Annotated in this window: 54 protein-coding genes and 1 other RNA gene (2 of these 55 running past the window's edge); 29 read left to right on the top strand and 26 right to left on the bottom strand. The window is 59.2% G+C overall.

The genetic code is table 11. From position 1 onward, the window contains the following. The 4 genes from B9Z33_RS08130 to trxA form a co-directional block, all read right to left on the bottom strand. Positions 1–366, bottom strand: partial view of a hypothetical protein gene (locus tag B9Z33_RS08130; protein ID WP_199220313.1) — the 5' end (the start) only. Its footprint begins 1,368 nt before the window's first position; the window shows 366 of its 1,734 coding nt (coding positions 1–366); its start codon is at positions 364–366; its stop codon lies off the left edge, out of view. A gap of 120 nt (positions 367–486) precedes the next feature. Beyond that, on the bottom strand, positions 487–747 hold the full coding sequence (locus tag B9Z33_RS08135; protein ID WP_108286519.1) for a type B 50S ribosomal protein L31: 261 nt from the start codon (positions 745–747) through the stop codon (positions 487–489). 85 nt (positions 748–832) lie between these two features. Beyond that, the gene (gene rho / locus B9Z33_RS08140) at positions 833–2,095 is read right to left on the bottom strand and encodes a transcription termination factor Rho (protein WP_100117604.1); all 1,263 of its coding nucleotides are present in this window, start codon (positions 2,093–2,095) and stop codon (positions 833–835) included. A gap of 243 nt (positions 2,096–2,338) precedes the next feature. Next, complete coding sequence (gene trxA / locus B9Z33_RS08145; RefSeq protein WP_019429342.1) at positions 2,339–2,671, bottom strand: thioredoxin TrxA; 333 nt, start codon at positions 2,669–2,671, stop codon at positions 2,339–2,341. Positions 2,672–2,775: 104 nt separating this feature from the next. Here trxA and B9Z33_RS08150 point away from each other — a divergent pair, with 104 nt between their 5' ends. Together B9Z33_RS08150 and B9Z33_RS08155 are read left to right on the top strand one after the other, a co-directional pair. Continuing rightward, positions 2,776–4,092, top strand: a complete 1,317-nt coding sequence (locus B9Z33_RS08150) for a TIGR03862 family flavoprotein (protein WP_108286520.1) — start codon at positions 2,776–2,778, stop codon at positions 4,090–4,092. Positions 4,093–4,175: 83 nt separating this feature from the next. Next, entirely contained in the window at positions 4,176–4,469 is a 294-nt protein-coding gene (locus B9Z33_RS08155) for a hypothetical protein (protein WP_108287057.1), read from the top strand. A gap of 311 nt (positions 4,470–4,780) precedes the next feature. On the opposite strand, the gene ffs is transcribed toward B9Z33_RS08155, so the two are convergent. Further along, an RNA gene (ffs, locus tag B9Z33_RS08160) (signal recognition particle sRNA small type) lies at positions 4,781–4,877 on the bottom strand. 152 nt (positions 4,878–5,029) lie between these two features. Here ffs and dnaX point away from each other — a divergent pair. From dnaX to B9Z33_RS08180, 4 genes are all read left to right on the top strand, one after another. After that, complete coding sequence (dnaX, locus tag B9Z33_RS08165; protein WP_108286521.1) at positions 5,030–7,012, top strand: DNA polymerase III subunit gamma/tau; 1,983 nt, start codon at positions 5,030–5,032, stop codon at positions 7,010–7,012. A gap of 39 nt (positions 7,013–7,051) precedes the next feature. Further along, positions 7,052–7,378 (top strand): YbaB/EbfC family nucleoid-associated protein, encoded by a 327-nt coding sequence (locus B9Z33_RS08170; protein WP_108286522.1) that lies wholly within the window; start codon positions 7,052–7,054, stop codon positions 7,376–7,378. A gap of 18 nt (positions 7,379–7,396) precedes the next feature. Then, positions 7,397–7,987, top strand: coding sequence for a recombination mediator RecR (gene recR, locus B9Z33_RS08175; protein ID WP_108286523.1), 591 nt, complete (start codon positions 7,397–7,399; stop codon positions 7,985–7,987). 163 nt (positions 7,988–8,150) lie between these two features. Beyond that, positions 8,151–9,191, top strand: a complete 1,041-nt coding sequence (locus tag B9Z33_RS08180) for an ABC transporter substrate-binding protein (RefSeq protein ID WP_233252771.1) — start codon at positions 8,151–8,153, stop codon at positions 9,189–9,191. Between the two features lie 25 nt (positions 9,192–9,216). Here the strand turns inward: B9Z33_RS08180 and B9Z33_RS08185 are convergent, their stop codons facing one another. Together B9Z33_RS08185 and gloB are read right to left on the bottom strand one after the other, a co-directional pair. Further along, positions 9,217–10,701, bottom strand: a complete 1,485-nt coding sequence (locus tag B9Z33_RS08185) for a transglycosylase SLT domain-containing protein (protein WP_108286525.1) — start codon at positions 10,699–10,701, stop codon at positions 9,217–9,219. 86 nt (positions 10,702–10,787) lie between these two features. Then, positions 10,788–11,558 carry a hydroxyacylglutathione hydrolase gene (gloB, locus tag B9Z33_RS08190; protein WP_108286526.1) on the bottom strand — a complete coding sequence of 257 codons (771 nt, stop codon included), beginning with the start codon at positions 11,556–11,558 and terminating at the stop codon, positions 10,788–10,790. Between gloB and B9Z33_RS08195 the strand changes: the two genes are divergently transcribed. The 4 genes from B9Z33_RS08195 (at position 11,557) to B9Z33_RS08210 (ending at position 17,378) form a co-directional block, all read left to right on the top strand. Then, on the top strand, positions 11,557–12,387 hold the full coding sequence (locus B9Z33_RS08195; protein ID WP_108286527.1) for a class I SAM-dependent methyltransferase: 831 nt from the start codon (positions 11,557–11,559) through the stop codon (positions 12,385–12,387). The genes gloB and B9Z33_RS08195 overlap by 2 nt on opposite strands. Then, positions 12,374–12,820 carry a ribonuclease HI gene (rnhA, locus tag B9Z33_RS08200; RefSeq protein WP_108286528.1) on the top strand — a complete coding sequence of 149 codons (447 nt, stop codon included), beginning with the start codon at positions 12,374–12,376 and terminating at the stop codon, positions 12,818–12,820. Before B9Z33_RS08195 ends, rnhA begins: the two co-directional genes overlap by 14 nt. Positions 12,821–12,973: 153 nt before the next feature. Next, positions 12,974–14,299, top strand: a complete 1,326-nt coding sequence (locus B9Z33_RS08205; RefSeq protein ID WP_108286529.1) for an efflux RND transporter periplasmic adaptor subunit — start codon at positions 12,974–12,976, stop codon at positions 14,297–14,299. Further along, positions 14,286–17,378, top strand: a complete 3,093-nt coding sequence (locus tag B9Z33_RS08210; protein ID WP_108286530.1) for an efflux RND transporter permease subunit — start codon at positions 14,286–14,288, stop codon at positions 17,376–17,378. Before B9Z33_RS08205 ends, B9Z33_RS08210 begins: the two co-directional genes overlap by 14 nt. Positions 17,379–17,544: 166 nt before the next feature. Here B9Z33_RS08210 and glp read toward each other — a convergent pair whose 3' ends face one another. From glp to B9Z33_RS08230, 4 genes are all read right to left on the bottom strand, one after another. After that, positions 17,545–18,834, bottom strand: a complete 1,290-nt coding sequence (gene glp / locus B9Z33_RS08215) for a gephyrin-like molybdotransferase Glp (RefSeq protein WP_108286531.1) — start codon at positions 18,832–18,834, stop codon at positions 17,545–17,547. A 46-nt stretch (positions 18,835–18,880) separates the two neighbouring features. Next, positions 18,881–19,504 (bottom strand): molybdenum cofactor guanylyltransferase MobA, encoded by a 624-nt coding sequence (gene mobA, locus B9Z33_RS08220; protein WP_108286532.1) that lies wholly within the window; start codon positions 19,502–19,504, stop codon positions 18,881–18,883. 5 nt (positions 19,505–19,509) lie between these two features. Further along, positions 19,510–20,652, bottom strand: a complete 1,143-nt coding sequence (gene moaA, locus B9Z33_RS08225; RefSeq protein ID WP_108286533.1) for a GTP 3',8-cyclase MoaA — start codon at positions 20,650–20,652, stop codon at positions 19,510–19,512. An 87-nt stretch (positions 20,653–20,739) separates the two neighbouring features. Then, complete coding sequence (locus B9Z33_RS08230) at positions 20,740–22,173, bottom strand: aldehyde dehydrogenase family protein (RefSeq protein WP_108287058.1); 1,434 nt, start codon at positions 22,171–22,173, stop codon at positions 20,740–20,742. 152 nt (positions 22,174–22,325) lie between these two features. On the opposite strand from B9Z33_RS08230, the gene ppa reads away from it, so the two are divergent. Beyond that, a complete protein-coding gene (gene ppa, locus B9Z33_RS08235) occupies positions 22,326–22,856 on the top strand; it encodes an inorganic diphosphatase (RefSeq protein ID WP_108286534.1) in 531 nt (176 codons plus the stop codon). Between the two features lie 81 nt (positions 22,857–22,937). On the opposite strand, the gene B9Z33_RS08240 is transcribed toward ppa, so the two are convergent. Next, positions 22,938–24,125 carry a GNAT family N-acetyltransferase gene (locus B9Z33_RS08240; RefSeq protein ID WP_108286535.1) on the bottom strand — a complete coding sequence of 396 codons (1,188 nt, stop codon included), beginning with the start codon at positions 24,123–24,125 and terminating at the stop codon, positions 22,938–22,940. Positions 24,126–24,129: 4 nt separating this feature from the next. Between B9Z33_RS08240 and B9Z33_RS08245 the strand changes: the two genes are divergently transcribed. Together B9Z33_RS08245 and B9Z33_RS08250 are read left to right on the top strand one after the other, a co-directional pair. Then, positions 24,130–25,803, top strand: coding sequence for an NAD+ synthase (locus tag B9Z33_RS08245; RefSeq protein WP_108286536.1), 1,674 nt, complete (start codon positions 24,130–24,132; stop codon positions 25,801–25,803). Positions 25,804–25,838: 35 nt separating this feature from the next. Then, positions 25,839–26,177: a P-II family nitrogen regulator gene (locus B9Z33_RS08250; RefSeq protein ID WP_108286537.1), complete on the top strand. Its 339-nt coding sequence runs from the start codon at positions 25,839–25,841 to the stop codon at positions 26,175–26,177. 87 nt (positions 26,178–26,264) lie between these two features. Here B9Z33_RS08250 and B9Z33_RS08255 read toward each other — a convergent pair whose 3' ends face one another. The 6 genes from B9Z33_RS08255 to B9Z33_RS08280 are packed head-to-tail and all read right to left on the bottom strand — an operon-like array spanning position 26,265 to position 29,550. After that, entirely contained in the window at positions 26,265–26,864 is a 600-nt protein-coding gene (locus B9Z33_RS08255; protein ID WP_108286538.1) for a TIGR00730 family Rossman fold protein, read from the bottom strand. Positions 26,865–26,875: 11 nt separating this feature from the next. Next, positions 26,876–27,280: a diacylglycerol kinase gene (locus tag B9Z33_RS08260; protein ID WP_108286539.1), complete on the bottom strand. Its 405-nt coding sequence runs from the start codon at positions 27,278–27,280 to the stop codon at positions 26,876–26,878. Positions 27,281–27,301: 21 nt separating this feature from the next. Next, positions 27,302–27,838 carry an RDD family protein gene (locus B9Z33_RS08265; protein WP_255418207.1) on the bottom strand — a complete coding sequence of 179 codons (537 nt, stop codon included), beginning with the start codon at positions 27,836–27,838 and terminating at the stop codon, positions 27,302–27,304. Further along, positions 27,835–28,539 carry a DUF3106 domain-containing protein gene (locus B9Z33_RS08270; protein ID WP_158270194.1) on the bottom strand — a complete coding sequence of 235 codons (705 nt, stop codon included), beginning with the start codon at positions 28,537–28,539 and terminating at the stop codon, positions 27,835–27,837. The genes B9Z33_RS08265 and B9Z33_RS08270 overlap by 4 nt, the downstream gene beginning before the upstream one ends. Position 28,540: 1 nt before the next feature. After that, positions 28,541–28,987, bottom strand: coding sequence for a DUF3619 family protein (locus B9Z33_RS08275; RefSeq protein ID WP_108286542.1), 447 nt, complete (start codon positions 28,985–28,987; stop codon positions 28,541–28,543). Continuing rightward, on the bottom strand, positions 28,984–29,550 hold the full coding sequence (locus B9Z33_RS08280) for an RNA polymerase sigma factor (RefSeq protein ID WP_108286543.1): 567 nt from the start codon (positions 29,548–29,550) through the stop codon (positions 28,984–28,986). Before B9Z33_RS08280 ends, B9Z33_RS08275 begins: the two co-directional genes overlap by 4 nt. A 315-nt stretch (positions 29,551–29,865) precedes the next feature. Between B9Z33_RS08280 and B9Z33_RS08285 the strand changes: the two genes are divergently transcribed. The 6 genes from B9Z33_RS08285 to B9Z33_RS08310 all read left to right on the top strand — a co-directional run bounded on the left by B9Z33_RS08285 (position 29,866) and on the right by B9Z33_RS08310 (position 37,056). Next, positions 29,866–31,629, top strand: a complete 1,764-nt coding sequence (locus B9Z33_RS08285) for an acetolactate synthase 3 catalytic subunit (RefSeq protein WP_108286544.1) — start codon at positions 29,866–29,868, stop codon at positions 31,627–31,629. Positions 31,630–31,631: 2 nt separating this feature from the next. Beyond that, positions 31,632–32,123 carry an acetolactate synthase small subunit gene (gene ilvN, locus B9Z33_RS08290; RefSeq protein ID WP_089953931.1) on the top strand — a complete coding sequence of 164 codons (492 nt, stop codon included), beginning with the start codon at positions 31,632–31,634 and terminating at the stop codon, positions 32,121–32,123. Between the two features lie 39 nt (positions 32,124–32,162). Then, on the top strand, positions 32,163–33,179 hold the full coding sequence (gene ilvC / locus B9Z33_RS08295; protein ID WP_108286545.1) for a ketol-acid reductoisomerase: 1,017 nt from the start codon (positions 32,163–32,165) through the stop codon (positions 33,177–33,179). A gap of 120 nt (positions 33,180–33,299) precedes the next feature. Further along, the gene (gene pssA, locus B9Z33_RS08300) at positions 33,300–34,115 is read left to right on the top strand and encodes a CDP-diacylglycerol--serine O-phosphatidyltransferase (protein ID WP_108286546.1); all 816 of its coding nucleotides are present in this window, start codon (positions 33,300–33,302) and stop codon (positions 34,113–34,115) included. Positions 34,116–34,312: 197 nt separating this feature from the next. Further along, on the top strand, positions 34,313–35,851 hold the full coding sequence (locus B9Z33_RS08305) for a 2-isopropylmalate synthase (RefSeq protein WP_108286547.1): 1,539 nt from the start codon (positions 34,313–34,315) through the stop codon (positions 35,849–35,851). A 125-nt stretch (positions 35,852–35,976) separates the two neighbouring features. Further along, positions 35,977–37,056 carry a serine hydrolase gene (locus B9Z33_RS08310; RefSeq protein ID WP_369916656.1) on the top strand — a complete coding sequence of 360 codons (1,080 nt, stop codon included), beginning with the start codon at positions 35,977–35,979 and terminating at the stop codon, positions 37,054–37,056. A 60-nt stretch (positions 37,057–37,116) separates the two neighbouring features. Here B9Z33_RS08310 and B9Z33_RS08315 read toward each other — a convergent pair whose 3' ends face one another. From B9Z33_RS08315 to aat, 3 genes are read right to left on the bottom strand one after another with little or no spacing between them, the layout of a single operon-like run. Next, positions 37,117–37,896, bottom strand: coding sequence for an IclR family transcriptional regulator (locus B9Z33_RS08315; RefSeq protein ID WP_108286548.1), 780 nt, complete (start codon positions 37,894–37,896; stop codon positions 37,117–37,119). A gap of 51 nt (positions 37,897–37,947) precedes the next feature. Then, the gene (locus tag B9Z33_RS08320; protein ID WP_108286549.1) at positions 37,948–38,685 is read right to left on the bottom strand and encodes an arginyltransferase; all 738 of its coding nucleotides are present in this window, start codon (positions 38,683–38,685) and stop codon (positions 37,948–37,950) included. Beyond that, entirely contained in the window at positions 38,682–39,449 is a 768-nt protein-coding gene (gene aat / locus B9Z33_RS08325) for a leucyl/phenylalanyl-tRNA--protein transferase (RefSeq protein WP_108286550.1), read from the bottom strand. The genes B9Z33_RS08320 and aat overlap by 4 nt, the downstream gene beginning before the upstream one ends. Positions 39,450–39,583: 134 nt before the next feature. On the opposite strand from aat, the gene pgeF reads away from it, so the two are divergent. The 4 genes from pgeF to phbB all read left to right on the top strand — a co-directional run bounded on the left by pgeF (position 39,584) and on the right by phbB (position 44,467). Continuing rightward, positions 39,584–40,372, top strand: coding sequence for a peptidoglycan editing factor PgeF (pgeF, locus tag B9Z33_RS08330; protein WP_108286551.1), 789 nt, complete (start codon positions 39,584–39,586; stop codon positions 40,370–40,372). A 308-nt stretch (positions 40,373–40,680) separates the two neighbouring features. Then, positions 40,681–42,399 (top strand): alpha/beta hydrolase, encoded by a 1,719-nt coding sequence (locus tag B9Z33_RS08340; RefSeq protein WP_108286553.1) that lies wholly within the window; start codon positions 40,681–40,683, stop codon positions 42,397–42,399. A gap of 29 nt (positions 42,400–42,428) precedes the next feature. Further along, the gene (locus B9Z33_RS08345) at positions 42,429–43,610 is read left to right on the top strand and encodes an acetyl-CoA C-acetyltransferase (RefSeq protein WP_108286554.1); all 1,182 of its coding nucleotides are present in this window, start codon (positions 42,429–42,431) and stop codon (positions 43,608–43,610) included. Positions 43,611–43,729: 119 nt separating this feature from the next. Further along, positions 43,730–44,467 (top strand): acetoacetyl-CoA reductase, encoded by a 738-nt coding sequence (gene phbB / locus B9Z33_RS08350; protein ID WP_108286555.1) that lies wholly within the window; start codon positions 43,730–43,732, stop codon positions 44,465–44,467. Between the two features lie 96 nt (positions 44,468–44,563). Here phbB and B9Z33_RS08355 read toward each other — a convergent pair whose 3' ends face one another. Both B9Z33_RS08355 and B9Z33_RS08360 read right to left on the bottom strand, forming a co-directional pair. Continuing rightward, a complete protein-coding gene (locus tag B9Z33_RS08355) occupies positions 44,564–45,484 on the bottom strand; it encodes an SPFH domain-containing protein (protein WP_108286556.1) in 921 nt (306 codons plus the stop codon). 28 nt (positions 45,485–45,512) lie between these two features. Next, positions 45,513–45,926: an NfeD family protein gene (locus tag B9Z33_RS08360; RefSeq protein WP_108286557.1), complete on the bottom strand. Its 414-nt coding sequence runs from the start codon at positions 45,924–45,926 to the stop codon at positions 45,513–45,515. A 97-nt stretch (positions 45,927–46,023) separates the two neighbouring features. Here B9Z33_RS08360 and dusA point away from each other — a divergent pair, with 97 nt between their 5' ends. Continuing rightward, complete coding sequence (dusA, locus tag B9Z33_RS08365; protein ID WP_108286558.1) at positions 46,024–47,025, top strand: tRNA dihydrouridine(20/20a) synthase DusA; 1,002 nt, start codon at positions 46,024–46,026, stop codon at positions 47,023–47,025. A gap of 36 nt (positions 47,026–47,061) precedes the next feature. On the opposite strand, the gene B9Z33_RS08370 is transcribed toward dusA, so the two are convergent. Together B9Z33_RS08370 and B9Z33_RS08375 are read right to left on the bottom strand one after the other, a co-directional pair. Continuing rightward, positions 47,062–47,550 carry a hypothetical protein gene (locus B9Z33_RS08370; RefSeq protein WP_108286559.1) on the bottom strand — a complete coding sequence of 163 codons (489 nt, stop codon included), beginning with the start codon at positions 47,548–47,550 and terminating at the stop codon, positions 47,062–47,064. 10 nt (positions 47,551–47,560) lie between these two features. After that, positions 47,561–48,358 (bottom strand): SDR family oxidoreductase, encoded by a 798-nt coding sequence (locus B9Z33_RS08375; protein ID WP_233252772.1) that lies wholly within the window; start codon positions 48,356–48,358, stop codon positions 47,561–47,563. Between the two features lie 143 nt (positions 48,359–48,501). Between B9Z33_RS08375 and B9Z33_RS08380 the strand changes: the two genes are divergently transcribed. Beyond that, a complete protein-coding gene (locus tag B9Z33_RS08380) occupies positions 48,502–48,963 on the top strand; it encodes a MerR family transcriptional regulator (protein WP_108286560.1) in 462 nt (153 codons plus the stop codon). Between the two features lie 22 nt (positions 48,964–48,985). Here B9Z33_RS08380 and B9Z33_RS08385 read toward each other — a convergent pair whose 3' ends face one another. Continuing rightward, positions 48,986–49,621, bottom strand: a complete 636-nt coding sequence (locus B9Z33_RS08385; RefSeq protein WP_108286561.1) for a GntR family transcriptional regulator — start codon at positions 49,619–49,621, stop codon at positions 48,986–48,988. A gap of 127 nt (positions 49,622–49,748) precedes the next feature. Here B9Z33_RS08385 and scpA point away from each other — a divergent pair, with 127 nt between their 5' ends. The 4 genes in view from scpA to B9Z33_RS08405 are tightly spaced (at most 27 nt apart) and all read left to right on the top strand, a layout consistent with a single transcriptional unit that may run on beyond the window. Next, positions 49,749–51,926: a methylmalonyl-CoA mutase gene (scpA, locus tag B9Z33_RS08390; protein ID WP_108286562.1), complete on the top strand. Its 2,178-nt coding sequence runs from the start codon at positions 49,749–49,751 to the stop codon at positions 51,924–51,926. Continuing rightward, complete coding sequence (gene meaB / locus B9Z33_RS08395; RefSeq protein WP_108286563.1) at positions 51,923–52,954, top strand: methylmalonyl Co-A mutase-associated GTPase MeaB; 1,032 nt, start codon at positions 51,923–51,925, stop codon at positions 52,952–52,954. The genes scpA and meaB overlap by 4 nt, the downstream gene beginning before the upstream one ends. A gap of 27 nt (positions 52,955–52,981) precedes the next feature. Further along, positions 52,982–54,514, top strand: a complete 1,533-nt coding sequence (locus tag B9Z33_RS08400) for an acyl-CoA carboxylase subunit beta (RefSeq protein ID WP_108286564.1) — start codon at positions 52,982–52,984, stop codon at positions 54,512–54,514. 20 nt (positions 54,515–54,534) lie between these two features. Next, on the top strand, positions 54,535–55,794 hold the 5' portion of the coding sequence (locus tag B9Z33_RS08405; RefSeq protein ID WP_108286565.1) for an acetyl/propionyl/methylcrotonyl-CoA carboxylase subunit alpha. 789 nt of this gene lie beyond the right edge of the window; the window shows 1,260 of its 2,049 coding nt (coding positions 1–1,260); its start codon is at positions 54,535–54,537; the stop codon falls past the right edge of the window.

Consider the following 55,794-nt stretch of genomic DNA (forward strand, 5'->3'; position numbering starts at 1 on the left):
ATAGACCGCGTACCAGGTCGCCGCCAGCGTGGTCATCAGCATGGCGATGAAAGGCAAACGGGCAAACGTGTCTTCGAAGCCAGAGGGGGCCAGTCGAATGAAAGCGGCACCCAACCAATAAGGCAGCAAGGCCAGGTTGCTGTCTGGGCTGCCTAGCAGCGTGGGCTTGAGCCAGCTGACGGCCTCACCCATGCCCGGTTTGGCCAGCTGCAACATGTAGCCGAAGGCTTCAATGTCTTGCGCTTTCCAAAGGGTTCGGCCCCAAAAACCGGGCAACACATAGGCAGCGCACAACAAAAGCAGTGCCAGACGAGGAAGTCTGCGCACGGCACTTTGTGCAACGATGGCGGGGGTAGGGTGGTTCACAGGTTCAGAAGATATCAGTTCCGGGGCGCCAGGGCGCAGGCGTTTGCAGCGGAGGCCGCTCCATGCAAAAAGGGCAGGCCGGTTGCCCGGGCTGCCCTTTTGGGGGACACCAAAAATGGATTATTTGGTGACAGTGGTCTTGCCGAAACGGTTGCGGAATTTCTCCACGCGGCCGCCCATGTTGTCGACCGACTTTTGTGTGCCGGTGTAGAAGGGGTGCGACTCGCTGGTCGTGTCCAGCTTGTACAGAGGCAACTCGCGACCATCTTCCATGGTGATCATTTCTTTGGTGTTAGCGCATGAGCGGGTCACGAACTTGAAACCATTGGACATGTCTTGGAAGCAAATTTCACGGTAGTTGGGGTGAATGCCGTCTTTCATGGGGAAATCCTTTTATTTTCGCTACGGTAGCCACACTTCAGCCTATCTGAGTGCACTTTCCGCAAAACCTGTCGATTATAGGGCATCAGCCGCCGCGTCGCATCATGTCGAAGAACTCGGAGTTGTTCTTGGTGGCTTTCATGCTCTTCAAGACCATCTCCATGGCTTCGATTTCGTCCATGTTGTACATGAATTGACGCAGGATGCGGGTTTTTTGCAGCACTTCGGGCTGAAGCAGCAACTCTTCGCGGCGTGTGCCGCTGCGGTTGAGGTTGATGGCCGGGAACACGCGCTTTTCGTACAAGCGGCGCTCCAGGTGAATTTCGCAGTTGCCGGTGCCCTTGAATTCTTCAAAGATCACTTCGTCCATGCGGCTGCCGGTGTCGACCAGGGCTGTGGCGATGATGGTCAAGCTGCCGCCTTCTTCCACATTGCGGGCCGCACCAAAGAAGCGCTTGGGGCGCTGCAGAGCATTGGCATCCACACCGCCTGACAACACTTTGCCCGACGAAGGCACCACGTTGTTGTAGGCGCGGGCCAGTCGGGTGATCGAGTCCAGCAAAATCACCACGTCTTTTTTCAACTCGACCAGGCGCTTGGCGCGCTCGATCACCATCTCGGCCACGTGCACGTGACGCGAAGCGGGTTCGTCAAAAGTGGACGAGATCACTTCGCCGCGCACGCTGCGCTGCATTTCGGTCACTTCTTCCGGGCGCTCGTCGACCAGCAGCACCATCAGGTGCACATCGGGGTAGTTGGCGGTGATGGCGTGCGCGATCTGCTGCATCATCACGGTCTTGCCCGACTTGGGCTGCGCCACGATCAGGGCGCGCTGGCCACGACCGAGCGGGGCAATGATGTCGATCACACGGGCGGTGATGTTTTCCTCGCCCTTGATGTCACGCTCCAGACGCATCTGCTCTTTGGGGAACAGCGGCGTCAAGTTCTCGAACATGACCTTGTGTTTGTTGTTTTCGGGCAGGTCGTCGTTGACCTTGTCGAGTTTGGTCAGTGCAAAGTAGCGCTCGCCGTCTTTGGGGATGCGCACTTCGCCTTCGATCATGTCGCCGGTGTGCAGGTTGAAGCGGCGCACCTGGCTGGGGCTGATGTAGATGTCGTCGGTGCTGGCCGTGTAGCTGGAATCTGGGCTGCGCAAAAAGCCGAAGCCGTCGGGCAGGATTTCCAACACACCGTCGGCAAAGACCTGTTCGCCCGCTTTGGCGCGCTTTTTGATGATGGCAAACATCAGCTCCTGTTTGCGCATGCGGCCTGTGTTCTCGATTTCGAGCGCATCGGCTTGCTTCAGGAGTTCGGACACATGAAGTGCCTTGAGTTCATTCAAATGCATGGATTTGGCCTGTGGCGAATCGGTCCGTCGGGGACCGTTTTCAGATAAGCGGGTGGAAATGTTCAGAACCGGTTGCCGCCCGGGGTTGGGGGCTGGTGCTTCCGGCAGTCAAGGCGCTGGTCCCTGTTCGGGCTGCCTTGCGGAAATTATGACAGGTTTTGAAATGGGCCAGAAAACAAAAAACCGGGTCATCGCTGCCCGGTTCTGGTGGAGTGGCCTGAGCAGCTCAGGCCAAAGCCGACATCAAGCCAATTGCTGGTCGATGAAAGCCGTCAGTTGTGACTTGCTCATGGCGCCCACTTTGGTCGCAGCCAGTTGTCCATCCTTGAAGATCATCAGGGTAGGGATGCCACGGATGCCGAACTTGGCGGGGATGTCGCGGTTGTCGTCCACGTTCATTTTGGTGATCTGCAACTTGCCTTCGTAAGTGCCAGCCACTTCATCCAGGATGGGCGCAATCATTTTGCAAGGACCGCACCATTCGGCCCAGAAGTCGACCACCACCGGTTGGCTCGACTGGAGCACGTCGGCTTCGAAGGTGGCGTCGGTAATGTGTTTGATCAGATCGCTGGCCATGGCCTTTTCCTTGTGAACATTGAAGATGCAGCTAAAGTTGCGACTATTTTGACAGAATCCCACCGCTCTCGCCTGTCGCGTCTGCGCTGCCGCACTATAAATTCATGACTTTCACCGCACCAACTTCAGTTCTTTCCGATTCTTCTGGCCTCGATGTCGAGGTGGCCATTGTGGGTGGCGGACCCGCTGGGCTGATGGCTGCAGAGGTGCTGTCGCAGGCGGGTGTTGCCGTTCATCTGTTCGATGCCATGCCTTCTGTGGGGCGTAAATTTTTGTTGGCAGGCAAGGGTGGCTTGAATCTCACACATGCCGAGGCACCCGATGTGTTCCGGTCTCGTTATGGCGAACGGCAAACCCAAGTGGCTCAATGGCTTGATCAGATGGATGCTCAAACCGTTCGAGATTGGGCTAAGGGTTTGGGAGTTGATACTTTCGTCGGCACATCGGGGCGCGTTTTCCCCCAAGAAATGAAAGCAGCCCCCTTGCTCAGGGCCTGGCTGCACCGTTTGCGGCACCCCGCCTCCGGCGTGCCGGTGCAGTTTCACATGCGTCACCGCTGGCAAGGCTGGGCAGGGGAGCATCTGGTTTTTCATCGCAGTGGTCAAGATGCAGCGGTCCGCGTTCGTGCGCGGTTCACCTTGTTGGCTTTGGGCGGGGCCAGTTGGCCCCGTCTGGGTTCTGATGGTGCATGGGCCTCTTTGTTGGCCGATCAGGGGGTGAGCATTGCGCCGCTCAAACCTGCCAATTGCGGATTCGACGTTTTGGGGCGAGAGGGGCAAGGGTGGACCGAGCACTTTCGCAGCCGTTATGCGGGGCATCCGCTCAAATCGGTTGCGCTGAAGCTCGGTGCCGTTGCCGGCGTCCAAGCGGAGTCCGCTGGCGAAGCGCGGTTTGACCGCAAAGGCGAGTTTGTCATCACCGATACGGGAGTGGAAGGCAGCCTGATTTATGCCGCGTCGGCCTGGTTGCGAGATGATTTGGCCCACGGGTCGGCCTGTTTGACGCTGGATTTGTTGCCTGACAAATCAATTGAACAGGTGCGCTCAGAAGTGCGTTGGCCACGCGGCAGTCGGAGTTTGTCCAGCCATTTGAAAAGCCGTTTGGGTGTGGATGGCGTCAAGATGGGGCTTCTGCACGAACTTTGCTCGCCCGAAACCCTGGCCAATCCAGACGCCTTGGCGGCCAGTTTGAAGCACTTGTCTGTGCCGCTCAAAAGCCCCAGACCCGTGGACGAGGCGATCAGCACGGCTGGTGGCGTCGCTTTGGAGGGTTTAAGCCCTGATTTGATGCTGACCAAGCGCCCCGGCGTCTATTGTGCGGGTGAGATGCTGGACTGGGAGGCCCCGACGGGCGGGTATCTGTTGACCGCTTGTTTGGCCAGTGGCTGGCGTGCTGGCCAAGGTATTTTGACAAATTTGTAACATTTTTATACAAATGGTGTATTCCTATGGGCCCTGTGCTGCGTTGTTGTCATGTGAATAACTTCATCCATAACGAGGTCGACATGACTCCAGAAGCTTCCCAGGAATACCAGCGCGCCGTTGAAGAGGCGGCCAACGCCTTCATGAAAGTGATGGCTTTGCGTGGTTTCAACGTGCGTGACTACCCGCAAAATTTTGTGGCCCAGATGACCGCTCAAACACGGCTGGCCTTCGAGACCAATCGTGCTGGGGCGCACAAAAACGCCGATGCGCTGGTGTCTGAGTTGCTGCGTGCAGCGCCAACGGCACCTCAGTTGGTGAGCTCCACCAAAGTCAAACCTTTGCCTTTCCCTTCGCTGCGCCGTCGCATGGCCTGAGGGGCGCAGGGCGGGTAAGCCAGTCTTGCCACGGTCTGGATGGCCTTCATTCAGACCGTGTGTTTGCTAATGAATCAATTAGTAAGCCGTTCAGATGCTTGAATGGGCAAAATAAACATTGATCCAGTGCCTACTCATGGGGCCGATGCCGTGATCCCATGACGTTCCGGACCTGCGGTCTGAATCAGGGCAGATCCACTTTCAATACGATGGGACTGTGCAGGCGGGGTGCTTGGGTTACCCAAGCGATCGCCTGAGTTGGCGATATTTCATGACTGCGTGGGTTGTCAGTCATTGAAACAGATGAATAAGTTGACGAGCCTTGACCCCGGCACTGACTCCACAGTTAGGGCTGCTTGGTTCCCCACCTGACCCGGTTGGCCGCTTCACCATGCGGGAAGGCCCGTCAAGGTGAATTGTAGGCGAGCTTGATGGCGCTTTTCGGCCATGCGCTGTTTTTTCCTGTTTCTTCCAAGGTCAAGCAGCGAGTTGGATTGATTCGATGCGACTGGCCCAAACAAGCCGCAAACAGTGCTCTTCAGCCCGATAGAATCAGGCCCATGTCTTACCTTGTCCTCGCGCGCAAATACCGCCCCCGCAATTTCACCGAGATGGTGGGGCAGGAGCACGTGGTTCAGGCCCTGACCAATGCCCTGGTGCAGCAGCGACTGCACCATGCTTATTTGTTCACGGGCACCCGGGGGGTGGGCAAAACCACCGTTTCCAGGATTTTGGCCAAGTCGCTCAATTGCCAGGGCGCTGACGGGCAAGGCGGCATCACCGCCGAACCGTGCGGCGTTTGCCAGGCTTGCCGCGACATCGATGCCGGTCGCTTTGTGGACTACACCGAGTTGGACGCCGCATCGAACCGGGGCGTGGACGAGGTGCAAAGTCTGCTGGAGCAGGCGGTTTACAAACCGGTGCAGGGGCGCTTCAAGGTCTTCATGATCGACGAGGTGCACATGCTGACCAACACCGCGTTCAACGCGATGTTGAAGACCCTGGAAGAACCCCCTGAGTATTTGAAGTTCGTGCTGGCCACGACCGACCCGCAAAAAGTGCCCGTCACGGTGCTCTCGCGTTGCCTGCAGTTCAACCTGCGGCCCATGGCCCCCGAGACGGTGTTTGAACACCTGACCCAGGTGCTGGCCGCCGAGCAGCTGAGTGCCGAACCCTTGGCCTTGCGTTTGCTGGCCCGCGCTGCACGCGGCTCGATGCGCGATGCCCTGAGCTTGACCGACCAGGCGATTGCCTTTGGCAATGGCTTGGTGCAAGAGGCCGGTGTGCGTCAGATGCTGGGCAGTGTGGACCGCAGCCATGTGCTGCACATGATCCGAGCTTTGACCGAGGGCGACGGTGCCGCCGTGGTGAACCAAGTCAACGCCCTGCGTCTGCAAGGCGTGTCGGCCGCGGCCACCTTGGAAGACATGGCGATGCTGCTGCAGCGCATGGCCGTGATGCAGATGGTGCCCAGCATGGCCCAAGACGGCGAAGACCCGGACACCCAAGGCCTGGCCGCGCTGGCCCAGGCCATGCCTGCCGAAGAAACCCAGTTGCTTTACAGCTTGTGCCTGCATGGGCGCACTGAGTTGGGTCTGGCCCCGGATGAATACGCGGCCCTGACCATGGTGTTGCTGCGCCTGCTGGCCTTCAAGCCTCAAGCGGGGTTGGCTGAAAAAAAAAGCCCGCGAATCAGCCCTGAGCCACTGACTCAAGCCGCTGGCCTCACGGTTGCAGCCGACACCCAAGCGCCGCCTGCTGCAGCGACGCCACCTGCAGACCCGCTGCCTCAACGCCATCCCGCACCCGCGCAGCCTGCTGCAGCCACCGTGGCCCCCCCTGAGGCGCCAAAGCCAATGGTTGCTGTGCCTGTTCGCGAATCAGCGCCTGCTGTTCCTGCTGCACCTGCTGCTGCACCTGCTGCAGCCGTGCAGGTACCCATGCCGTCTGAGCCGCCGCCTTGGGAGGATTGGCCCGATACGACCGACTATGCCGATCAAGAACAGCAAGCTTTGGTGACATTGGCCCCGGCATCTCAAACACTGCCCCCAGAATCGCAGACACCCGCACTGCGCTCTTTGCCCGTGCGCGAGGCTTCCGAGCCATCAGCGCGGGTCGATGTGCTGAAGCCACCGAGCAGCACACCTTTGCAAACAACGCCCGAAGGCGATGTCTGGCTGGAGGTGGTGCAAGGCTTGATGGCGCAAGAGGCGATCACCGCCTTGGTGCGAGAGTTGGCTTTGCAGTCCCAATTGGTGGCCCGCGATGGCGAGCAATGGCAATTGCGCGTGGAGCGGGAAACCCTCAACCACCCCGCCAGCCGTGAGCGTCTGCAAGCCGCCTTGTTGGCCGCGGGCCAGGGTGCCGTGAAATTGCAAATCGAGATTGGATCGGTCAACGACAGCCCCGCCAAGCGTCTGGCTGTCCTGGCTGCCGCCAAAATGGAGGCCGCGCAGGACTTGATTCAAAACGACCCGCTGGTGCGGGCCATGGTGCGCGACTTTGGCGCCAGAATCGTGCCCGGCAGCATCCAGCTCATTTGATTTTTAGCTTCTATTTCATCCCCATTCAAAGGAACCCCCATGTTCAACAAAGGACAACTCGCTGGCTTGATGAAACAAGCCCAGGCCATGCAGGACAACCTCAAAAAAGCCCAGGACGAACTGGCTTTTGTCGAGGTCGAAGGCCAATCCGGCTCCGGCATGGTCAAGGTGTTGATGACCTGCAAGCACAGCGTGCGACGCGTCACCATCGACCCCAGCTTGCTGGTGGCCGATGACAAAGACATGCTCGAAGATCTGGTGGCCGCGGCATTCAACGATGCGGTCCGCCAAGCCGAAGAAGTTTCGCAACAAAAAATGGGCAAACTGACCGCCGGTCTGCCGCCTGGCATGAAGTTGCCTTTCTGATCGACTGACCTATTCCCCATGGCCGACACACACGCACTCGCCGCTTTGGTTCAGGCTCTCAAGGGCTTGCCAGGGGTGGGCATCAAGTCGGCCCAACGCATGGCGTTTCAGTTGCTGCAAAACGACCGAGCCACGGCCCGGCAGCTGGCAGCAGCTTTGCAAAATGCGGTGGAACATATTCAGCATTGCGAGTGTTGCCACACCTTCACCGAAGCGGAGTTGTGTGACACCTGTCTGGATTTGACGCGCGACCGCACACTGCTGTGCGTGATCGAAACCCCGGCCGATCAGTCGGCTATCGAACGCACAGGCACTTACCGGGGCTTGTATTTTGTGCTCATGGGCAAACTCAGCCCGTTGGACGGCATTGGTCCGCACGACATCGGGCTGGCCAAGCTCAAGAAACGTGTGGCCGATGGTGTATTGACCGAAGTGATTCTGGCGACCAACTTCACGGCCGAAGGCGAGGCCACCGCCCATGTGATTTCGGAAATGATTCGCCAGCAAGGCCTCAAGGTCACCCGTTTGGCTCGGGGCGTGCCGGCAGGCAGCGAGCTGGAATATGTGGATTTGGGCACCATCGCCCACGCCTTGGTCGACCGACGCTGAAGCTGCGCTGGGCTTGCGGTCCCTCGCCTCCGCATGGTCCCGTCCTGTCAACTACCGGCAATCCATTACGTGAAAACCCGCTCGGGATGATTCCCGATGCGCCAAGTTCTGCGGGTGCCTATGCTGATGGCATCGAATTTCCGATGTGCACTGGAGCCAGCTTGTGTCCCACGTCATTTGGCGGCGACGTTCCCTTTTGCTGGCGGCAATGGCCGCTGTGGCCAAGCCGCCGGTGTCGTTGGCTGCGGTGGACCCTTTGCGTGGCTCGGCCCGCGTCACCATCGCCTTGGCGGCCAGGCAAAGCCTTTACCAGCTGCCGCTGACTTTGGCGGAGCACCTGGGGTATTTTCGGCAAGCAGGCATCTCGGTCGAGTGGTTGGCCCACGAGTCAGGGGCCAAAGCCTTGGGCAGTGTTTTGCAGGGGCAGGCCGATGTGGTCGCTGGCGCGTTTGAGCATTTGTTTGGCTTGCAACACAAAGGCTTGAATTACCAGGCCTTTGTGCAGATGGGGCGAACACCACAGGTCAGCTTGGGCGTGGCGTCGCGGCTTGAGCTGCGTTCGGTGATGGGGCTCAAGGGGGCGCGCTTGGGCATCACGTCGCTGGACTCCAGCACCCATTGGATGGCCTGCCAATGGCTTTTGCAGCATGGGCTGTTGCCCGAAGACGTGGTTTTTGTCGAGGTCGGCTCATCCACAGCGGTGGTAGATGCTTTGCGCAATGGGGTGATCGATGCCTTGTGCAACCCCGATCCCGTCATGTACTGGCTGGAGCAGAAAAATGAAATCCGGGTGATGGGGGAGGCCCGCACGCTGATGTCGACCCGCAAGCTGATGGGCGGGCAGGTGCCAGGTGCTTGTTTGCTGGCAAAGACTGATTTTTTGCAGCGGCAGTCGGACGTGGCACAGGCTTTGACCGATGCCATCGTGCACGCCCTCAAGTGGCTGCAAACGGCGGGTTTGACCGACATTTTAAAAACAGTGCCCGCGCACCATTGGTTGGGTGACAGGGCCATTTACCTCGGGGCCTTCGAGAAGTTGCGCGAATCGTATGCGCTGGATGGCCTGATCTCGGGGGATGCCGTGCTGAATGCTTGGCGTGCCCATGCCCGTTTGCCCAACGCATTGAGCAGTGCCCGTCTGCCATTGGAGCGGACCTACACGAACACCTTTGCAGCGAAATCGAAAACCCGTTTCGCTGCTTGAGTGGGTTGACTGTCTCAGGCGCGGATCAGCGTTTGGGCTTGGGGGCTTTTTTGTGCTGTGAAGGTGCTGCTTTCGCTGCCGTTGCGTGGTTGCTTGGCGCAGACCGGGCGACACGGCGCGATCCTTGGGACGGCACCAAAATGGTCAAAGTCTGACCGGCTGTCAAGCGCGCACCGGCTTTGAGCTTGTTCCAGGTGACCATGTTGGCTTCGGTGACGCCATGTCTTGCCGCCAGACTGGCCAAGGAATCGTTTTTGCGGGCCTGGACCGAAATTCTTCTGAGCACCACCTCGGGGGCGAGCCCCAGTTGCCCGTTGTCTGCCAAATGTTCTGTGACATCGTTGTCCAGGCGACCTTTGCGGTGAACCAGCAAAGTGGAGCCTGCCGTGATCATCATTCGAGGGGGGATGCCGTTGATGGCGCGCAGTTGGTCAACAGGCATGTCCAGCTGCTGGGCCACGTCTTCGGGTTTCATGGTTCGGGGGGCTTGCCAGGCGGTCCAGGTGGCCAAAGGGCGGTTGGCATGGGCTTGCAAGTTGCGCTCAAAAATCGTGGCATTGTCCCAAGGCAACAGAATTTGCGGCGTGCCCGCTGCCAGGATCACCGGGCGGCTCATGGACGGGTTGAGCGCCTTGAAATCTTCCAGGCTGACGGTCGCCAGTTTGGCGGCCACGGCCACGTCGATGTCCCGCTCAATCGGCACGCTTTTGAAATAAGGGTGGTTCTGGATCAGGGGCAGCTGTGTTCGGAACGCCTCGGGCTGCGCCACGATGTTTTTGACCGCTTGCAGCTTGGGCACGTAGTAGCGGGTTTCGTTGGGCATGTTCAAGTCGCTGTAAGTCAGCGGCTTGCCTTGGGCTTTGTTGCGTGCCAAGGCGCGGCCTACGCTGCCTTCACCCCAGTTGTAGGCGGCCAATGCCAGGTGCCAATCACCGAACATGCCGTAGAGTTTTTGCAGGTAATCCAGCGCAGCGCGCGTGGATTCGAGCACATCCCGACGGTCGTCGCGAAACAGGTTCTGTTTCAGGTCGAAAAACTTGCCGGTGGCGGGCATGAACTGCCACATGCCTGCCGCTTTGGCGCTGGACACGGCTTGGGGGTTGAAGGCCGATTCGATGAAGGGCAGCAAAGCCAACTCGGTCGGCATGTTGCGGCGCTCCAGTTCCTCCACCACATGAAAAAGGTAAGGCCGTGAGCGTTCGGTCATGCGCAGCATGTAGTCGGGACGGCTGGCGTACCACTGCTCCCGGTTGCGCACAAAGTCATTGTCCAGGTCGGGCATGGCAAAACCACGTCGAATCCGCTCCCACACATCGGTGGGCGGTGTGAGCCCCATGTTGCTGTGGGGTTTGAGCAAGACGGTTCGTTCTTCGGTGGTCGATGCGGCAGGCTCCGAAGCCGGTGTTTTGGGGCCTGCTGTGCCGGCAGCGGGCAAAGAGGCCTGCGCGTTCGTGGGCGCGCTGGGTGTTGACGTGGGGCTGGTGGCGCAGCCGCCCAACAGCAAGGCCATGCCTACACAAACAGCGGCGGTCCAGGTTCTTCCAGCGCTGTAGAGGGGCGTCGCGTCCATCGCGCTATCCTGGGTCAGTGTGTTCATCAGAATTCGTTTTTCCATGTGCGAAGTGCGGCAAAGGTCGTGATGTCGTCCACGGCACGGGCATCGTGCTGCCTGACCGCCTTGGACACAGCGCTGCTGCGGCTGCGCAAAAAAGGGTTGATCGCCCGCTCGGTAGATAGCGCAACGGGCAGGGTGGGGTGCTTGTTTTGTCGCAAAACCGTGCAGGCCTGCGCATGTGTCTGTAATTCGCGGTTGTCCGGGTCGACCGCCAGGGCAAATTTCAGGTTCGACAAAGTGTATTCGTGGGCGCAGCACACACGGGTGGCGTCGGGCAAAGAGGCCAATCGGTCCAGCGAATCGAGCATTTGGGCCGGTGTCCCCTCGAACAGTCGGCCGCAGCCGCCTGAAAACAGGGTGTCTCCACAAAACAGAAGCGGGGCCTGTCCATCGGGGTGACCCCAAAACGCCACATGGCCTGCGGTGTGGCCAGGCACATCGTGCACATCCAGAGACAAGCCGTGCCACTGAATTTGGTCACCTTGTTGGACGCCTGTGGCTGGCGTGGGCAAGGTCTCCATGGCCGGACCCCAAACGCGCGCGCCAGTTTGGGCCACCAGGTCGGCCACGCCACCTGTGTGGTCGGCATGGTGGTGCGTGACTAGAATCGTGTCCAGCTGTAAGCCCGGGTGCTGCTGCAACCAGGCCAATACCGGCGCACTGGCCCCGGGGTCAACCACCAAGGCGTGGTGGTCATCGTGCAACAACCAGATGTAGTTGTCGGAGAAGGCAGGCAGTGCAATGAGTTTCATGGAAAGTCAGATTATAGAAAGCAAGCATTCATGTGGGGCTTGGTTGACCGATTTGGGGCAGCCGGTGGCGTCACGCTTGCTTTCTTGGGAGCAGCAGCAAGCCGATGCGTTGCTGGCCGATGTCTTTGGCTACCACGCGGTGCAATTGGGGTGGCCCGATTTGCAGGCTTTGCGCAGCAACCGGATGCCCCACCGCTGGATGGCCCAAGCCGAATTTGAGGCCGCTTGCCCTGCCGCTGACCCCTGTCAAAACAGCTGGCCCGATGTTTGTCTGGACAGTCGGGCCTGGCCGTGGCCTGCTGACAGTCTGGACCTGGTGGTTTTGCCCCATACCCTGGAGCGCTCCGCCGACCCGCACGCCTGTTTGCGGGAGGTCGAGCGGGTGCTGATTCCGGAGGGGCAGGTCTTGATCACGGGGCTCAACCCCTGGAGTTGGTGGGGTTTGCGGCAATCGCGCGGCCAAGGGGTGCCGAGTTCTCATGATCAATTGCAAGCGTCCCTGATTGCTTATCGGCGCTTGCGTGACTGGTTGCGTTTGTTGGGTTTTGAGGTCCAGGTCAGCCGCTTCGGTGGATGGACCCCCGCCTTGGGCAGTGAGCGGTGGATGCAGAGGCTTGACTGGATGAATGCGGTGGGCGAGCGTTGGTGGCCTATTTTGGGTGGGGTTTACCTGTTGATGGCCACAAAAAGAGTGCCTGGCGGGCGCCTGATCAACGGTCGGCGCTGGCGCACGGTACGATCGCCCGCTGCAGCGACCGCGCCCATTGCCCGGTCAGACACCTTCATTGGCCGCCAAGCGGCACCGAAAGACATTGTTGAACCACGTTGAAATCCACACCGATGGTGCCTGCAAAGGCAACCCGGGTCCCGGCGGCTGGGGCGTTCGCCTGCAGTCAGGCCAGCATGTACAAGAGCTGTTTGGCGGTGAGCTGAACACCACCAACAACCGGATGGAGATGACCGCCGTGATCGAAGGCCTCATGGCCCTCAAGCGGCCTTGTCAGGTCACGCTTTACCTGGACAGCGAATACGTGCGCAAGGGCATCACCGAATGGATTCACGGCTGGAAAGCCCGGGGATGGCGCACGGCGGCCAAGCAGCCCGTCAAAAATGCCGATTTGTGGCAAAAATTGGACACCGTAGTGTCCACTTCGGGACACCAGATCGATTGGCGCTGGGTCAAGGGCCACAACGGCGATCCGGGCAACGAGCGGGCCGATGCACTGGCCAATCAAGGCGTGGACAAAGCCTTGGGGCGTTGATAACCCATGTATTCGGGCAGCATTGTCGTGCGGTGCCGGGCATGCTGTTTGGGGCCAATGCTGGCATGACTGCGGTTTGTCCCATTGGGCAAATCAGGTGGCGCTGTTACATTTTGGCAGTCTTGGTGAATTCAACCTTAAAGAGATCTCTGAATGGCTTACAAGAAGAAATACGCCGTGATGGCGTTGGTGGGTATTTGCGCCGCATCGGGTGCGGCGTGGTGGATTCAAAACAAACCCGCTGCACCGGGTGACCCCTCTAAGCCAGCCGTCTCTGCCGGCACAGGCGCTGCATCAGGCCCAGCCAAGGCCCCCAGCGTGGAGGTGGCCAAGGTCGAAACCATGACCTTGGTGGATGAAACCCAAGCCGTGGGCAGCTTGCGCTCGCGCCAAGGCGTCATGATGCGTCCCGAAGTGGGGGGACGCGTCAAACAGATTTTTTTCAACGATGGCCAGCGTGTGCGCAAAGGCCAGGTGATGGTGCAGTTTGAAGACCAGCTTCAGGCGGCTCAGGTGTCCCAGGCCAAGGCCGAGTTGTCGATCGCCGAGGCCAACCACAAGCGCAACCAGGAACTGGTGATGCAAAACTTCATCAGCAAACGTTCGCTCGATGAAAGCGGTGCTGCCCTGGAGGTTGCACGCGCCAAGCTGGCTTTGGCCGACGCCACGTTGCAGCGCCTGAAGGTGCTGGCACCTTTTGACGGCATCACCGGCCTTCGTCAGATCAACGTGGGTGATTACCTCAAAGACGGCATCGACATGGTCAACATTGAGGACATGGATGCGGTCTTGGTGGACTTCCGCTTGCCCGAGCGTTTTCAGGCCAAGATCCGCGCGGGACAAAAAGCGCAGTTGACGGTCGATGCGTTGCCGGGTCGCCCCTTCACTGCCGTGGTCCAAGCAGTCGATCCCTTGATCGATGCCAATGGCCGTTCCGTGGGAGTGCGCGGTTGCATAGACAACCGCCAGCAGCAATTGCGCCCCGGTATGTTTGCCCGTGTGAACGCGGTGTTTGGCACCCGTGACAAGGCTTTGGTGGTGCCTGAAGAGGCCATCGTGCCTCAGGGTGGTCGGACTTTTGTGGTCAAGATCGTGCCCGGCGACACGCCGGACACGCTGGTAACCCAACGCGTTGTGGTCAAGGTCGGCTTGCGTCAGCCTGGCAAAGTGGAAATTCTGGAAGGTTTGTCTGAGGGCGATTCCGTGGTCACTGCAGGACATCAACGACTGCAAAAGGACGGGACAACCGTTCGCGTCGTGGACATGTCTCGCCCGGCTTCCGGCAAACCCGGCCCCAACAGCGCCAATGTGGGACCAGCCAGTGCCCCTGCTGCTGCGGCTTCTGCTGCACCGGCGTCTGGCTCTGCACCCAGCGGTGCGCCTGCAGCGCCGGCTTCTGCTGTCCCTGCGGTTAAACCTGTTGCCAAGCCACTGACAGGCCCCAATCCTTGCCTGCGAGGTGCTGATGCAACTCGCTGAAACCTCCATCCGACGGCCTGTTCTGGCCGTCGTCATGTCGCTGCTGATCTTGCTGATTGGCGCGGTGAGCTTCAACCGCTTGTCGGTGCGTGAGTACCCCAAAATCGATGAGCCCACCGTCACGGTGAGTGTGAAATACCCCGGTGCATCGGCCGAAGTGATCGAATCCCAGGTTTCCAAACCCCTGGAAGATTCGATTGCAGGCATTGACGCCGTGGACGTGATCACCTCGATCAGTCGTGCCGAGCAGTCGCAGATCACTGTGCGTTTTCGCCTCGAAAAAGACGCCGACACTGCTGCTGCCGAAGTGCGGGATCGCACTTCACGCGTGCGAAACCGTTTGCCTCAGGCCATTGAAGAGCCGGTCATCGCCAAGGTCGAGGCCGACGCCTTTCCTGTGATCTGGCTCGCATTTTCGAGCGACACACTCACACCACTGCAGATCAACGACATGATCAATCGCGTCGTTAAGCCGCGCTTGCAGACCGTCACTGGCGTGGCCGATGTGCGCATTTACGGCGAACGAAAATATGCCATGCGCGTCTGGCTGGAGCCAGAGCGTCTGGCGTCTTTCAAGTTGACACCGCAAGATGTGGAAGATGCCATTCGCCGCAGCAACCTGGAATTGCCTGCTGGTCGGATCGAATCCACCACGCGTGAGTTCACCGTGACCTCACAGACGGACCTGACCCGTGCAGTGCAGTTTTCAGAGATCGTGATCCGTACCGTGAACGGTTTTCCGGTCAAGATCCGCGATGTCGCCAGAGTCGAAGAAGGTGCTGCAGATGAACGCAGCACGGTCCGTTTGGGTGGGCAATACGCGATTTCTGCGGGCGTGATTCGCCAGGCCACAGCCAATCCGCTGGAATTGTCCAAAGGGGTCCGCGAGATGATGCCTCGGCTGGAGGCCGACTTGCCACCCGGCATCACCATCACGGTTGCCAACGACAACTCGGTGTTCATTGACCGGTCCATCAAGAGCGTGTTTCAAACCATTGTGGAAGCGGTTGTTCTTGTTGCGCTGGTGATTTTTGTGTTTTTGCGGACGTTCCGTGCCTCCATCATTCCCATCATCACCATCCCTGTCAGCTTGATCGGCACCTTTGCCATGATGGCGTTGGCAGGTTTCACCATCAACACTTTGACGCTGTTGGCGTTGGTGCTGGCCATTGGCTTGGTGGTGGACGATGCGATTGTGGTGCTGGAAAACATTTATCGGCACATTGAAGAGGGGCTCGATCCGTTTTCTGCTGCCATCAAAGGCGCACGTGAGATCGGTTTTGCTGTGGTCGCCATGACCATGACGCTGGCCGCGGTGTTCGCGCCTTTGGCATTCACGCCCGGGCGGACGGGCAAGCTGTTCACCGAGTTTGCTTTGGCGTTGGCGGGCTCGGTCATCGTGTCGGGTTTTGTGGCCTTGACTTTGTCGCCCATGATGAGTTCCAAATTGCTCAAACACAACCCCAATCCCGGTTGGTTTGATCGCAGCATGGAGCGTTGGCTCACCGCCTTGTCGGATGCCTATGAACGCCTGCTGCGTTGGGTCTTGCTCAAGGCGCGTTGGGCGGTGTTGATGATCATGCTGGGCAGTGGCGTGGCGATTGCCTTGGTTTACCCGACGATGAAACAGGAGTTGGCCCCCATGGAGGACAGGGGCACTTTGCTGGCCACGGTCACAGCACCCGACGGCTCTACGCTCGCGTACACCGACCGCTATGCCAAAACGCTGGAGCGCATGGGTGAGGCCTACCCCGAGTTCGATCGCATCTTTGCCAACATTGGTAACCCGACGGTGGCCCAGGGTTCGGTCATTTACCGAGCGGTCGACTGGGAAAAGCGCAAACGCACGACACTTGAAATCGCACGTGAACTGGCACCCAAGTTTGCGGGTTTGCCGGGCGTCACCGCCTTTCCGATCACCCCACCTTCGCTGGGACAAGGCTTTCGTGAGCGTCCCATCAACTTTGTGATTCAGACCTCTGACAGCTATCAGAACCTCAATGCCGTTACGCGCGAGATGTTGGACGAGATCGCCAAAAACCCGGGCATCGTCTCACCGGATGTGGATTTGCGTTTGAACAAACCCGAATTGCGCATAGAAATCGACCGCGCCAAAACTGCAGAGTTGGGTCTGAGCATCGAAGTTGTGGCCAAGGCACTGGAAACCATGTTGGGTGGACGGGTGGTCACGCGTTACAAGAAAGATGCCGAGCAGTACGACGTGATTGTGCAAACCCAGGCGAGCCGACGCGATACACCCGATGACATCGACAACATCTATGTGCGTGGGCGCAACGAGGCGATGATCCCCTTGTCTGCTGTGGTCAAGGTCCGGGAAAGTGTCTCGCCACGCGAGCTCAACCACTTCGGGCAGCGCCGTTCGGTGTCCATTACCGCCAACTTGTCGCCAGACTATTCACTGGGGGAGGCCCTCAAGTTTCTGGATGCCACCGCAGCCAAAGTGCTCAAACCCGGCTACACCACCGAGCTCAACGGCACATCGCGTGAATTCCGCAATTCGCAAGGTGCTTTGGTGATCGTGTTTGTGCTGGCGCTGTTCTTCATCTTTTTGGTGTTGGCTGCGCAGTTCGAGAGCTTCATTGACCCGTTCATCATCATGTTGTCAGTGCCCTTGTCCATGATCGGGGCTTTGCTGGCACTCAAATGGTCTGGTGGCTCTCTCAACGTGTATTCCCAGATCGGTTTGATTACCTTGGTGGGCTTGATCACCAAGCATGGTATTTTGATTGTGGAGTTCACCAACCAGTTGCGCGAGCAGGGTGTGGAGACGTTTGATGCTTTGGTCAAAGCCAGTGGTCAGCGGTTGCGCCCCATCTTGATGACCACCGGAGCCATGGTTCTGGGCTCTGTGCCGCTGGCTTTGGCCACTGGCGCTGGCGCAGAAAGCCGCACACAGATCGGTTGGGTCATCGTGGGCGGCATGTCTTTGGGCACATTGCTCACGATTTTTGTGGTGCCGACCATGTATTCCTTGTTGGCTCGCAACAGCGTGCCAGGCCCGAACAAAGCCATTGCCCACAACGAGCCCTTGGCGGCAGGAAGCTCGGCCGAGCATTGAATTTTTCTCGGGTTTTCATGTCAAAAGGGCTGCATTTGCAGCCCTTTGGATTTGTGCCTGCAAGAGGCTTTCCCGGAGGTCGAGTGCTGGCTTGTCCTTGTGGAAGGCTGCCCCTGCAGCCGAATGCCTGAAGTGGCTCAGCGCACATTCGCGAGCAGGGGCTTGATCAGAGGTGCCCGTCGAACATCATCACATCGACTTCGTCGCCCACGTCCAGGTTGCCTTGGGCATGGCCCAACACAATCAGGCCGTTGGCCTGCACCATGGAGCTGAGCACGCCCGAACCCTGGTTGCCGGTGGTGCTGACCACCAGCTCGCCCGCGGCGTTGGTGCTGACGATGCCACGCTGGTATTCGGTGCGACCGGGTTTTTTGCGCAGTGCCTCGGTGCTTTTGGCTTTGAGCATCGGCAGCGCTGGCGCTTGCCAGCCCATCAGCTGCTGCAAAGCGGGGCGCACAAAAGCGGCAAAAGTCACCATGACGGCCACCGGGTTGCCGGGTAAGCCAAACAGCACAGCCGAGCGCTCTCCCTGCGTGATGCGGCCCACCGCCATCGGGCGGCCGGGGCGCATGGCGATGCGCCAGAAGGCCACGTCGCCCAGCTTTTTCATCATGGCCTTGGTGTGGTCGGCCTCGCCCACGCTCACGCCACCGCTGGTGATGACCGCATCGGCCTGCGCGGCGGCATCTCTGAAAGCCTGTTCCAGCGCGGCAGGCTCGTCGCGCACCACGCCCATGTCGATCAACTCGCAGCCCAGCGCCTGCATCAGGCCCGCCACGGTGTAGCGGTTACTGTCGTACACCGCGCCTTCGCGAGGGGCTTCGCCCAGGCTCAGGATTTCGTCGCCGGTTGAAAAATAAGCCACCCTGGGCCTGCGCCAAACGGTGGCGGTGGGCAGCCCCAGACTGGCCAGCAGCCCACAGGCGGCGGGCGTCAATCGCGCCCCGGCAGACAAAGCAGCTTGGCCTGCCATCAGGTCTTCGCCCAGCAGTCGGCGGTTGTCGCCCGGTTGCAGCAGGCCAGGCGGAATTTGCACCGTGTCGCCCTCGGTTTGCACCAGCTCTTGCGGGGCCACGGTGTCCAGCCCGGCGGGCATGATGGCACCGGTCATGATGCGCACGCATTCACCTGCCCCCACGCGGCCTTGCCAAGCCGCTCCGGCCAAGGCGGTACCCACGACCTTGAAGCGGCTGGCTTGTCCGGCTTGCAATTCAGCGCCACGCAGGGCGTAGCCGTCCATGGCCGAGTTGTCGTGCGGCGGCACGCTGATGTGCGAGACCACGTCTTGCGCCAAGATACGGCCATGGGCCTGCATCAGCGGCACGGTTTCTTGTTCGCGTACCGGCTGCACCAGTTGGGCCAAAAACGCGTTGACCTGGCTGGCCGACAAGGCCTGTGGGTCGTAGCCTTGCAGGCGCTCGGCGATCTGATCAATGGACAGGGCAGGGGTGGTCATGGCAATAACAATGGCGATGGGGCACGGCAGTGCTGTGCGGCACGGTTCAAAGGGATTCGAGTTCTTGCAGTTCGGCCAGCGTGTTGGCGTTGGCAAAGGCGTGGGCGCTGTCGCCGCTTTGGTCAAACGGCACGATGGCGCACCGGTGCTGGCCTGTCCAGGCGTCGATCTTGCGGCCACCGCTTTGGGTGAACTTGACCAGGCTCTCCAGCAGCTCGGTCTTGAGCAGGCAAAACACCGGCTGTGGGCGCACCGCGCCATCGGCCTCGGGTGCAGCCGCCATCGCCATGTCGGCGTTTTGCTCATCCATGGCTTTGTACAGGCGTTCAAGCAGATCGAGCGGAAATAGCGGCGTGTCGCAGGGCACGGTCAGCAACAGCGGGGTTTCGCAGCGCTCCAGGCCCGTGAGGAAGCCCGCCAAAGGCCCCGCATAGCCATCGATGCTGTCGGGCCAGACCGGCACGCCCAACGACTCGTAGGCAGCCAGGTTGCGGTTGGCATTGATCAAAATTTCTTGCAGCGGCAAGCTTTGCAGTTGCAGGCGCATCAGGGTTTGCAGCGCCAGCGGCATGCCGCGAAAGTTTTGCAGGCCCTTGTCGATGCCGCCCATGCGTGAGCCGCGCCCGCCCGCCAAAATCAGGCCCGTGATGGCCGGTGCTGTGTGGTTCATGGCGTTCAGCCTCCGATGTAGCTCATTTCCACCCGGCGGCCGGGGCCGCTGGCGGTGTCGGGGCCGCGCAGGCTGCGCAGCACCGAATATTGGTCGGTCCGTCCGCGCCAGATGGCGTCTACCGTAGCGGTCAACTCGTTGTCAGTGCGGGCAGGGTCGCGCAGCAGCTGGCGCAGGTCGTAGCCCTGGCTGGCAAACAGGCACAAATACAGGCGGCCTTCGGTCGACAAACGGGCGCGGTTGCAGTCGCCGCAAAAGGCCTGCGTCACGCTGCTGATCACGCCGATCTCGCCCAAACTTGGGTCGTGCTCGCCTTCGGCGTTGGCATAACCCCAGCGCTCGGCGGTTTCGCCGGGGGCCGATGGGTCAAGTTGCACCAGCGGCAGCTCGGTTTGCAGCAGACGCACCACCTCGGCGCTGGGCAGTACCTCGTCCATGCACCAACCATTCGTCGCGCCCACGTCCATGTATTCAATGAAGCGCAGCACAATGCCCGTGCCCCGGAAATGTCGGGCCATGGGCAAAATTTCGTGGTCGTTGGTGCCGCGCTTGACGACCATGTTGACCTTGATCGGCCCCAAGCCCGCCGCTTGTGCAGCGGCAATGCCTTCCAGCACATCGGCAACCGGAAAATCCACATCGTTCATCTGGCGGAACACGGTGTCGTCAAGCCCGTCCAGGCTCACCGTCACGCGTTGCAGGCCCGCATCTTTCAGGCTCTGCGCCTTGCGCGCCAGCAATGATCCGTTGGTGGTCAGCGTCAGGTCCAGCGGCTGGCCGTCGGGCGTGCGCAGGGCGGCCAATTGTTCAATCAAGATTTCGATGTTCTTGCGCAGCAGCGGCTCGCCACCCGTCAGGCGGATTTTGCGCACGCCCCGGCCTACAAACACACTGGCGATGCGGGTGATTTCTTCAAAACTCAGCAGGTGGCTGTGCGGCAAGTAGGCGTAGTCTTTGTCAAAGACTTCCTTGGGCATGCAATAGCTGCACCTGAAGTTGCAGCGGTCTGTCACGCTGATGCGCAGATCGGTGAGTGGGCGGCGCAACCCGTCCAGCGGCAAAGCGCTCAGGTCATGCCCCGCCGACAAGGGGGGCAAAGGCAAGCAGGGGTGGCGCTGGTCAACCAGCGGAATGACGCGTTCAGACATGGGTGTCGATTGTGCCCGAGCCGTCACGCCCTGCAGGCGACAGGGGCAAGCCTGCAGCGCTGTTGAGACCTTGGCGCTTTGACGGCTTCAGCCGTGTTGGATGGCCACCGTTTTGAGGGTGGTGAAGCCCAGCAATGCCTCGAAGCCTTTTTCGCGCCCATAGCCTGACGACTTGACACCCCCAAAAGGCAACTCCACGCCACCGCCCGCGCCGTAGTTGTTGATGAAAACCTGGCCGCTGCGCACGCGTTTGGCCATGCGGAACTGTCGGCCGCCATCACGCGTCCAGATACCGGCCACCAAACCAAATTCGGTGGCATTGGCCAAGGCCACAGCGTGGTCTTCGTCGGTGAAGGACATGGCCGACAGCACCGGGCCAAACACTTCTTCTTGCGCCAGGCGGTGCATCACCGGCACATCGCGCAGCAGAGTGGGGGCCTGGTAAAAGCCGCCAGCAGGCACGCCTGCGGCAATTTGACCCTGCGCCACGGCGGCGATGCCGTCCGCCTTGGCCTGGTCCAAAAATCCGGTGACGCGTTCCAACTGGCTGGCGCGGATCAAAGGACCCAAGTCCAGGTTCATCGCGGCCGAGCCCACCTGCAGGCGGCTGAAGGCTTCGCCCAGGCGTTTCAAAAGTGGCTCGTAAATTCCTTGCTGGATCAGCACGCGCGAGCCCGCGCTGCAGGTCTGGCCGGAGTTTTGCACGATGGCGTTGACCACCACTGGAATGGCCGCGTCCAGGTCAGCGTCTTCAAAAATGATTTGCGGGCTTTTGCCGCCCAGCTCCAGCGTCACGGGGCAATGCCGTTCGGCAGCCACCTGCTGAATCAAAGTGCCCACGCGGGGGCTGCCAGTGAAGCTGATGTGGTCAATGCCCGGGTGGCGTGCCAGCGCGTCGCCCACTTCGTGGCCGTAACCGGTGACGATGTTGATGGCCCCCGGCGGAAAGCCCACCTCGGCCGCCAGTTGGGCCACGCGGATCAGGCTTAGGCAAGCGTCTTCGGCCGGTTTGACCACACAGGCGTTGCCTGCGGCCAAAGCGCCGCCCACGCTGCGCCCAAAAATCTGCATCGGGTAGTTCCAGGGAATCACATGGCCCGTCACACCGTGCGGCTCGCGCCAGGTCAGCACGCTGTAGCCGTTTTGGTAGGGCAGGGTCTCGCCGTGCAGCTTGTCGCAGGCACCGGCATAAAACTCAAAGTAACGTGCCAAAGCCACCGAGTCGGCGGCTGCCTGTTTGGTGGGCTTGCCGCAGTCGCGCTGCTCCAGTGCGGCCAACTCTGCGGCGTGCTCGCTCACTTTTTGCGACAGCTTCATGAGCAAGCGGCCGCGCTCCACGGCGGTCAGCTTGCCCCAAGGGCCGTTGAAGGCCGCACGGGCGGCTTGCACGGCGGCATCGATGTCCGCCGCCTGGCTGCGCGGGATCTGCTCAAACACCTGCCCGTCAGACGGGTCGAGCACATCAATGGTTTGCCCGGCCAGGGCGGGCACAGATTGGTTGGCGATGAAATTCAGTTGCATCTGCACATTGTGCTGCACAGACGGGTTTTGCAAATCACGATTGGGACACCCGGCACAGATGGCCTTGCGGGCAGGTCGCAAGCCCGGTGAAAGTAAAATCGGGGTTAATCCCTAGCGATTGACATTTCTTTCAACTTTTCCAACGAGACACCATGTCCCTGAACAAAGTCACCCCCGGCAGCAAAGTTCCCGAAGCGTTCAACGTGATCATCGAAATCCCGATGAACTCCGATCCTGTGAAGTACGAAGTGGACAAAGAGTCCGGCGCTTTGTTTGTGGACCGCTTCATGGGCACCGCCATGCACTACCCCACCAACTACGGCTACGTGCCCCAGACCATCGCCGGTGACGGTGACCCGGTCGACGTGTTGGTGATGACCCCCTTCCCACTGCCCCCAGGCGTGGTGGTGTCTTGCCGCGCCATCGGCATCTTGCTGATGGAAGACGAAGGCGGCATGGACGGCAAAATTTTGGCCGTTCCTACCGAAAAAATCCTGCCCATCTACGCCAACATCAAGACCCTGGCCGATGTGCATGAGCTGCAGCTCAAGCAAATCGCCCACTTCTTTGAGCACTACAAAGACCTCGAAAAAGGCAAGTGGGTCAAGGTCAAGGGCTGGGAAGGCGTCGAGTCGGCCGCGAAAGAACTGCTGGACGGCATCGCCAACTACAAAAAAGCCTGATCGCTTGACTCAATGGCTTCTGATGGAAGTCATTGAGACCCCAAAAAACGCCTGCCCGGTTTGCGCCGCGCGGGCGTTTTTTTATGGGGTTTTTCTCAAAGGCGAGTGCTGGTGCAGCGCTTCCAGGTAGTTCTCCACCCCCGCTTTTTCCCGCTCCAAAAACCGCGCCACCGCCTCAGAAAACGCCGGGTGCGCCAGCCAGTGGGCGCTGTGGGTGGGGGTGGGCAGCAGGGCGCGGGCCATTTTGTGTTCGCCTTGTGCGCCGCCTTCAAAGCGTTTGAGGCCGTGCCGGATGCACCATTCGATGGGTTGGTAGTAGCAGGCTTCAAAGTGCAGGCAGTCCACTCGGGCCAGCGCCCCCCAATAGCGGCCATAGGCTACTTCGGGCTGGCCTTGGGCGTCCAGGTGCAGGCCGATCAGGCTGATGCCAATCGGCTGCGCTTCGTGTTCAGCCACAAACAGCAGCCAGTTTTGGGCCATGTCGGTGCGCATGGCCTCAAAAAACGCGGGAGTCAAATAGGGCGGGTTGCCGTGTTCCCAATAGGTTTGCTGGTAGCAGCGCAACAGCAGGGCCCAGTCGCCTTCCGTCATGTCGGGGCCGCGCACGGCGCGAAACGTCACGCCCGCCTCCAGCACTTTGCGGCGTTCTTGTCGGATTTTTTTGCGCTTTTCTTGCGTCAGGCTGGCCAAAAAGTCATCGAAGTCGCGCCAGCCGGGGTTTTGCCAGTGGAACTGCACTTGGTCGCGTTGCAGCAGCCCGGCTTGCTCGCAGGCCTGCAGGTCTTGCGGGCTGGCAAACAGGATGTGCAGGGACGGGATGTCGTTGGTTTGGCAAATGTCCAGCAAGGCGGCCAGCAGGGCCTGGCGGGCGGCGTCAGATTCGGCCAGCAGGCGGCTGCCGGGCACGGGCGTGAAGGGCGGGGCGACCAGGGCTTTGGGGTAGTAGTCGAGGCCGTGACGCTGGTAGGCGTCGGCCCAGGCGTGGTCAAACACGTATTCACCGCGTGAATGGGTCTTGATGTACAGCGGGCAGGCGGCGGCCAACACTTCACCCTGGGGGGTGCTGCGCCACAGGCTGATGACTTGCAGCGTCCAGCCGGTCTCGGGCGCGGCCGATTGGCTGGTCTGCATGGCCGACAAATAGGCATGCTGCATGAAGGGGGATGGCGCATCTTGCCGGGCGAGCAGGCCGTCCCAGGCTTTGGGCGCGATGGCACTCAGGTCGCCCAGCACCCGGGTGACATAATTCAAGCTCACATTTTCCAGCACCTGTATGACTCTCCAAATTCGTGTGGCCCAGCTCAACTTTGTCGTCGGTGACATGCAGGGCAATGCCCGCAAGATCATCGATTTCGCCACCCGGGCGCACGCCGAGGGGGCGCGCCTGGTGCTGACGCCCGAGCTGTCGATTTGCGGCTATGCGGCCGAAGACTTGTTGCTGCGCCCGGCTTTCATTGACGCCTGTGATGATGCCCTGAAAACAGTGGCCCACGGGTTGGCCGGGTTAAAAGGTTTGCATGTGGTTGTGGGCCACCCCGAAGGCGGTGGCCTGCGCACCCGCAGCGTGGCCGTGACGCGCCGCCACAACCGCGCCAGCGTCTTGTGCGAGGGCCAGGTGGTCTGCGCTTACGACAAGCGCGAGCTGCCCAACTACCAGGTGTTTGACGAGCGCCGTTACTTCGCGCCGGGCAATGGCGTGGGCGTGTTCGAGGTCGAAGGCGTGCGGGTGGGCTTGCTGATTTGCGAAGACGCTTGGTTTGACGAACCTGCCCGCCTGGCGCGTGACGCGGGCGCGCAAGTGCTGGCCGTGCTGAACGCCTCGCCCTTCCACGCGGGCAAGGGTGCCGAGCGTGAGCAACGCATGCGCGAGCGGGTGGCCGATTGCGGCTTGCCCCTGATTTACGCGCATTTGGTGGGCGGCCAGGACGAGGTGATTTTTGAAGGGCGCTCGTTTGCGCTCAATGCCCAAGGCGACACGGTGGCGCGGGCCGAGGGCTTTTGCGAGGCCGATTTGGCGGTGCAGGCAGCGGTTGGGCCAAATGGCGTGGCACTGAGCGCAGCAGCCGATGCCCTGGTGCCTTTGGCCAGTGCCGATGCCGAGCTGTGGGATGCTTTGGTGCTGGGCGTACGCGATTATTTGGGCAAAAACGGTTTCAAGGGCGCGATTTTGGGCCTGTCAGGCGGCATCGATTCGGCGCTGGTGTTGGCGATTGCGGTGGACGCGATCGGGGCCGACAAGATCCACGCGGTGATGATGCCTTCGCCCTACACGGCTGACATCAGCTGGATCGATTCGCGTGACATGGTCAAGCGCCTGAATGTGCGTTATGACGAAATTTCGATTGCGCCGCTGTTTGATGGCTTCAAGCAGGCGCTGTCGGCCCAGTTTGCGGGGCTGAAAGAAGACACGACCGAAGAGAACATCCAGGCCCGCATTCGCGGCACGCTGCTCATGGCGCTGTCCAACAAGACCGGGGCGATTGTGCTGACCACCGGCAACAAGAGCGAGATGGCCACGGGCTACTGTACGCTGTATGGCGACATGGCGGGTGGTTTTGCGGTCATCAAGGACGTGGTCAAGACCCGCGTGTTTGACCTGGCACGCTGGCGCAACCTGAATGACCCTTACGGCACGGGCAGCCAGCCGATCCCTGAGCGCATCATCACCCGGCCACCCAGCGCTGAGCTGCGCCCCGACCAAAAAGACCAGGACAGCTTGCCCGCTTACGAGGTGCTGGACGCCATCATTCAGCGTTACATGGAAAACGACGAGGGCGTGGAGGCGCTGATTGCCGATGGTTTTGAGCGGGCCGATGTGGAGAAGGTGACCCGCCTGATCAAGCTCAACGAGTACAAGCGCCGCCAGTCGCCCGTGGGCATTCGCGTGACGCACCGCAGTTTTGGCAAGGATTGGCGTTATCCTATGACCAACAAGTTTCGCGCCTGATGGCGTGTTTTATAGATTTTTGAAAGACTTTTGCCATGAAACAGATTACCGCCGTCATCAAACCTTTCAAACTGGAAGAAGTTCGTGAAGGTTTGGCCGAATGTGGCGTGACCGGCTTGACGGTGACCGAGGTCAAGGGCTTTGGCCGTCAAAAAGGCCACACCGAGCTGTACCGAGGTGCCGAATACGTGGTCGACTTTTTGCCCAAGGTCAAAGTCGAAGTCGTGGTCAAGGACGGTGATGTGGACGCTTGCGTAGACGCCATCGTCAAGGCTGCGCGCACCGGCAAGATCGGGGACGGCAAGATTTTTGTGACCTCGGTCGAGCGTGTGGTGCGCATCCGCACGGGCGAGCAAGACGAAACCGCCATTTGATGGCCTGATGAAGTGCAGGGCCTTCAGGCACTCTGCACATGACATTTGAGGCGGGTGGCACAGCACCCGCCACGTCCTGGAAGTCGATCAGAGCAGTTCGACTTTGGCGCGGGGTGAAAAGCCCGCTTTTTGCACCAGACTTTGCAGCAGCGCTTCGGGCTCGGTGCCCAGCGTCACCAGTTCGGTTTGCCATTCGCCCATGAAGCCTTGCGCTACTACCTGCCCAATGAAGGCCATCAAGCCGTCGTAATAGCCGTGGCTGTTGAGGATGCCCACAGGTTTGTCGTGGTAACCCAGCTGACGCCAGGTCCAGACTTCAAACAATTCTTCAAAGGTGCCAATGCCGCCGGGCAGGGCCAAAAAGGCATCGGCTTTGTCGGCCATCAGGCGTTTGCGCTCGTGCATGGTGTCCACCACATGCAGCTCGGTGCAGCCGTGGTGTGCCCATTCTTTCTCGACCAAGGCAGTGGGGATGATGCCGACCACTGTGCCACCCGCCGCCATGGTGGCTTCGGCGACCAGGCCCATCAGGCCATTGCGCCCGCCGCCGTAGACCAGCTGGCCACCGTGCTTGCCGATCCAGGTGCCCACTTGAACCGCGATTTGCGCAAATTCAGGCTGGTTGCCGGGTTTGGAGCCGCAGTAGACGCAGACCGAGAATGCGGGGGAAGTTGGGGTGGTGGTCATGACGGTGTGGCTCAGGCAAACCGGTGCCAAAGTGCACCCATCCACACCCCGGCGCACAGCAGCAAGCTGAGCAAGACGGCCGCGCTGCCCATGTCTTTGGCGCGTTTGGACAAGTCGTGCCATTCCGGGCCGATGCGGTCGATGGCCGACTCCACGCAAGTGTTGAGCAATTCGACGATCATGACCAGCAAGACAGTGCTGGCGAGCAGGGCGATTTCGATCCAGCTTTGCCCCAGCCAGAAAGCCAGCGGCACCAGGGCCATGGCCAAGATGGCTTCCTGACGAAAGGCGGTTTCACCCCAACCTGCCCGAAGGCCTTGGATGGAATAACCCCCGGCATGCAGGATGCGGTTCAGGCCTTTGCGTGCCTTTTGAGGATTGACCTCGGAGTCTGGAGATGTCGGGTTTGGAGGCATATCGGTCGGAGTGGATGCAGCTTAGTCCACAGAGACGAGTCGGGTTCCGGCCCAGGCGTCGTGCCAGAACTGGCGTTCAGGGTGCAAGCGGCTGAGCAAGGCCCAAACAAGTACCCATCCCAGACTGAGCAGACCGACTTCGGTGGCTGGCAGGTGGAAAGGCGCCGTTGCCGCAATGGGCGGGATGAACCACAGCCAGCTGGCGATGTAGCGTTTGAATGCGGTTTTGCGATTCAAACGGTGGCCCATTGGGTCCACGATTTGAATGCGCCAGGTTTTCATGGCCAAAGTCTGACCACGGTGCCAAAACCATGTGAAATAAATGCCCAAAACCAAGAAGCTGATCGCTTGCAGGCCGGATTTGAGTTGGGGATGAATATTCATCTCGCCCGGGGCCAGGCCGGTCAGCCAGTAGGCTGCAATGAAATAGGCCAAGCCAGCCGTCACCATGACGCCAAACAGCAGCATGCCTTCGTACAGCCAGCAGGCCATGCGGCGAATCAAAGGCGGGGCACAAAGGTTGGGGGTCGGGGAGGAGGTCGCGCCGCGTTGCGTCATGAAGGTGCGGTTTCTGTAGCTTGTCGGGCTGTGTCACTGGCCGGGGCGGGTGTCATGGTCGCTGGTGCGGCCACGGCAGGTGGACGTGGCAACAGTGTTTTACGGTTGATTTCAGTGCCGGGCGCACGGTTTTCAGCCCCCGCCGTTTTGGCGGGCGTTTGAACCACGCGATGGGCTTCAAGTGGCTTGGCTGTTGGGGCGGCACTTTTTACCGGTGTCGCAGAGCCCGCAGACAGCAGCCGCTTTTCTTCAGATGAAAGCGCTTGATAAGCTTCCCATTTGGCTTTTTTGTCTTCTTTTGGCAGATTTTGCAGCTTGTTGAAGTTCAAACGGGCCAGAGTGCGTTGCTGTGGGCTCAAGGCAACCCAATCCGCCATCCTGGCGTGCATGGTGATTTGCTCGGCAACAGACAGTTGAGCGAAATTTTGAGAAATCGCGATCCATTTGCTTTGCTGTTGAGCGGTCAGTGCACCCCATTGCGCACCCAATGGTGCCAAAGCTTGTTTTTGATGTGGCGTCAGTTGTTGCCAAGCTTGTGATGCCGGTGCCGCTTGCGCAGGCGTGCTGGCGTTGGCAGGGGGGGCATTAGGTGCCTCGGGCGCCTTGGTTTGAGCGCCAGCGCACAAAAGGCAGACCGCCAGCAGCAACCCGCAACCCAGTTTCAGGGCCGTTTTCGGGTTGGGATGACGGTGATTTCTCATTTCAGTCATGCGAGGCGTTGGTGCTGAGGCCTTGCTTCAAAAACTGTGCAAACCCGGCATCAGTGTAGGCATCAGGGGGCAATTCATCGGTGAGCAAGGCGGAGTCGATGGCCGCGATTTCAGAGATGACGGTGTCTTGTTGTAACCATTGGATGGCCATCAGACCGAACACCAAGGCCAGCAAGGGCAGTGCAGACGCCAAAATGCTCCAAAGGTTCAGACCTTCGTCCACAGGTGCGGTCAAACTGCCATCGGTGTTCGTTTGGGTGTTTTTGGCCAGTCGTGATTGCACGAGTGGTTTGCGCTGGGCCAGCGCCAGTTGGCGCGCCACGCGCAGACGCTCGGTAATGTCGTGCGGCAGGCCTGGGGTGGCCAAATTCAGTTGACCCGAAAAGTACTGGCCCCAGCGGTCAACGTCTTGTTCGGTTGGTGTCATTCGGTTTTTCATGGTCTGATTCCTTGTGTTCCCAAGGTTTTGCTCAAGGCTTGAATGGCCCGAGAACAATGGGTTTTGACGCTGCCTTCTGAGCAGCCCATCACTGCAGCGGTTTCTGCAACATCCAGCTCCTCCCAGTAACGCAGCAGAAAGGCTTCTCGTTGACGTGCAGGCAATGCCATGACGGCTGTTTCGATGTGTTCAAGGGTTTGTACGCGACCAATCCACTGTTCAGCGCTCTCCGATGTGGCTTCGTCGGATGTGTTGGCGGTGACTTCCAGCAGGTCGAAATCGCCATCCCCGTCGCCTGAGTTGAAGTCACTTAAATTGGTAAACAGCGCATTTCGGGTTTTTTGCCTGCGAAACCAGTCCAGCATGGTGTTGGACAGGATGCGCTGGAACAGCAGAGGGAGTTCGGCAACCGGCTTGTCTGCATAGTTGGTGCACAGCTTGATCATGCTGTCTTGCAGGATGTCCAAGGCTGCATCCTCGTTCCGCACATGGTAATAGGCGCGTTTGAACGCCTTTTTTTCCACGTTTTTCAGAAATTCTGAGAGTTCGGAGTCGGATGCCAACTTTTTTCAGCGCACGCGAGGGCGATGCTTTTGCCTGTATTTGGAAAGAGGGGGCGAATTTGCCAGTCGCGCAGTGAACAGCCCGACCGGGAGGGATTATGGCACCGACATGATCGTGGCCGCATGGGTTTTGGAAGGGGCTTTGACAAATGCGATAATGCGCAATTGCAATTGAAAAAAAGCAAACGGATCACCGTCCGGCACTTTTACAGTTTGGTGCCCATGTCTGTGGTCTTAAGTCCCAAAGCCACTCCACAAGAGTCGAGCCCAGGGGCACCCAAGGTTTTTCGTTAGAGAAATTCACAAAGGTTGAATATGGAAATGAACAAAGCCGAATCAGCATCCACGCCCGTGGGCGCGCAAGAGTTGCGCGGCGCGGAAATCCTCGTCAAGGCGCTCCAAGCTGAAAACGTGCAGTACATCTGGGGTTACCCCGGTGGTGCCGTGCTTCACATTTACGACGCGTTCTACAAACAAGACACCATCCAGCACGTCCTGGTGCGTCACGAACAAGCGGCTGTGCATGCGGCCGACGGTTTCGCTCGCGCCACGGGCGAAGTGGGTGTGGCGCTGGTCACTTCGGGCCCAGGCCTGACCAATGCCGTGACCGGTATCGCCACGGCCTACATGGACAGCATTCCCATGGTCATCATCAGCGGGCAAGTGCCCACTGCGGCCATTGGCCTGGATGCTTTTCAGGAATGTGACACCGTGGGCATCACGCGCCCGATCGTGAAACACAACTTCCTGGTCAAAGACGCCAAGGACATGGCCGAGGTCATGAAAAAGGCTTTCCACATTGCGCGCAGTGGCCGTCCTGGCCCTGTGGTGGTGGACGTTCCGAAAGACGTTTCTTTCAACAAGGCCTTGTACTCGGGTTACCCAGAGTCGGTCGAAATGCGCTCGTACAACCCTGTGCGCAAAGGCCATGGCGGCCAGATTCGCAAGGCTTTGCAGTTGCTGATGGGCGCCAAGCGCCCTTACATCTACACCGGCGGTGGCGTGCTGCTGAGCAATGCCAGCGCAGAACTGCGCGCGTTGGTCGACATGCTCAACGTGCCTGTGACCAATACCTTGATGGGTTTGGGTGCCTTTCCGGCCACTGACCGCCGTTTCCTGGGCATGCTGGGCATGCACGGCACACTCGAAGCCAACAACGCCATGCAAAACTGCGATGTGTTGCTGGCTGTGGGCGCCCGTTTTGACGACCGCGTGATCGGCAACCCCAAGCATTTCGCTTCGGTGGACCGCAAAATCATCCACATTGACATTGACCCTTCCAGTATTTCCAAGCGCGTGAAAGTGGATGTGCCGATCGTGGGCGACGTGAAAGACGTGCTGACCGAACTCATGGGCATGATCCGTGAATCGGGCCTCAAGCCGGACGCGCAGGCGCTCGGCCAGTGGTGGGAAACCATCGAAAGCTGGCGCAAGCGCGATTGCATGAAGTACGACAACAGCAATACCCAGGTCATCAAGCCACAAAAGGTCATTGAGACCTTATGGGACATGACCAAAGATGTCGATGCGTACATCACATCTGACGTGGGTCAGCACCAAATGTGGGCCGCGCAGTACTATAAATTCAACGAGCCACGCCGCTGGATCAACTCCGGTGGCCTGGGCACCATGGGTGTGGGCATTCCCTACGCCATGGGCATCAAGCTGGCCAAGCCGGACAGCGAAGTGTTTTGTGTGACGGGCGAAGGCTCGGTGCAGATGTGCATTCAGGAACTTTCGACCTGCCTGCAATACAACACGCCCATCAAGATCGTGGCGCTCAACAACGGTTACTTGGGCATGGTGCGCCAGTGGCAGGAGATCGATTACTCCGGTCGTTACAGCCACAGCTACATGGATGCCTTGCCTAACTTCGTGAAGTTGGCGGAGGCCTATGGCCACGTCGGCATCTTGGTGGAGAAGCCTGAGGATGTGGAGCCTGCTTTGCGCGAGGCACGCAGACTCAAGGACCGCACGGTTTTCCTGGACATTCGCACAGACCCTACAGAGAACGTGTTCCCCATGGTTCAGGCTGGCAAGGGCATCACCGAGATGCTCATGGGCGTGGAGGACCTGTAATCATGAAACACATCATCGCTGTACTGATTGAAAACGAAGCGGGCGCTTTGTCCCGTGTGGTGGGCCTTTTTTCGGCCCGTGGCTACAACATCGAGTCTTTGACCGTGGCCCCGACCGAAGACCCCAGCCTGTCGCGCATGACCATCCAGACCACCGGGTCTGACGATGTGATTGAGCAGATCACCAAGCACCTGAACCGCCTGATCGAGGTGGTCAAGGTGGTGGACCTGACCGAAGGCGCCTACACCGAACGCGAGCTGATGCTGGTGAAGGTGCGCGCCGTGGGCAAGGAACGCGAAGAAATGAAACGCATGGCCGACATCTTCCGTGGCCGTGTGATTGATGTCACTGACAAGAGCTACACCATTGAGCTCACCGGTGACCAATCGAAGAACGACGCCTTTTTGGAGGCGATCGACCGCAGTGCCATCTTGGAGACCGTGCGCACGGGTGCATGCGGTATCGGGCGCGGCGAGCGCATCCTGCGCGTCTAAATCCACTCATTGAACCTGTTTATTCCTAAGGAGAACCCTGTGAAAGTTTTTTACGACAAAGATTGTGATCTGAGCGTCATCAAGGGCAAGACTGTTGCCATCATTGGTTACGGCTCACAAGGCCACGCACACGCCCAGAACCTGAACGACAGCGGCGTCAAAGTGGTGGTCGGTCTGCGCAAAGGTGGCGCATCTTGGGACAAAGTCGGCAAAGCCGGTTTGACCGTGATGGAAGTCAACGACGCTGTCAAAGCCGCTGACGTGGTCATGATCTTGTTGCCCGACGAGCAAATCGCCGACGTGTACAACAACAACGTCGCCCCCAACATCAAGCAAGGCGCTTCCTTGGCCTTCGCTCACGGTTTCAACGTGCACTACAACCAAGTCGTTCCCCGTGAAGACCTGGACGTCTGGATGGTGGCTCCCAAGGCCCCAGGCCACACTGTGCGCAATACCTACACCCAAGGCGGCGGCGTGCCTCACTTGGTGGCGATTCACCAGGACAAGAGCGGCAAGGCCCGCGCGTTGGCCCTGAGCTACGCCATGGCCAACGGTGGCGGCAAGGCCGGCATCATCGAAACCAACTTCAAGGAAGAGACTGAAACCGACTTGTTCGGTGAGCAGGCTGTTCTGTGCGGTGGCGCGGTTGAGCTGATCAAGATGGGTTACGAGACCTTGGTGGAAGCCGGTTACGCCCCTGAAATGGCTTACTTCGAGTGCTTGCACGAGTTGAAGCTGATCGTTGACCTGATCTACGAAGGTGGTATCGGCAACATGAACTACTCGATCTCGAACAACGCCGAGTACGGCGAGTACGTGACCGGTCCTGAAGTCATCAACGAGCAGTCGCGCGAAGCCATGCGCAATGCCTTGAAGCGCATCCAGACTGGCGAGTACGCCAAAATGTTCATCCTGGAAGGCAAGACCAACTACCCAAGCATGACCGCGCGTCGTCGCTTGACTTCCGAGCACTCCATCGAAGTCGTGGGCGCTCAGCTGCGCGCCATGATGCCTTGGATTGCCAAAAACAAGCTGGTTGACAAGACCCGCAACTGATCTGGCCCTTGGGCGAGTTTGAAAAAGGCCACTTGGGTGGCCTTTTTCTTGGGCGCTCGGACTGCCTTAAACTTCGCTGACACGGGATGGATTCAGAAAAAGCCCCAACAGGAACGGACGATGAACAAAACCAACGACAAAGTCGAAGACGCCGAAGCCGCTGCACCGGTGCGCAAACCCTCCAAGGGCATCTACATGCTGCCCAACATGATCACCTTGGCCGCGTTGTTTGCTGGTTTTTATGCCGTGGTCATGGCCATCAATGGCCGTTTTGACTTGGCCACGGTGGGTATTTTTTGCGCCATGGTGCTGGACAGCCTGGATGGCCGTGTGGCGCGCATGACCAACACGCAAAGTGCGTTTGGCGAGCAGATGGATTCGCTGTCCGACATGGTGTCCTTTGGTGCCGCGCCCGCCTTGATTGCCTATGTCTGGACGCTCAAGGAGTTGGGCCGCTGGGGCTGGATTGCCGCTTTTGTTTATTGCGCCTGTGCGGCCTTGCGCTTGGCACGCTTCAACGTGAACACCGCCGTGGTGGACAAGCGCTACTTTCAGGGTCTGCCATCGCCTGCCGCTGCGGCTTTGGTCATGGGCTTTGTGTGGATCATGTTCGACAACGCTGTACCCGCCAAAGCTGTGGCTTGGGGCATGTTTGCCGTGTGCCTGTTTGCAGGCTTGACCATGGTGACCAATGTGCCTTTTTACAGCTTCAAGGACATGCACATGAAAAAGAGTGTGCCCTTTGCCACGCTGGTGTTGGTTGCTTTGGGCATTGCGGTGGTCAACATCGATCCGCCGACGGTGTTGTTCGCCATATTCGTGGGTTACGGCCTGAGCGGTTATGTGATTTATGTCTGGCGTAAAGCCAAAGGTCAGCCCACCAGCATGATCAGCACATCCACCGACGAGCCCGAAGAGCGTGGCCTGCACCAGTGATGTCCTGTGCACGACAAAGCCCGTTTTGAACTGTGCTACAGTGTTTCTATGAACTTTTCCTTGTTTGCACTACTGCTACTGCCCAACGGGCGGGATATGTAGCGCACGCAAACATTTTCCCAAAAGGCCCGAATGCCATCCGCATCGGGCCTTTTGCATTTTTGCTTGGACTTGCGGGTTTTTGACCAGGACTGAACATGACTGACAAACTGATTATTTTCGACACCACCTTGCGCGATGGCGAGCAATCGCCCGGTGCTTCCATGACCCGTGACGAGAAGCTGCGCATTGCGCGCCAGCTGGAGCGTCTGCGCGTGGACGTGATCGAAGCCGGTTTTGCCGCCAGCTCCAATGGCGATTTTGAGGCCGTCAAGACCATTGCCGATGCGATCAAGGACTCCACCATTTGCTCTTTGTCGCGCGCCAATGACCGCGATATTTCTCGCGCTGCCGAAGCGCTGAAAGGGGCCAACAGCGGGCGTATCCACACCTTCATTGCCACGTCGCCTCTGCACATGGAAAAGAAGTTGCGCATGACACCCGATCAGGTGTTTGAGCAAGCCAAGCAATCGGTGCGCTTTGCCCGTAACTTGGTGGGCGATGTCGAGTTCAGTCCCGAAGACGGTTACCGCAGCGACATGGACTTTTTGTGCCGCATCCTGGAGGCGGTCATCGCTGAAGGCGCCACCACCATCAACGTGCCTGATACGGTAGGTTATGCCGTGCCTGAGCTGTATGGTGAGTTCATTCGCACGCTGCGCGAACGCATCCCCAACTCTGACAAGGCCATCTGGTCTGTGCACTGCCACAACGATTTGGGCATGGCCGTCGCCAATTCGCTGGCCGGTGTCAAGATCGGCGGCGCTCGCCAGGTCGAGTGCACGATCAATGGTTTGGGTGAACGTGCTGGCAATTGCTCGCTCGAAGAAGTGGTCATGGCCGTGAAAACACGCCGCGATTATTTTGGCTTGGACGTGGGCATTGACACCAGCCACATCGTCGCCGCCAGTCGCATGGTCAGCCAGACGACCGGTTTCGTGGTTCAGCCCAACAAGGCTGTGGTGGGTGCCAATGCGTTTGCACACGCCTCGGGCATTCACCAGGATGGCGTGCTCAAAGCGCGCGACACCTACGAAATCATGCGCGCCGAAGATGTGGGCTGGACCACCAACAAAATTGTTCTGGGCAAGCTGAGTGGTCGCAACGCCTTCAAGCAGCGCCTGCAAGACTTGGGTGTGACCTTGGACAGTGAGACTGAAATCAACAACGCTTTTGCCAAGTTCAAGGAATTGGCCGATCGCAAGAGTGAGATTTTTGACGAAGACATCCTGGCCCTGGTGGGCGACGAGAGCGTGACGGTTGAAAAAGAGCAGTACGGTTTTGTCTCGATGGCTCAGCACAGCGAAACAGGTGAGCGCCCTCATGCTGCCGTTGTCTTCACTGTCGCAGGCAAGGAAGTGCGAGCCGAGTCTGACGGAAATGGTCCTGTCGATGCCTCTTTGAAGGCCATTGAGTCGCATGTCAAAAGTGGTGCGGAAATGGTGCTTTACTCCGTCAACGCCATCAGTGGCTCGACCGAGAGTCAAGGCGAAGTGACCGTGCGCTTGCAAAACAGCGGCCGTGTCGTCAATGGTGTGGGTTCGGACCCGGATATCGTGGTGGCGTCAGCCAAGGCGTATCTGAGTGCGCTCAATAAATTGCAGAGCAAAGCCGATCGGGTCGCTGCCCAAGGTTAAAAAGTATCCTTTGGATATACTTTCCGGCTTGAATAAAGTCACGCAAGTTGTTGTTCTTGCGTGACTTTTTTTATTTGAGTACACTCAGGCACAATATTGAAACAATGATTCTCAAGATGCCCTCCATGCGATCCCTTCCCGTATTCAACGACCAAGCCTGCAGCCGATGGGGCCAAGGTCTGGTTGGCACTTTGACGGCTGCTGTATTGGCTGCGCTGATGGTGTTGCCTTTGGCCGCACAAGCGCAGGATTCGAAGTCATCTGCCAAAAAGCGGCCTGTGGCCACCGTTGCCAAGTCCGTTAAAAAGGCAAAAGTGAGCACGGGCAAAGCCAACAAGCGCGTGTCTGTTGCCTCCCAAAAAGCTGTGCCGATGCGCGCATCTTTCGGTCAGATGGCGGGTCTTCATGCCGCATCAGACCCTTTGGATTTGCGCTCCAGTGTGGCCCTTGTCATTGATCAGGACACGCATGAAGTCCTGTTTCGCAAGAACGACCACGCCGTGTTGCCCATTGCTTCATTGACCAAATTGATGACCGGCTTGGTGATCTCTGAGGCCCATTTGCCCATGGCGGAGATGATTGCCATCACCCAGGCCGATGTGGATACCGAAAAGGGCAGCTCTTCGCGTTTGGCTGTGGGCACAGTCCTGAGCCGTGGTGATTTGTTGCATTTGGCACTGATGTCCAGTGAAAACCGCGCCGCGCACGCTTTGGGGCGCACCTTCCCAGGCGGTTTGGACACTTTTGTGGCGCGCATGAATGCCCGAGCTCAGGCTTTGGGCATGTCCGATACGCGTTATGTTGAACCGACAGGCTTGTCCAGTCGCAACCAGTCCAGCGCCAACGACTTGGCTGTTTTGGTGGGGGCCGCTTACAAAGAGCCCGTTCTGCGTGAGCTGTCGACGTCGCCTGGCCGCGAGATTGAAGTGGGCAGCCGCACACTTCAATACAACAACACCAACCGCTTGGTGAAAAGCCCCCAGTGGGACATCGGCTTGCAAAAGACGGGTTACATCTCCGAAGCCGGTCAATGCTTGGTCATGCAGGCGCAAGTCGCAGGCCGCAAGTTGATCATGGTGTTCTTGGATTCGGCCGGCAAACTCAGTCGCATTGCAGATGCTGAGCGTGTTCGCCGCTGGGTAGAAAAGTCACCTGCTGTGTCCGCAAGCAAGCATTCGGCACTGACCGATCGTTTGCCTGGTTGAGCTGAGGCAACGCAGATCAAAAAAGGCCTCGATTGAGGCCTTTTTTGCGTCTGAAGCGACTCAGTGATCTCCGTGATAGCCCAATGTTTTGGAGATGTCGTGCGCAGTGGCCTGCAGCTTGGGAAGCCAGCCTTCGTCCAGTCGGTCGGCGGGGGCAGAGATGGACAGGCCTGCCAGCAATTTGCCTTGGTCGTCGTAAATGCCGGCGGCAATGCAGCGCACACCCAACTCCAGCTCTTCGTTGTCACGGGCGATGCCGTATTGCTTGACGCGCGCCAGCTCTCTTTCGAGAACCTGCAGTTGGGTGATGCTGTTGCGTGTCTGGCCCACCAAACCTGTGCGGGTGGAATAAGACCGCACGCGCAGAGGATCATCCGCAGCCAGGAAAAGTTTGCCAACCGAGGTCAAGTGCAAAGGTGCTCGCCCACCGATGGCCCGAACCACCTGCATGCCTGAGCGTTCGCTGTAGGCGCGCTCGATGTAAACAATTTCATCGCCTTGTCGCATGCTCAGGTTCACAGGTTGCTGAATCAGCTTGTGCAGATCACGCATGGGTGTCAAGGCCGCATCGCGCACGTTCAGGCGGCCCTTGACCAGGTTGCCCAGCTCCAGCAGTCGCATGCCCAGGCGGTAATTGCCGGCTTCCGGGCGGTCTACAAATCGGCCAGTGGCCAGGTCATTCAGAATGCGGTGCGCGGTGGAGGGGTGCAGGCCTGTTTTTTCGCTGATCTCTTTGAGGGAGATCGCTTCCTCGCGTGAGGCGAGGACATCGATCAGCGAGAACATGCGCTCAATGACCTGAATCGTGGGTGTCGGCGTGAGTGCAGGGTCTTTTTTCATGGTGTCCGTGAGCAATCCAGAAATTTTACACTGTGAAAACTGCAGGGCTTTTCATGTCAATGGCTGCCACTGGCCCTGGACCCGTATTTCGCAAGGACGGAACTTCGATTTGTAGTTCATTTTCGGACTGCTCTCAATCCAGTAACCCAGGTAGACATAAGGCAGCTGAAGGTCAGCCGCTTGCTGAATTTGCCACAGCACGCCGTAAATGCCATAGCTGGTGTTGTTTTCAGGCTCATAAAAAGTATAGACCGCTGACAAACCGTTGTTGAGCACATCCACGATGCTGACCATCTTCAAATTGCCCAACCCGCCATCTGTGGCAGGCGAGCGAAACTCGACGATGCGGGAGTTGACCCGGCTTTGAAGCAAAAATTGGTTGTATTGGTCAACGCTGTCGTTGTCCATCCCGCCACCGGGGTGCCGGCTGGTTTGGTAGCGCAGGTACAGGGCGTAGTGCTCGGGATCGAATTGCAAGTCGAGCACCCGGACGTCCAGGTTTTTGTGGGCTTGCCAGGCGCGGCGCTGACTGCGGTCGGGTTTGAAGACCTGGACCTTGACGCGCAGGGGCTGGCAGGCGTGGCAGCCATCGCAGTAAGGGCGGTAGGTGAACATGCCGCTGCGACGAAACCCTTGCTCCACCAGGTCGGAGTAGACCTCGTTTTGAATGAGGTGGCTGGGCGTGGCGACCTGAGAGCGTGCCGAGCGATTCGGCAGATAGCTGCACTCATAGGGCGCGGTGGCATAAAACTGCAGTGCCTGGATCGGGAGGTCTTGAAGATGGGTCACAACGTGGTGTCCAAAGCCGTCAATGCATCCCAGTATAAAGTTTGCTCAGCCCAGTGGACGGGTGGCATGAGGCGTGACAGCTGGACCGATGCCAAGAATTCCGCGCGGGGGATTTCTTGTGCCCCCAATGACGCCAAATGGCGGGTGTTTTGCTGGCAATCGATGGTCATGATGCCGTGTTTCAGACAAACACTGACCAAACTGGCGAGGGCCATTTTGGAGCCATCGGTCACCGTGGTGAACATGGATTCGCCAAAAACGGCGTGGCCCAGGGCCACAAAATAAAGCCCAGCCACCAATTCACCATCAAGCCAAACCTCGGCGCTGTGCGCGTGGCCAGCGCGGTGCAGATCTTCGTAAGCGGTCACCATGGCCGGAACGATCCAGGTGCCGCTTTGTCCTGGTCTGGGGGCCGCACTGCAGCGGCGCATGACCTGGCTGAAGGCCCGGTCGAAGGTCAATGAGAACCCCGGGTGGTGTAGCCAGCGCTTCATGGTCTGGCGCAAAGAGCGGTGAAAGCGGAAATGTGTTGTGTGCAACACCATGCGCGGGTCCGGAGTCCACCACAACACCGGTTGGCCTGCACTGAACCAAGGAAAAATACCGTGGCTGTAGGACTCGATGAGGCGGGTGGCAGACAGGTCATGGCTGGCCGCCAACAAGCCGGGGGCAGGGGATTGGGCATCCCAAGCCAGGTGGGTGCTGGGCAAGGGTTCGTCCGCTTGAATCCAGATCAGGTCAGGCATCTTGGGGGCACGTGGCATGGCAGCATTACACAATAAAAGGGGTGTGTTGGTTGCTGCGGGTTGCCCATGTCGCGCGTTTTTTCGGTTTATCCTCGAAAGCCTTGCATCAGGGCAAACTTGTTTGCTTACTTTGAAAAGGCCAGCTTCGCGCCATGAATCCTTTTTCTCACAGTTGGTTGCGGCCAGAGTGGCCTGCGCCACCCCGGGTGCGGGCCGTGATGACCGACCGACGCGGCGGTGCCTCACAGGCCCCATGGGACAGCATGAATCTCGGTGACCATGTGGGCGATCACATGCCCAGCGTTCAAACCAACCGCCAGCGCTTGCGGGATGCCATCGGTGTTCGGCCTGTTTTTCTCAAGCAAGTGCATGGCGCTGACACCATCGTGCTGGATGCGTCCAGCCAGGATGGCGCAGAGGCCGATGCGTGTCTGACCACCGGCACACAGGTCGCTTGCACCATCATGGTGGCGGATTGTTTACCTGTGTTGATGTGTGATGCTTCCGGGCGTTGGGTGGCGGCTGCGCATGCCGGTTGGCGGGGTTTGGCGGGTGTCCATGGCACAGGGGTGCTGGAAAGTTTGCTGAACGCTTCGTCTTTGTCGGGTACGGCGCGTGAAGACGTTTTGGTGTGGCTGGGCCCTTGTATTGGCCCCCAAGCCTTTGAGGTGGGGCCGGAAGTCATGGCGGCTTTTTGTGCCGATGATGACCAAGCCGCCGTGTTTTTCAAAGCTGTGGGCAACGAAAAATGGTTGGCCGATTTGGCGGGTCTGGCCAGGTTGCGCCTGCATCGCTTGGGCGTGCAAGCGGTGTTTGGCAACGACAGTGAGCCTGCTTGGTGTACTTTTATCCAGAACTCAAGGTTCTTTTCGCACCGCCGGGACAGCCGGGTCCTCGGGCAGTCCGGGCGCATGGCCGCCTGCATCTGGCTGGCCGACTGATTCGGGCATCGCTTGCTGGCTTGTCGAGGCTTCTTCCGCCTGACGCCGGGCTTTGCGCCGCAAAGGAGTCCCCATCAAGTAGGCCACCAAAGACATGGGCACCAAGCCATACAGCAAGAACGTGATGATTGCGCCCATCACCGTTCCTTGCGTACTAAAGGCCTCGACCAAGGCCATCAGCAAGGTGACGTAAAGCCAAGCCAAAATGATCAAATACATTTTTTTAGTCTTTGTAATTTAGGCGACATCAAATTGACAGATACTGAACGCAGTCCATATCAAAAAAACAATTTAGCAGGAGACAAAGCATGAGCGCTTCCACGCCAGAATTCTGGGCCCAAATGAGCGAGGGCTTTCAACAAAACCTGTCCAAAAGCTGGGGCCAGGCCATGCAGCATTTTCAGACCATCGACTTGGGTGGGCTGAAGCCCGGTGCTGATTCTGCGGCACCGCAGCTCAAATTCTCGTCTGAAAAGCTCCAGACGCTGCAAGGGCAGTACTTCAAAGACGCTTCTGAGTTGTGGAATCAGAGCTTGCACAACAGTTTGCAGGTCAAAGACCGCCGCTTTTCCGGCGAGGCCTGGGCCTCCAACCCGGTGGCAGCATTCAACGCGGCCACCTATTTGCTCAACGCTCGCACCCTGATGGGCTTGGCCGATGCGGTGGATGCCGACGAAAAAACCCGCACCCGGATTCGCTTCGCCATTGAGCAGTGGGTGGCCGCTGCCGCACCCAGCAACTTTTTGGCCTTCAACGCCGAAGCGCAAAAGAAAGCGGTTGAAACCAAAGGCGAGAGCATTGCCAAAGGCGTGCAAAACCTGATGCACGACATGCAGCAAGGCCATGTTTCGATGACCGATGAAAGCCTGTTCGAGGTGGGCAAAAACGTGGCCACCACCGAAGGCGCGGTGGTGTTTGAGAACGAATTCTTCCAGCTCATCGAGTACAAGCCACTCACGGCCAAGGTCTATGAAAAGCCGTTCTTGTTGATCCCGCCTTGCATCAACAAGTTCTACATCCTTGACCTGCAGCCCGAAAATTCGTTCATCCGCTACGCCGTCAGCCAGGGACATCGCACCTTTGTGGTCAGCTGGCGCAACCCCGATGAATCGATGGCCCAAAAAACCTGGGACGATTACATCGAGCAAGCTGCCATCAAAGCCATTACCACGGTGCAAGACATCACCGGCGCGCCCAAGATCAACGCTTTGGGCTTCTGTGTGGGCGGCACCATCTTGTCCACCGCGCTGGCGGTGTTGGCTGCGCGTGGCGAAAAGCCCGTGGCCAGCGCCACCTTCCTCACCACCCTGATCAATTTCACAGACACCGGCATCCTAGACGTGTTCATCGACGACAACTTCGTCAAGTTCCGTGAAATGCAAATGGGCCAAGGCGGGCTGCTCAAAGGTCAGGACCTGGCTTCCACATTCAGCTTCCTGCGGCCCAATGACCTGGTCTGGAACTACGTGGTGGGCAACTACCTCAAGGGCGAGACCCCACCCCCGTTCGATTTGCTTTACTGGAACAGCGATTCGACCAACTTGCCCGGTCCGTTTTACGCTTGGTACCTGCGCAACACTTATCTGGAAAACAACCTGGTCAAACCCCGCAAGGTCAAGGTCTGCGGCGAAGCGATTGACCTGGGCAAGGTCGACATGCCCGTCTACATCTACGGCTCGCGCGAAGACCACATCGTGCCGATCGGTGGCTCTTATGCCAGCACACAGGTGCTGCCCGGCAAGAAGCGTTTTGTCATGGGTGCCTCGGGTCACATTGCTGGCGTGATCAACCCGCCAGCGGCCAAAAAGCGCAGCCACTGGCTGAGCGACAGCAGCAAATTCCCAGCCGATGTGAACGAGTGGATCGCTGGTGCCAAAGAGCAGCCGGGCAGCTGGTGGACCGACTGGTCGGATTGGCTCAAAAGCCATGCGGGCAAGCAAATTGCTGCGCCCAAAACTTACGGCAAAGCCAGCAAATTCAAAGCCATCGAAGCAGCCCCAGGCCGCTACGTGAAGGCCAAAGCCTGATTTTTACTTATCCAATGGAGACTTGAAAAATGGAAGACATCGTCATCGTTTCGGCTGCCCGCACTGCTGTGGGCAAGTTTGGCGGCTCACTCGCCAAAACCCCGGCCACCGAGTTGGGTAGCATCGTCATCAAAGGGTTGCTGGAACGCAGCGGCCTGCCAGTGGACGCCATCGGTGAAGTCATCATGGGCCAGGTGTTGGCCGCTGGTGTGGGCCAAAACCCCGCCCGCCAAGCCATGATGAAAGCCGGTGTGGCCAAGGAAACCCCGGCGCTGACCATCAACGCCGTGTGCGGCTCGGGCCTGAAGGCCGTGATGCTGGCGGCACAGGCCGTGGCTTGGGGTGACAGCGAAATCGTGATCGCTGGTGGCCAGGAAAACATGAGTGCCAGCCCGCATGTGCTGAACGGCAGCCGTGACGGCCAGCGCATGGGCGACTGGAAGATGACCGACACCATGATCGTGGACGGTCTGTGGGACGTCTACAACCAATACCACATGGGCATCACCGCCGAAAACGTGGCCAAGGCCCACGGCATCACACGCGAAATGCAGGACGCTTTGGCAGCAGGAAGCCAGCGCAAGGCAGCAGTCGCGCAAGAAGCGGGCAAGTTCAAGGACGAAATCGTTGACGTGCTGATCCCTCAGCGCAAGGGCGATGCCTTGGTCTTCAACACCGACGAATTCATCAACAAGAAAACCAGCGCCGAGGTATTGGCTGGTCTGCGCCCCGCCTTTGACAAAGCCGGTAGCGTCACTGCTGGCAATGCCTCAGGCATCAACGACGGCGCCGCCGCTGTGATGGTCATGACTGCCAAAAAAGCCGCAGCCTTGGGCCTCAAGCCCCTGGCGCGCATCGCCGCTTTCGGCACCAGTGGCCTGGACCCTGCACACATGGGCATGGGCCCCGTGCCCGCATCGCAAAAGGCGCTGGCCCGCGCGGGCTGGAAAGCTCAAGACGTGGACCTGTTCGAGCTGAACGAAGCCTTTGCCGCGCAAGCTTGCGCCGTGAACCAGGCGCTGGACATTGATCCGGCCAAGGTCAACGTCAACGGCGGCGCGATTGCCATTGGTCACCCCATCGGTGCATCTGGTTGCCGCATTTTGGTGACTTTGCTGCATGAGATGCAGCGCAGCAACGCCAAAAAGGGCCTGGCCGCTTTGTGCATCGGCGGCGGCATGGGCGTGTCGCTGGCGGTTGAACGGGTTTAAAACCCTGCGCGCTCAAGTTGCGTTTGTTGGCGCACTGCCCAGCTGTATAGGGTTGTCAACAATGCGGAGTTTGAGCGGGCTTCATTGATTTCACTTCACTCATAACAAGGAGACAAACCATGAGTCAAAAAGTAGCTTACGTCACAGGTGGTATGGGCGGTATCGGTACCGCGATCTGCCAACGCCTTCACCAGGAGGGCTTCAAGGTCATCGCCGGTTGCGGCCCGACCCGTGACTACAACAAATGGCTGGACGAACAAAAAGCGCTGGGCTTCACTTTCTACGCATCGGTCGGCAACGTCGGTGACTGGGATTCCACGGTCGAGGCTTTTAGCAAAGCCAAAGCCGAGCACGGCAGCATTGATGTGCTGGTCAACAACGCCGGCATCACCAAGGACCGCATGTTCCTGAAGATGACGCGGGAAGATTGGCAAGCCGTCATGAACACCAACCTGGACTCCATGTTCAACGTGACCAAGCAAGTGGTTGCTGACATGGTGGAAAAAGGCTGGGGCCGCATCATCAACATCAGCTCGGTCAACGGTGAAAAAGGCCAGGCCGGCCAGACCAACTATTCGGCCGCCAAAGCCGGTATGCACGGTTTCTCGATGGCCTTGGCCCAAGAAATGGCCACCAAAGGCGTGACTGTGAACACGGTCTCACCCGGTTACATCGGCACCGACATGGTCAACGCCATCCGTCCTGATGTGCTTGAAAAGATCGTGGCCACCGTGCCCGTCAAGCGTTTGGGCAAGCCCAGCGAGATTGCCTCCATCATCGCCTGGATGGCGAGCGAAGATGGCGGTTACACCACAGGTGCCGACTTCGCCGTCAACGGTGGTTTGCACATGGGCTGATGCCTTTGCCTTTAGGCAAGATCAGACTGGGCATCGCCCACAAAAAAACCCGCCTCGGCGGGTTTTTTTGTGTCAGCGCGTCAGTGCGCCGTGGATTCAGTGGCCTGCTTGCTTGCCCACGCCCACCATCTGCATGGCCGAAGCGATCAGGCCCGACACCTCGGTCATGTTGCCGGGCACGATCAGCGTGGTTTTGGCGTCTTGCGCCACCTTGCCGTAGGCTTGTACCGCTTGTTCGGCGACTTTCAGCTGTACGGCTTGTTCGCCACCGGGCTGGCGTATGGCCGTGGCAATCCGTTCAATGGCTTGCGCAGTGGCGTTGGCCATTTCCATGATGGCAGCGGCATCGCCTTGCGCCTTGTTGATGGCGGCCTGTTTTTCGCCTTCAGAGCGGGCGATGAAGGCTTCGCGCTCGCCTGTGGCGATGTTGATCTGCTCCTGACGGCGACCTTCGGATGCCGCAATCAGGGCCCGTTTTTCGCGCTCAGCGGTGATCTGCGACTGCATGGCATGCAGAATTTCGTTCGGGGGCGTCAGGTCCTTGATTTCGTAGCGCAGCACTTTGACCCCCCAGTTCAGGGCCGCCTCGTCGATGGCCGCAACCACCTGCGCGTTGATGATGTCGCGCTCTTCAAAGGTCTTGTCCAGTTCCAGCTTGCCGATCACGCTGCGCAGGCTGGTTTGCGCCAGCTGCGTGACGGCCGTGATGTAGTTCGAGGACCCATAGCTGGCCAGTTTCGGGTCGGTCACCTGAAAGTACAGGATGCCGTCGACCTGCAATTGCGTGTTGTCACGCGTGATGCAAATCTGGCTGGGCACATCCAGTGGAATTTCTTTGAGGCTGTGCTTCTGGATCACGTTGTCTACAAACGGCACCACAAAGTTCAGGCCGGGGGTGAGGCTGGCGTGGTATTTGCCCAAACGCTCCACGACCCAAGCGTGCTGCTGCGGCACCACCTTGACCGTTTTGATGACGAACAAGACGGCAATGACCAGAAAAAGAATGGCGATTTCCATGTGAAGACTCCCTTTTTAAAAATGATGCTCAGATTTTTTCAAGCACCAGGCGGCTGCCTTGAATGCCTTGTATGCGGTGTGTACCGGGTGACGGTGTGTGAGCCGATGTGCAAACGGCTGTCCAGTTGGCCCCCCGGTGTTTGACCTGTGCAGTGCCGTTGGCATCCCAGGCGATCACTTCGACGGTTTCGCCGATGTCCAGGTGCAGCTCGGTCGGCACTTGAGCCTCGCGGCGCAGGCTTTTTTGCCGCCACAAGACGACCGCTGAGCCGCCAATCAGCGCCGCCGTCACCAGTTGGACGTTCAGCCCCATCCCCAAGTGGGCAGCCACCGCAGCTGCGGTGGCACCCATGGCCAGCATCAGCAAATAGAAGGTGCCGCTCATCAGCTCAGCGGCGACCAGCCCGCCTGTCACCAGCCACCAAATGCTTGTGTCGTTCATGCGTTCTCCCCGTTGTTGAATCTGTCCATGCGACATGCTACCTTTTTGCAAAGGACCTGACCTGCATGGACGCGCTTGGGCAAGGATAATCAGGCCTATGCAATTCCCCGATACTCAACGCTGGCGCCTGTCCGTTGCGCCCATGATGGACTGGTCAGATAGACATTGCAGGTTTCTTCATCGCCTGCTGACCCGCCACACCTTGCTCTACACCGAGATGGTGACCACGGGTGCTTTGCGCCACGGCAGTGTGCAGCGGCACCTGCGCTTCAACGCCGAAGAACACCCCGTGGCCCTGCAGCTGGGCGGCAGCGATGCGGCCGATTTGGCCCATGCCGCCAAGCTGGGGCAAGAGTGGGGTTACGACGAAATCAACCTGAACTGCGGCTGCCCCAGCGACCGCGTGCAGCGGGGCGTATTTGGCGCTTGCCTCATGAACGAGCCGCCCACCGTGGCCGATGGCGTCAAAGCCATGCTCGATGTGGTGGATGTGCCGGTGACGGTGAAGCACCGCATTGGCATCGACCGGATTGAAAGCTACGACTTCGTGCGCGATTTTGTGGGCACCGTCAGCGATGCCGGTTGCAAGGTGTTCATCGTGCACGCCCGCAATGCCTGGCTGGATGGTCTTTCTCCTAAAGAAAACCGCGAAATCCCGCCGCTGCGTTACGAATTGGCCTACCAGCTGAAGAAAGATTTTCCGGGGCTGGTGATTGCCGTGAACGGGGGCATCAAAACCAACGAAGAAATCGCCAGCCATTTGCAGCATGCAGACGGCGTGATGATCGGGCGCGAGGCTTATTACAACCCCTGGCTGCTTAGCACCTGGGATGCGGCCTTTTACGGTGAAGCCCAAGCCGAGATGTCCCGCGAAGCGGTGGAGGAGGCGATGGTGGCCTACATGGAACGCGCTTTTGCCGAAGATGGCTGTCCTTGGTACGCGATTGCGCGTCACATGCTGGGGCTTTACCACGGGCAACGTGGCGGACGTTTGTGGCGTCAAGTCTGGAGTGACCACAAACTCAAACCTTTGCCGCCGCGCGAAGTCTGGCAACTGGCCCGCGCCGCGCTGGCACGGGGCGCGGTGGTGAGCGACTGAGCTGCCACTGCTGGCCGCCAGACCACGCCCAGTGTTTCAGCCGGGCATGGCCTGGAGGGCAGAAAAATAAACGGTTCCTCGGGTCTCGGCAAATAGATCCAGCGTCAGCGTCAACGCGGCCTGCAAGACCAAGCCAACACCGATACCTGTTGCCAGGTCGTTGCGCTGTAAAAACGCAACCATGCCCAGCCCGACGATCAGCAGCAGCATTTCGACCCCCTTGTAGATCGAAAAGTTTTTCATAACCGTCTGCATTCGGCGGGTTTCTTGGGCCTTCAGTGCCGCAGGCTCAAGCTGCAGTTGAGCGCTCAGCGTGGCGAGCTGGGTGTCGGTCCGCAGGTAAATCGACACCCCCACCACCATTTGCATCAGCGCAATGAGCACCAACGGGTAGGCTATGGATTTGAGTCGATGACCGTTCATCCAGAGCCATGCGCTGAAGCCGATCGCCAACAGGCCCAAGGTGATGAAAATCACGCTTTCTTGCTTTTCTGCGCTGAAGTAGCTGCTCATGGGGTAGATCATGGTGCTGTTCTCACGCGAGGGGGCGGGTCAAAATTTTCACCACCTTGGTGGCCAGGTTGCGCGGCGTGAAGCGCATGCTTTGCGCCATGGCCCAGTTCATGAAGCCCGGTATATACACCCGCTGCCCGCGCTGCATGGCGCGGTAGCCCAAGGCGGCCACCTCTTGTGATGTGGGCAGCTTCTTGCCTTTGATCAGGGCCGAGTTGCCCAGCTGGGCCTTGTCCTGAAAACCCGAGGCCGTGGGGCCGGGGCACAGCGCGGTCACCGTGACGCCGGTGTCTTCCAGCTCGGATGCCAGGGCCTCTGAGAAGCTCAATACAAATGCTTTGGTGGCGTAGTAAACCGCCATATAGGGCCCAGGCTGAAAGGCCGCCGTGGACGCCGTGTTCAAAATCTTGCCGCGTGTTGCCAGCAAATCCGGCAAAAACAGCTTGCTCAACACCACCACCGCATTCATGTTCAGTTGCATCATGGCCAGTTCCGACGGCAGCGCCGTGTCCTTGAACTCGCCAAATGCGCCGTAGCCTGCGTTGTTGACCAAGGCACTCAAGACGATGCCTCGCGCCTGCATGTCAGCGTGCAGCTGCATTGCACCCGCATCGGTTTCGAGGTCTGCACCGATGACGGTGACCTGCACCTTGAACTGCTTTTGCAGATCATGGGCCAGGGCCTGCATTTTGGCCACGCTGCGGGCGGCCAGTACCAGCTGGTAGCCGTCTTGCGCAAAGTGATGGGCCAGCGCTTGGCCGATGCCTGAAGAGGCTCCGGTGATCAGCGCTGTTTTGTGGGGTGTGGGGTGCATGGTCATGGTGAATTACCGGGTTGTGGTTGTCAAAGAACGCATTGAAAACCCGGCACCTTGCTGCCATGTCAAGCGTTTTTTTTGACAAAGGCCATTCAAAATGTCTTGACCTGGTCCTGTGGTGCCAGGTTTAGGATGGGCTCAAACCCATGAAAACGCACACCACCGCCCATCCTTTCAAGACCTTGCAGACCACCAGCGCCTTGTGCCAATCAGCGGGCGTGACGCGTGGCCAATTGCGCTTGTATGAGGATGCGGGCTTGATTGCGCCCCACAGCCGAACCGAAGCCGGTTATCGCCAATACGGCAGTGACACGCTGGACCGGCTCAAGGCCATCCGGCATCTGAAAAGTCTTGGCTTCACCCTGGCCGAGATTGGGCTGCTGCTCCTCGAACGTGATCACGGCGCACTGGATGCGCCAGCGATAGAGCAATTGGCCGGTGCCGTTGTGGCCAAAATCGATGAGCGCATGGCCGCACTGCAAGTCATTCGCGGCTACGTGGCACCCGTTGCCTTGGGCGATATGCGTGTGCTGCAGGACGAAGATTGCAACTTTGTCCTGGCATTCCTGAGCGCCTTGTCCGCAGACTCCGCCAAGCGGCGCGCCTGAGCCTTGACGCGGCGCTGACCGCTTATTGCGCGGCCTGCAAGCCGTTCATGAAGTGCGCGGACATGCGCTCGGCGGCCACTTCGGGTTGGCGTGCGACCAACGCATGAACGATCTCGCGGTGCTCGGCCAAAGATTGCTCAATGCGGCCCTCTTTAAACAGGGAGCTGTGCCGGTTGAGCTTCATCACTTTGCGCAAATCGGCCACCATTTGGTCGCGCCAACGGTTATCGGCCAGCTCCAAAAGCAGCATGTGGAAGGCCTCGTTGATTTCAAAGAAGCGATCCCGGTCGTCCGTGGCCTGTTCCAGGTCTTGCTGCAAGGACTCGATTTGCTGGATTTGTGCGGCACTGGCGTTTTGGGCCACCACACGGGCGGCATCCGATTCGAGCAGGGCCAGCAGGTGGTACACGTCGCGCAGGTCTTTTTCGCTGACTTCGGTGACATAAGCACCCCGGCGAACCTTCATCGTCACCAGCCCTTCGGCGGCCAGCACTTTGAGGGCTTCGCGCAAGGGGGTGCGGCTGATGCCCAGGGCCTCGGCAATGCGCAATTCGTCGATCCAGCTGCCCGGTTCCAGCTCGCGCGCAAAAATCCGCTGTCGCAGGAGTTCAGCAACTTCTTCGTACAGAGCGCGGGGAGCAAGAGACAGAGCAGACATGCCCGAATTGTAAGCCGGTTAGAATATTCTGCATCAATAATTATGAATCACGGTACTTGTAAGCCGGTAGGCAGCCTGCAGCTGCCAAAATCCCAGCAAGTCACTTTTGTCTCGAAAGCACCGCGCCATGACGTCCAAATCCTTTGAATTCAATGCTTCCAACTTGGAAGCCTGGCAAAAAGCAGCCACCAAGTCAGCCCCCGGTGGCGATGTGTCTGCCCTGAACTGGAAAACACCCGACGGCATCATCGTCAAGCCGCTCTACACCGCTGAAGACACGGCCAACTTGCCCTACGCCAACACGCTGCCGGGCTTTGAGCCTTTCTTGCGCGGGCCGCAGGCCACCATGTACGCGGTGCGCCCCTGGACCATCCGGCAGTACGCGGGTTTCTCGACCGCTGAAGAGTCCAACGCCTTCTACCGCAAGGCCTTGGCTGCCGGCGGGCAAGGCGTTTCTGTCGCCTTTGACCTGGCCACACACCGCGGTTATGACTCCGATCACGCCCGTGTGACGGGCGATGTGGGCAAGGCCGGTGTGGCCATTGACTCGGTCGAGGACATGAAGATCCTGTTTGACCAGATTCCGTTGGACAAAGTCAGCGTCTCGATGACCATGAACGGCGCAGTGCTGCCGGTGCTGGCGGGCTACGTGGTCGCCGCCGAAGAGCAGGGCGTGAGCCAAGACAAATTGAGTGGAACGATTCAGAACGACATTCTGAAAGAGTTCATGGTGCGCAACACCTACATCTACCCGCCCGAGCCGTCGATGAAGATCATCGGCGACATCATCGAGTACACGGCCAAGAACATGCCGAAATTCAACTCGATCTCGATCTCGGGCTACCACATGCAAGAGGCCGGTGCCAACCAGGCGCTGGAAATGGCGTTCACGCTGGCCGACGGCAAGGAATACGTGAAGACCGCCATCGCCAAGGGCATGGACGTGGACGATTTCGCAGGCCGCCTGTCCTTCTTCTGGGCGGTGGGCATGAACTTCTATCTGGAAATCGCCAAGATGCGCGCCGCCCGTTTGCTGTGGTGCCGCATCATGAAGGGCTTTGACGCCAAAAACCCCAAGAGCCTGATGCTGCGCACGCACAGTCAGACCTCGGGCTGGTCGCTCACCGAGCAAGACCCCTACAACAACGTGGTGCGCACCACCATCGAAGCCATGGCGGCCGTGTTTGGCGGCACCCAGTCGCTGCACACCAACTCGTTCGACGAAGCGATTGCGCTGCCCACCGAATTCAGCTCGCGCATTGCCCGCAACACGCAGCTCATCATCCAGGAAGAAACCCACATCACCAACGTGATCGACCCTTGGGCGGGTTCTTTCATGATGGAAAGCCTGACCCAAGAGATGGCCGACAAAGCCTGGGCGATCATCGAAGAAGTCGAAGCCATGGGCGGCATGACCAAGGCCGTGGACAGCGGCTGGGCCAAGCTCAAGATCGAAGCGGCCGCCGCAGAAAAGCAGGCGCGCATCGATTCGGGCAAAGACGTGATCGTGGGCGTGAACAAATACAAGCTGGCCAAGGAAGACCCGATTGAGACCTTGTCGATCGACAACGTGCGCGTGCGCGATGGCCAGATCGAGCGTTTGGCCAAAATCCGCGCCACCCGCGACAGCGCGAAAGTGCAAGCCGCTTTGGACGCCTTGACCGCTTCGGCCGAATCGGGCCAAGGCAACTTGCTCGATTTGTCGATCCAGGCGGTGCGCCTGCGTGCCACGGTGGGTGAAATCTCCGATGCGCTTGAAAAAGTGTTTGGCCGCCACCGCGCTGACACACAAAAGGTGACGGGCGTGTATGCCGCCGCCTATGACGACGGTGACAACGTGGGAGACACCATGGAATACTGGAACCAGCTCAAAGCCGACATCGCCGCCTTTGCCGACGCCCAAGGCCGTCGCCCCCGCGTGATGATCTCCAAACTGGGCCAAGATGGTCACGACCGTGGGGCCAAAGTGGTCGCCACCGCCTTCGCCGACTTGGGCTTTGACGTGGACATGGGCCCGCTGTTCCAGACCCCCGAAGAGTGCGCTCGCCAGGCGATTGAAAACGACGTGCACGCCGTGGGCGTGTCCACGCTGGCTGCAGGCCACAAAACCCTGGTGCCCGCGATCATTGCCGAACTGAAGAAGCAGGGCGCCGACGACATCATCGTCTTCGTGGGCGGCGTGATCCCGCGCCAGGACTACGACATGCTCTATGAAGCGGGCGTCAAGGGCATCTACGGCCCTGGCACCCCGATCCCGGTCAGCGCCAAAGATGTGCTGGAGCAAATCAAAAAGGCGATCGGGTGAACCCTGCGCAGTTGCTTGACGGCCTGTTGCACGGCAACGCTGCGGTGCAGCGCCGCGCCATGGCCAAAGCCATCACGCTGCTCGAATCCAAGCGTGCGGACCACCGTGCGCTGGCCGACGAGCTGCTCACGGCCATGCTGCCGCACACCGGAAAGTCTTTCCGGCTGGGCATCAGCGGTGTGCCGGGCGTGGGCAAGTCCACTTTCATTGAAGCGCTGGGGTTGTACCTGATCGGCCAAGGCCACCGCGTGGCAGTGTTGGCGGTGGACCCGTCGAGCACGGTGTCGGGCGGTTCGATTCTGGGCGATAAAACACGCATGGAACACCTGAGTGTTCACGAGCAGGCCTACATCCGGCCCAGCCCCTCAAGCGGCACTTTGGGCGGTGTGGCCGAGAAAACCCGCGAATCCATGCTGGTGTGCGAAGCCGCTGGCTACGACGTGGTGATCGTCGAGACGGTGGGCGTGGGCCAAAGCGAAACCGCTGTGGCCAACATGACCGATATGTTTGTGCTGATGCAGCTGCCCAATGCGGGCGACGATTTGCAGGCCATCAAAAAAGGCGTGATGGAGATCGCCGATCTGGTGGTCATCAACAAGGCCGACATCGACGCCATCGCGGCCACCCGTGCTGAGCTTCAAATCACCAGCGCTTTGCAGCTCTTGGGCATGCATGGTGGTTCGGGCCATGCCCATGCAGACGCCACGCTGTGGCACCCCAAGGTGGTGCAGCTCAGTGCTTTGCTGGGGCAAGGTGTGGACAGCTTTTGGGCCGCCGTCAGCGAATTCAAGTCGCTGCAAACCCGCAACGGCCGATGGGCCAGTCGCCGACAGCACCAGGCCCTGTCCTGGATGTGGGAGCGCATCGACGCAGGCCTCAAACACAATTTTCGATCACAGCCGCGTGTGCAAACGCTGCTGCCCCAACTCAGCCAACAAGTCGCAGCAGGCCAATTGGCCGCCTCGACGGCTGCCCGTCAACTGCTCAGCGCTTATGAAACGAAAAGTCAAAGCGCAGGGTTAATTTGAAATCTTCCTGGAGAAAAGAGAGCCACCATGCAAGACATCATTGAACAACTGGAAAAAAAGCGCGCCGCGGCCCGCTTGGGCGGCGGGCAAAAGCGTATTGACGCGCAGCACGCCAAAGGCAAACTCACAGCGCGTGAGCGCATCGAAGTTCTGCTTGACGAAGGCACTTTCGAAGAGTGGGACATGTTCGTCGAGCACCGTTGCACCGACTTCGGCATGGAAGACAACAAGATCCCCGGTGACGGCGTGGTCACCGGCTACGGCATGATCAATGGCCGTTTGGTGTTCGTGTTCAGCCAGGACTTCACCGTTTATGGTGGCGCTTTGTCCGAGACACACGCCGAGAAGATTTGCAAGATCATGGACCAGGCGATGAAAGTCGGCGCACCCGTGATCGGCTTGAACGATTCGGGCGGTGCCCGTATCCAGGAAGGCGTGGCCTCGCTTGGCGGTTACGCCGATGTGTTCCAGCGCAACGTGATGGCCTCGGGCGTGGTGCCCCAGATCAGCATGATCATGGGCCCATCGGCCGGTGGCGCGGTCTATTCGCCAGCCCTGACCGACTTCATCTTCATGGTCAAGGACACGTCCTACATGTTTGTGACAGGCCCCGAAGTGGTCAAAACCGTGACCCACGAAGAAGTGACGGCCGAAGAGTTGGGTGGCGCTTTGACGCACACCACCAAGAGCGGTGTGGCCGACATGGCGTTCGAGAACGACGTCGAAGCGCTGTTGATGCTGCGACGCCTGTACAACTACCTGCCGCTGAACAACCGCGAAAAAGCGCCTGTGCGCGCGAGCGGTGACCCATCGGGTCGTCTGGACATGAGCCTGGACACGTTGGTGCCTGAGAACCCCAACAAAGCGTATGACATGAAGGAACTCATCGTCAAAACCGTGGACGATGGCGACTTCTTTGAGCTGCAACCCGACTACGCCAAAAACATCCTGATCGGCTTTGCCCGCATGGAAGGCCAAACCGTCGGCATCGTGGCTAACCAGCCTTTGGTGCTGGCCGGCTGCCTGGACATCAAGAGCTCCATCAAGGCGGCGCGTTTTGTGCGCTTCTGTGACGCTTTCAACATCCCCGTCATCACCTTTGTGGACGTGCCCGGCTTCATGCCCGGTACAAGCCAAGAGTTCGGCGGCATCATCAAGCACGGCGCCAAGCTGCTGTACGCGTACGCCGAGTGCACCGTGCCGAAAATCACCGTCATCACCCGCAAAGCCTACGGCGGTGCCTACGACGTGATGGCCTCCAAGCACTTGCGAGGCGACGTGAACTTTGCTTGGCCCAACGCAGAAATCGCGGTGATGGGAGCCAAGGGCGCGGTGGAAATCATCTTCCGCGAAGACAAAGGCGACCCCGAGAAACTGGCCGCCAAAGAAGCCGAATACAAAGCCCGTTTTGCCAACCCCTTTGTGGCAGGCGCACGCGGCTTCATCGACGACGTGATCCAACCGCACGAAACACGCAAGCGCATTTGCCGCTCGTTGGTCATGCTCAAAGACAAGAAGATTGAAAACCCATGGCGCAAGCACGGGAACATTCCGCTTTAAGCCCGAAGGAGAAGAAGAACATGTTTACCAAAATCCTGATTGCCAACCGTGGCGAAATTGCTTGCCGCGTCATCGCTACCGCTCAAAAAATGGGCATCCAAACCGTGGCGGTTTACTCTGAAGCCGACAAAGAAGCCCGCCATGTGATGCTGGCCGACGAGGCGGTGTTGATTGGCCCAGCGGCTTCGCGTGAGTCGTACCTGGTGGCCGACAAAATCATTGCCGCCGCCAAAGCCACCGGCGCACAAGCCATTCACCCCGGTTACGGTTTCCTGAGCGAAAACGCCGAGTTCTCCAAGCGCTGCGAAGACGAAGGCATTGCCTTCATCGGTCCACGCCACTTCTCGATTGCCGCCATGGGCGACAAGATCGAGTCCAAAAAGCTGGCCGGCGCTGCGGGCGTGAACTGCATTCCCGGTGTCAACGACGCGATTGAGACCGCTGAAAAAGCGGTCGAGATTGCCAAGGGCATTGGTTACCCGGTGATGATCAAGGCATCCGCCGGCGGCGGCGGTAAGGGCCTGCGTGTGGCGTTCAACGACAAGGAAGCCCTGGAAGGTTTCACGTCTTGCCGCAACGAAGCGCGCAACAGCTTTGGCGATGATCGCGTCTTCATCGAGAAGTTCGTCGAAGAGCCTCGCCACATCGAAATCCAGGTGCTGGGCGACAGCCACGGCAATGTGATTTATTTGAACGAACGCGAGTGCTCGATCCAGCGCCGTCACCAAAAGGTGATTGAAGAGGCACCATCGCCTTTCATCTCGGAGGCCACCCGCAAGGCCATGGGCGAGCAAGCGGTGCAACTGGCCAAGGCGGTGAAATACCAGTCGGCTGGTACGGTCGAATTTGTGGTCGGCAAAGACCAGAGCTTCTACTTCCTGGAGATGAACACCCGCTTGCAGGTGGAGCATCCCGTGACCGAAGCCATCACGGGCCTCGACTTGGTGGAGCAAATGATCCGTGTTGCGGCAGGTGAAAAACTGACGCTGACCCAAGCCGATGTGAAACGCAATGGCTGGGCGATCGAGTGCCGCATCAACGCCGAAGACCCGTTCCGCAACTTCTTGCCTTCGACCGGTCGTTTGGTGCGTTTTCAGACACCCAAACAAACCATGTTCCAGGCCAACACGGCGGACCTGTATGGCGTGCGTGTGGACACCGGTGTGCAAGACGGTGGCGAGATCCCGATGTTCTACGACTCGATGATCGCCAAGCTGATCGTGCACGGCAAAGATCGCAACGACGCGATTGCCAAAATGCGCGAAGCCCTGAACGGCTTT

The organism is Limnohabitans sp. T6-20 (assembly GCF_003063505.1).
In the GTDB taxonomy this organism is placed as follows: domain Bacteria; phylum Pseudomonadota; class Gammaproteobacteria; order Burkholderiales; family Burkholderiaceae_C; genus Limnohabitans_A.

Coding starts and splice junctions, on each gene's coding strand:
- B9Z33_RS08135 (WP_108286519.1), bottom strand. CDS start 747: ATGAAAGACGGCATTCACCCCAACTACCGTGAAATTTGCTTCCAAGAC.
- rho (WP_100117604.1), bottom strand. CDS start 2,095: ATGCATTTGAATGAACTCAAGGCACTTCATGTGTCCGAACTCCTGAAG.
- trxA (WP_019429342.1), bottom strand. CDS start 2,671: ATGGCCAGCGATCTGATCAAACACATTACCGACGCCACCTTCGAAGCC.
- B9Z33_RS08150 (WP_108286520.1), top strand. CDS start 2,776: ATGACTTTCACCGCACCAACTTCAGTTCTTTCCGATTCTTCTGGCCTC.
- B9Z33_RS08155 (WP_108287057.1), top strand. CDS start 4,176: ATGACTCCAGAAGCTTCCCAGGAATACCAGCGCGCCGTTGAAGAGGCG.
- dnaX (WP_108286521.1), top strand. CDS start 5,030: ATGTCTTACCTTGTCCTCGCGCGCAAATACCGCCCCCGCAATTTCACC.
- B9Z33_RS08170 (WP_108286522.1), top strand. CDS start 7,052: ATGTTCAACAAAGGACAACTCGCTGGCTTGATGAAACAAGCCCAGGCC.
- recR (WP_108286523.1), top strand. CDS start 7,397: ATGGCCGACACACACGCACTCGCCGCTTTGGTTCAGGCTCTCAAGGGC.
- B9Z33_RS08185 (WP_108286525.1), bottom strand. CDS start 10,701: ATGGCCTTGCTGTTGGGCGGCTGCGCCACCAGCCCCACGTCAACACCC.
- B9Z33_RS08195 (WP_108286527.1), top strand. CDS start 11,557: ATGGAAAGTCAGATTATAGAAAGCAAGCATTCATGTGGGGCTTGGTTG.
- gloB (WP_108286526.1), bottom strand. CDS start 11,558: ATGAAACTCATTGCACTGCCTGCCTTCTCCGACAACTACATCTGGTTG.
- B9Z33_RS08205 (WP_108286529.1), top strand. CDS start 12,974: ATGGCTTACAAGAAGAAATACGCCGTGATGGCGTTGGTGGGTATTTGC.
- B9Z33_RS08210 (WP_108286530.1), top strand. CDS start 14,286: ATGCAACTCGCTGAAACCTCCATCCGACGGCCTGTTCTGGCCGTCGTC.
- glp (WP_108286531.1), bottom strand. CDS start 18,834: ATGACCACCCCTGCCCTGTCCATTGATCAGATCGCCGAGCGCCTGCAA.
- mobA (WP_108286532.1), bottom strand. CDS start 19,504: ATGAACCACACAGCACCGGCCATCACGGGCCTGATTTTGGCGGGCGGG.
- moaA (WP_108286533.1), bottom strand. CDS start 20,652: ATGTCTGAACGCGTCATTCCGCTGGTTGACCAGCGCCACCCCTGCTTG.
- B9Z33_RS08230 (WP_108287058.1), bottom strand. CDS start 22,173: ATGCAACTGAATTTCATCGCCAACCAATCTGTGCCCGCCCTGGCCGGG.
- ppa (WP_108286534.1), top strand. CDS start 22,326: ATGTCCCTGAACAAAGTCACCCCCGGCAGCAAAGTTCCCGAAGCGTTC.
- B9Z33_RS08245 (WP_108286536.1), top strand. CDS start 24,130: ATGACTCTCCAAATTCGTGTGGCCCAGCTCAACTTTGTCGTCGGTGAC.
- B9Z33_RS08250 (WP_108286537.1), top strand. CDS start 25,839: ATGAAACAGATTACCGCCGTCATCAAACCTTTCAAACTGGAAGAAGTT.
- B9Z33_RS08255 (WP_108286538.1), bottom strand. CDS start 26,864: ATGACCACCACCCCAACTTCCCCCGCATTCTCGGTCTGCGTCTACTGC.
- B9Z33_RS08260 (WP_108286539.1), bottom strand. CDS start 27,280: ATGCCTCCAAACCCGACATCTCCAGACTCCGAGGTCAATCCTCAAAAG.
- B9Z33_RS08265 (WP_255418207.1), bottom strand. CDS start 27,838: ATGACGCAACGCGGCGCGACCTCCTCCCCGACCCCCAACCTTTGTGCC.
- B9Z33_RS08270 (WP_158270194.1), bottom strand. CDS start 28,539: ATGAGAAATCACCGTCATCCCAACCCGAAAACGGCCCTGAAACTGGGT.
- B9Z33_RS08275 (WP_108286542.1), bottom strand. CDS start 28,987: ATGAAAAACCGAATGACACCAACCGAACAAGACGTTGACCGCTGGGGC.
- B9Z33_RS08285 (WP_108286544.1), top strand. CDS start 29,866: ATGGAAATGAACAAAGCCGAATCAGCATCCACGCCCGTGGGCGCGCAA.
- ilvN (WP_089953931.1), top strand. CDS start 31,632: ATGAAACACATCATCGCTGTACTGATTGAAAACGAAGCGGGCGCTTTG.
- pssA (WP_108286546.1), top strand. CDS start 33,300: ATGAACAAAACCAACGACAAAGTCGAAGACGCCGAAGCCGCTGCACCG.
- B9Z33_RS08305 (WP_108286547.1), top strand. CDS start 34,313: ATGACTGACAAACTGATTATTTTCGACACCACCTTGCGCGATGGCGAG.
- B9Z33_RS08310 (WP_369916656.1), top strand. CDS start 35,977: ATGCGATCCCTTCCCGTATTCAACGACCAAGCCTGCAGCCGATGGGGC.
- B9Z33_RS08315 (WP_108286548.1), bottom strand. CDS start 37,896: ATGAAAAAAGACCCTGCACTCACGCCGACACCCACGATTCAGGTCATT.
- aat (WP_108286550.1), bottom strand. CDS start 39,449: ATGCCACGTGCCCCCAAGATGCCTGACCTGATCTGGATTCAAGCGGAC.
- pgeF (WP_108286551.1), top strand. CDS start 39,584: ATGAATCCTTTTTCTCACAGTTGGTTGCGGCCAGAGTGGCCTGCGCCA.
- B9Z33_RS08340 (WP_108286553.1), top strand. CDS start 40,681: ATGAGCGCTTCCACGCCAGAATTCTGGGCCCAAATGAGCGAGGGCTTT.
- B9Z33_RS08345 (WP_108286554.1), top strand. CDS start 42,429: ATGGAAGACATCGTCATCGTTTCGGCTGCCCGCACTGCTGTGGGCAAG.
- phbB (WP_108286555.1), top strand. CDS start 43,730: ATGAGTCAAAAAGTAGCTTACGTCACAGGTGGTATGGGCGGTATCGGT.
- B9Z33_RS08355 (WP_108286556.1), bottom strand. CDS start 45,484: ATGGAAATCGCCATTCTTTTTCTGGTCATTGCCGTCTTGTTCGTCATC.
- B9Z33_RS08360 (WP_108286557.1), bottom strand. CDS start 45,926: ATGAACGACACAAGCATTTGGTGGCTGGTGACAGGCGGGCTGGTCGCC.
- dusA (WP_108286558.1), top strand. CDS start 46,024: ATGCAATTCCCCGATACTCAACGCTGGCGCCTGTCCGTTGCGCCCATG.
- B9Z33_RS08370 (WP_108286559.1), bottom strand. CDS start 47,550: ATGATCTACCCCATGAGCAGCTACTTCAGCGCAGAAAAGCAAGAAAGC.
- B9Z33_RS08375 (WP_233252772.1), bottom strand. CDS start 48,358: ATGACCATGCACCCCACACCCCACAAAACAGCGCTGATCACCGGAGCC.
- B9Z33_RS08380 (WP_108286560.1), top strand. CDS start 48,502: ATGAAAACGCACACCACCGCCCATCCTTTCAAGACCTTGCAGACCACC.
- B9Z33_RS08385 (WP_108286561.1), bottom strand. CDS start 49,621: ATGTCTGCTCTGTCTCTTGCTCCCCGCGCTCTGTACGAAGAAGTTGCT.
- scpA (WP_108286562.1), top strand. CDS start 49,749: ATGACGTCCAAATCCTTTGAATTCAATGCTTCCAACTTGGAAGCCTGG.
- B9Z33_RS08400 (WP_108286564.1), top strand. CDS start 52,982: ATGCAAGACATCATTGAACAACTGGAAAAAAAGCGCGCCGCGGCCCGC.